At 65.2% G+C, this 56,279-nt stretch carries 53 protein-coding genes and 2 tRNA genes (1 of these 55 cut by a window edge); 18 read left to right on the top strand and 37 right to left on the bottom strand.

Going from position 1 to position 56,279, the window contains the following annotated elements; all coding sequences use genetic code 11:
* Positions 1 to 193: 193 nt before the first annotated feature.
* Entirely contained in the window at positions 194 to 943 is a 750-nt protein-coding gene (locus tag H3Z74_RS18565; RefSeq protein ID WP_187761046.1) for an SDR family NAD(P)-dependent oxidoreductase, read from the bottom strand.
* Between the two features lie 95 nt (positions 944 to 1,038).
* Between H3Z74_RS18565 and H3Z74_RS18560 the strand changes: the two genes are divergently transcribed.
* Together H3Z74_RS18560 and H3Z74_RS18555 are read left to right on the top strand one after the other, a co-directional pair.
* Entirely contained in the window at positions 1,039 to 1,650 is a 612-nt protein-coding gene (locus H3Z74_RS18560) for a TetR/AcrR family transcriptional regulator (protein ID WP_187761045.1), read from the top strand.
* On the top strand, positions 1,620 to 2,150 hold the full coding sequence (locus tag H3Z74_RS18555) for a GNAT family N-acetyltransferase (protein WP_187761044.1): 531 nt from the start codon (positions 1,620 to 1,622) through the stop codon (positions 2,148 to 2,150). The genes H3Z74_RS18560 and H3Z74_RS18555 overlap by 31 nt, the downstream gene beginning before the upstream one ends.
* Positions 2,151 to 2,173: 23 nt before the next feature.
* On the opposite strand, the gene H3Z74_RS18550 is transcribed toward H3Z74_RS18555, so the two are convergent.
* The 12 genes from H3Z74_RS18550 to hisG all read right to left on the bottom strand — a co-directional run bounded on the left by H3Z74_RS18550 (position 2,174) and on the right by hisG (position 13,453).
* Positions 2,174 to 2,249 (bottom strand) — tRNA-Phe (locus H3Z74_RS18550).
* A 32-nt stretch (positions 2,250 to 2,281) separates the two neighbouring features.
* Positions 2,282 to 2,476, bottom strand: coding sequence for a DNA gyrase inhibitor YacG (locus H3Z74_RS18545; RefSeq protein WP_187761043.1), 195 nt, complete (start codon positions 2,474 to 2,476; stop codon positions 2,282 to 2,284).
* A complete protein-coding gene (locus tag H3Z74_RS18540) occupies positions 2,473 to 3,429 on the bottom strand; it encodes a ribonuclease (RefSeq protein WP_187761042.1) in 957 nt (318 codons plus the stop codon). Before H3Z74_RS18540 ends, H3Z74_RS18545 begins: the two co-directional genes overlap by 4 nt.
* Positions 3,422 to 4,042: a Maf family protein gene (locus H3Z74_RS18535; RefSeq protein ID WP_187761041.1), complete on the bottom strand. Its 621-nt coding sequence runs from the start codon at positions 4,040 to 4,042 to the stop codon at positions 3,422 to 3,424. Before H3Z74_RS18535 ends, H3Z74_RS18540 begins: the two co-directional genes overlap by 8 nt.
* A 119-nt stretch (positions 4,043 to 4,161) precedes the next feature.
* Positions 4,162 to 4,380: a translation initiation factor IF-1 gene (gene infA, locus H3Z74_RS18530; protein WP_010162480.1), complete on the bottom strand. Its 219-nt coding sequence runs from the start codon at positions 4,378 to 4,380 to the stop codon at positions 4,162 to 4,164.
* A 393-nt stretch (positions 4,381 to 4,773) separates the two neighbouring features.
* Positions 4,774 to 5,673, bottom strand: coding sequence for an oxygenase MpaB family protein (locus H3Z74_RS18525; protein ID WP_229726668.1), 900 nt, complete (start codon positions 5,671 to 5,673; stop codon positions 4,774 to 4,776).
* A gap of 43 nt (positions 5,674 to 5,716) precedes the next feature.
* A complete protein-coding gene (locus H3Z74_RS18520) occupies positions 5,717 to 7,666 on the bottom strand; it encodes an alpha/beta hydrolase family protein (RefSeq protein WP_187761040.1) in 1,950 nt (649 codons plus the stop codon).
* 166 nt (positions 7,667 to 7,832) lie between these two features.
* The gene (locus H3Z74_RS18515; RefSeq protein WP_187761039.1) at positions 7,833 to 9,956 is read right to left on the bottom strand and encodes a sodium-translocating pyrophosphatase; all 2,124 of its coding nucleotides are present in this window, start codon (positions 9,954 to 9,956) and stop codon (positions 7,833 to 7,835) included.
* Positions 9,957 to 10,060: 104 nt separating this feature from the next.
* The gene (gene thiL / locus H3Z74_RS18510) at positions 10,061 to 10,963 is read right to left on the bottom strand and encodes a thiamine-phosphate kinase (RefSeq protein ID WP_187761038.1); all 903 of its coding nucleotides are present in this window, start codon (positions 10,961 to 10,963) and stop codon (positions 10,061 to 10,063) included.
* A complete protein-coding gene (gene nusB / locus H3Z74_RS18505; RefSeq protein WP_229726667.1) occupies positions 10,964 to 11,341 on the bottom strand; it encodes a transcription antitermination factor NusB in 378 nt (125 codons plus the stop codon). It abuts the gene before it with no gap.
* A 129-nt stretch (positions 11,342 to 11,470) separates the two neighbouring features.
* A complete protein-coding gene (gene hisD, locus H3Z74_RS18500) occupies positions 11,471 to 12,760 on the bottom strand; it encodes a histidinol dehydrogenase (protein ID WP_187761037.1) in 1,290 nt (429 codons plus the stop codon).
* Positions 12,761 to 12,790: 30 nt separating this feature from the next.
* Positions 12,791 to 13,453 carry an ATP phosphoribosyltransferase gene (gene hisG, locus H3Z74_RS18495; RefSeq protein WP_187764396.1) on the bottom strand — a complete coding sequence of 221 codons (663 nt, stop codon included), beginning with the start codon at positions 13,451 to 13,453 and terminating at the stop codon, positions 12,791 to 12,793.
* Positions 13,454 to 13,529: 76 nt separating this feature from the next.
* Between hisG and H3Z74_RS18490 the strand changes: the two genes are divergently transcribed.
* Positions 13,530 to 14,573 carry a DUF2332 domain-containing protein gene (locus H3Z74_RS18490; protein ID WP_187761036.1) on the top strand — a complete coding sequence of 348 codons (1,044 nt, stop codon included), beginning with the start codon at positions 13,530 to 13,532 and terminating at the stop codon, positions 14,571 to 14,573.
* A 21-nt stretch (positions 14,574 to 14,594) separates the two neighbouring features.
* On the opposite strand, the gene H3Z74_RS18485 is transcribed toward H3Z74_RS18490, so the two are convergent.
* Entirely contained in the window at positions 14,595 to 15,482 is an 888-nt protein-coding gene (locus H3Z74_RS18485; protein WP_187761035.1) for an alpha/beta fold hydrolase, read from the bottom strand.
* A 196-nt stretch (positions 15,483 to 15,678) separates the two neighbouring features.
* On the opposite strand from H3Z74_RS18485, the gene H3Z74_RS18480 reads away from it, so the two are divergent.
* A complete protein-coding gene (locus H3Z74_RS18480) occupies positions 15,679 to 16,950 on the top strand; it encodes an MFS transporter (RefSeq protein ID WP_229726666.1) in 1,272 nt (423 codons plus the stop codon).
* 253 nt (positions 16,951 to 17,203) lie between these two features.
* On the opposite strand, the gene H3Z74_RS18475 is transcribed toward H3Z74_RS18480, so the two are convergent.
* The 5 genes from H3Z74_RS18475 to H3Z74_RS18455 form a co-directional block, all read right to left on the bottom strand.
* The gene (locus tag H3Z74_RS18475; protein WP_187761034.1) at positions 17,204 to 18,379 is read right to left on the bottom strand and encodes an MFS transporter; all 1,176 of its coding nucleotides are present in this window, start codon (positions 18,377 to 18,379) and stop codon (positions 17,204 to 17,206) included.
* A gap of 50 nt (positions 18,380 to 18,429) precedes the next feature.
* Positions 18,430 to 18,975 (bottom strand): helix-turn-helix domain-containing protein, encoded by a 546-nt coding sequence (locus tag H3Z74_RS18470; protein WP_187761033.1) that lies wholly within the window; start codon positions 18,973 to 18,975, stop codon positions 18,430 to 18,432.
* A 56-nt stretch (positions 18,976 to 19,031) separates the two neighbouring features.
* Positions 19,032 to 19,691 carry a beta-phosphoglucomutase gene (pgmB, locus tag H3Z74_RS18465; protein ID WP_229726665.1) on the bottom strand — a complete coding sequence of 220 codons (660 nt, stop codon included), beginning with the start codon at positions 19,689 to 19,691 and terminating at the stop codon, positions 19,032 to 19,034.
* The gene (locus tag H3Z74_RS18460; RefSeq protein WP_187761032.1) at positions 19,688 to 21,985 is read right to left on the bottom strand and encodes a glycoside hydrolase family 65 protein; all 2,298 of its coding nucleotides are present in this window, start codon (positions 21,983 to 21,985) and stop codon (positions 19,688 to 19,690) included. The genes pgmB and H3Z74_RS18460 overlap by 4 nt, the downstream gene beginning before the upstream one ends.
* Positions 21,986 to 22,135: 150 nt before the next feature.
* A complete protein-coding gene (locus tag H3Z74_RS18455; RefSeq protein WP_187761031.1) occupies positions 22,136 to 22,480 on the bottom strand; it encodes a hypothetical protein in 345 nt (114 codons plus the stop codon).
* 14 nt (positions 22,481 to 22,494) lie between these two features.
* Between H3Z74_RS18455 and H3Z74_RS18450 the strand changes: the two genes are divergently transcribed.
* The gene (locus tag H3Z74_RS18450; RefSeq protein ID WP_187761030.1) at positions 22,495 to 23,148 is read left to right on the top strand and encodes an alpha/beta hydrolase fold domain-containing protein; all 654 of its coding nucleotides are present in this window, start codon (positions 22,495 to 22,497) and stop codon (positions 23,146 to 23,148) included.
* Positions 23,149 to 23,406: 258 nt separating this feature from the next.
* Here the strand turns inward: H3Z74_RS18450 and H3Z74_RS18445 are convergent, their stop codons facing one another.
* Positions 23,407 to 24,453, bottom strand: coding sequence for a LacI family DNA-binding transcriptional regulator (locus tag H3Z74_RS18445; protein ID WP_229726664.1), 1,047 nt, complete (start codon positions 24,451 to 24,453; stop codon positions 23,407 to 23,409).
* Positions 24,454 to 24,595: 142 nt separating this feature from the next.
* Here H3Z74_RS18445 and H3Z74_RS18440 point away from each other — a divergent pair, with 142 nt between their 5' ends.
* The gene (locus tag H3Z74_RS18440) at positions 24,596 to 27,025 is read left to right on the top strand and encodes a TonB-dependent receptor (RefSeq protein WP_187761029.1); all 2,430 of its coding nucleotides are present in this window, start codon (positions 24,596 to 24,598) and stop codon (positions 27,023 to 27,025) included.
* Positions 27,026 to 27,070: 45 nt separating this feature from the next.
* Here the strand turns inward: H3Z74_RS18440 and H3Z74_RS18435 are convergent, their stop codons facing one another.
* The 4 genes from H3Z74_RS18435 to H3Z74_RS18420 are packed head-to-tail and all read right to left on the bottom strand — an operon-like array spanning position 27,071 to position 29,400.
* A complete protein-coding gene (locus H3Z74_RS18435; RefSeq protein ID WP_187761028.1) occupies positions 27,071 to 27,973 on the bottom strand; it encodes a pirin family protein in 903 nt (300 codons plus the stop codon).
* On the bottom strand, positions 27,963 to 28,406 hold the full coding sequence (locus H3Z74_RS18430; protein WP_187761027.1) for an NUDIX hydrolase: 444 nt from the start codon (positions 28,404 to 28,406) through the stop codon (positions 27,963 to 27,965). The genes H3Z74_RS18435 and H3Z74_RS18430 overlap by 11 nt, the downstream gene beginning before the upstream one ends.
* Positions 28,403 to 29,113, bottom strand: coding sequence for a glutathione S-transferase (locus H3Z74_RS18425; RefSeq protein ID WP_187761026.1), 711 nt, complete (start codon positions 29,111 to 29,113; stop codon positions 28,403 to 28,405). The genes H3Z74_RS18430 and H3Z74_RS18425 overlap by 4 nt, the downstream gene beginning before the upstream one ends.
* Positions 29,114 to 29,115: 2 nt before the next feature.
* Complete coding sequence (locus H3Z74_RS18420; RefSeq protein ID WP_187761025.1) at positions 29,116 to 29,400, bottom strand: BolA family protein; 285 nt, start codon at positions 29,398 to 29,400, stop codon at positions 29,116 to 29,118.
* A 47-nt stretch (positions 29,401 to 29,447) separates the two neighbouring features.
* On the opposite strand from H3Z74_RS18420, the gene H3Z74_RS18415 reads away from it, so the two are divergent.
* Entirely contained in the window at positions 29,448 to 30,065 is a 618-nt protein-coding gene (locus H3Z74_RS18415) for a J domain-containing protein (protein ID WP_187761024.1), read from the top strand.
* Between the two features lie 149 nt (positions 30,066 to 30,214).
* On the opposite strand, the gene H3Z74_RS18410 is transcribed toward H3Z74_RS18415, so the two are convergent.
* From H3Z74_RS18410 to H3Z74_RS18380, 7 genes are all read right to left on the bottom strand, one after another.
* A complete protein-coding gene (locus H3Z74_RS18410; RefSeq protein ID WP_187761023.1) occupies positions 30,215 to 30,877 on the bottom strand; it encodes a dihydrofolate reductase family protein in 663 nt (220 codons plus the stop codon).
* Between the two features lie 107 nt (positions 30,878 to 30,984).
* On the bottom strand, positions 30,985 to 31,473 hold the full coding sequence (locus H3Z74_RS18405; protein ID WP_315443806.1) for a VOC family protein: 489 nt from the start codon (positions 31,471 to 31,473) through the stop codon (positions 30,985 to 30,987).
* 25 nt (positions 31,474 to 31,498) lie between these two features.
* Positions 31,499 to 32,284, bottom strand: a complete 786-nt coding sequence (locus H3Z74_RS18400; RefSeq protein ID WP_187761021.1) for a VOC family protein — start codon at positions 32,282 to 32,284, stop codon at positions 31,499 to 31,501.
* A 30-nt stretch (positions 32,285 to 32,314) separates the two neighbouring features.
* Complete coding sequence (locus tag H3Z74_RS24925; protein WP_187761020.1) at positions 32,315 to 33,034, bottom strand: DUF1428 domain-containing protein; 720 nt, start codon at positions 33,032 to 33,034, stop codon at positions 32,315 to 32,317.
* 35 nt (positions 33,035 to 33,069) lie between these two features.
* Positions 33,070 to 33,729, bottom strand: a complete 660-nt coding sequence (locus H3Z74_RS18390; protein ID WP_229726663.1) for a glutathione S-transferase family protein — start codon at positions 33,727 to 33,729, stop codon at positions 33,070 to 33,072.
* A gap of 25 nt (positions 33,730 to 33,754) precedes the next feature.
* The gene (locus H3Z74_RS18385) at positions 33,755 to 34,153 is read right to left on the bottom strand and encodes a DoxX family protein (RefSeq protein WP_187761018.1); all 399 of its coding nucleotides are present in this window, start codon (positions 34,151 to 34,153) and stop codon (positions 33,755 to 33,757) included.
* 166 nt (positions 34,154 to 34,319) lie between these two features.
* Positions 34,320 to 34,769 carry a VOC family protein gene (locus H3Z74_RS18380; protein ID WP_229726662.1) on the bottom strand — a complete coding sequence of 150 codons (450 nt, stop codon included), beginning with the start codon at positions 34,767 to 34,769 and terminating at the stop codon, positions 34,320 to 34,322.
* 80 nt (positions 34,770 to 34,849) lie between these two features.
* On the opposite strand from H3Z74_RS18380, the gene H3Z74_RS18375 reads away from it, so the two are divergent.
* The 8 genes from H3Z74_RS18375 (at position 34,850) to H3Z74_RS18340 (ending at position 43,502) form a co-directional block, all read left to right on the top strand.
* On the top strand, positions 34,850 to 35,554 hold the full coding sequence (locus H3Z74_RS18375; RefSeq protein WP_187761017.1) for a winged helix-turn-helix transcriptional regulator: 705 nt from the start codon (positions 34,850 to 34,852) through the stop codon (positions 35,552 to 35,554).
* Between the two features lie 5 nt (positions 35,555 to 35,559).
* On the top strand, positions 35,560 to 35,862 hold the full coding sequence (locus tag H3Z74_RS18370) for a DUF6958 family protein (protein WP_187761016.1): 303 nt from the start codon (positions 35,560 to 35,562) through the stop codon (positions 35,860 to 35,862).
* A gap of 345 nt (positions 35,863 to 36,207) precedes the next feature.
* Complete coding sequence (cobS, locus tag H3Z74_RS18365) at positions 36,208 to 37,212, top strand: cobaltochelatase subunit CobS (RefSeq protein ID WP_187761015.1); 1,005 nt, start codon at positions 36,208 to 36,210, stop codon at positions 37,210 to 37,212.
* Positions 37,213 to 37,246: 34 nt separating this feature from the next.
* Positions 37,247 to 38,062, top strand: coding sequence for a hypothetical protein (locus tag H3Z74_RS18360; protein ID WP_187761014.1), 816 nt, complete (start codon positions 37,247 to 37,249; stop codon positions 38,060 to 38,062).
* Entirely contained in the window at positions 38,059 to 39,888 is a 1,830-nt protein-coding gene (cobT, locus tag H3Z74_RS18355) for a cobaltochelatase subunit CobT (protein ID WP_187761013.1), read from the top strand. Before H3Z74_RS18360 ends, cobT begins: the two co-directional genes overlap by 4 nt.
* A gap of 41 nt (positions 39,889 to 39,929) precedes the next feature.
* Positions 39,930 to 40,187: a ribbon-helix-helix domain-containing protein gene (locus tag H3Z74_RS18350; RefSeq protein ID WP_187761012.1), complete on the top strand. Its 258-nt coding sequence runs from the start codon at positions 39,930 to 39,932 to the stop codon at positions 40,185 to 40,187.
* A 60-nt stretch (positions 40,188 to 40,247) separates the two neighbouring features.
* Positions 40,248 to 42,743 (top strand): TonB-dependent receptor, encoded by a 2,496-nt coding sequence (locus tag H3Z74_RS18345; RefSeq protein ID WP_187761011.1) that lies wholly within the window; start codon positions 40,248 to 40,250, stop codon positions 42,741 to 42,743.
* Between the two features lie 75 nt (positions 42,744 to 42,818).
* Positions 42,819 to 43,502 carry a Fe2+-dependent dioxygenase gene (locus H3Z74_RS18340; protein ID WP_187761010.1) on the top strand — a complete coding sequence of 228 codons (684 nt, stop codon included), beginning with the start codon at positions 42,819 to 42,821 and terminating at the stop codon, positions 43,500 to 43,502.
* Positions 43,503 to 43,830: 328 nt separating this feature from the next.
* On the opposite strand, the gene H3Z74_RS18335 is transcribed toward H3Z74_RS18340, so the two are convergent.
* The 5 genes from H3Z74_RS18335 to H3Z74_RS18315 form a co-directional block, all read right to left on the bottom strand.
* Positions 43,831 to 44,820 carry an FAD:protein FMN transferase gene (locus H3Z74_RS18335; protein WP_229726661.1) on the bottom strand — a complete coding sequence of 330 codons (990 nt, stop codon included), beginning with the start codon at positions 44,818 to 44,820 and terminating at the stop codon, positions 43,831 to 43,833.
* A gap of 2 nt (positions 44,821 to 44,822) precedes the next feature.
* Positions 44,823 to 45,638, bottom strand: coding sequence for a DUF4198 domain-containing protein (locus H3Z74_RS18330; RefSeq protein ID WP_187761009.1), 816 nt, complete (start codon positions 45,636 to 45,638; stop codon positions 44,823 to 44,825).
* A gap of 27 nt (positions 45,639 to 45,665) precedes the next feature.
* Positions 45,666 to 46,184 (bottom strand): DUF2271 domain-containing protein, encoded by a 519-nt coding sequence (locus H3Z74_RS18325; protein WP_187761008.1) that lies wholly within the window; start codon positions 46,182 to 46,184, stop codon positions 45,666 to 45,668.
* Positions 46,185 to 46,196: 12 nt separating this feature from the next.
* Complete coding sequence (locus H3Z74_RS18320; protein WP_187761007.1) at positions 46,197 to 46,832, bottom strand: PepSY-associated TM helix domain-containing protein; 636 nt, start codon at positions 46,830 to 46,832, stop codon at positions 46,197 to 46,199.
* Between the two features lie 221 nt (positions 46,833 to 47,053).
* Positions 47,054 to 51,688: an NAD-glutamate dehydrogenase gene (locus H3Z74_RS18315; protein WP_187761006.1), complete on the bottom strand. Its 4,635-nt coding sequence runs from the start codon at positions 51,686 to 51,688 to the stop codon at positions 47,054 to 47,056.
* 207 nt (positions 51,689 to 51,895) lie between these two features.
* Here H3Z74_RS18315 and H3Z74_RS18310 point away from each other — a divergent pair, with 207 nt between their 5' ends.
* Entirely contained in the window at positions 51,896 to 52,216 is a 321-nt protein-coding gene (locus tag H3Z74_RS18310) for a DMT family transporter (protein WP_187761005.1), read from the top strand.
* Between the two features lie 175 nt (positions 52,217 to 52,391).
* On the opposite strand, the gene H3Z74_RS18305 is transcribed toward H3Z74_RS18310, so the two are convergent.
* The gene (locus H3Z74_RS18305) at positions 52,392 to 53,702 is read right to left on the bottom strand and encodes a PAS domain-containing protein (protein WP_187761004.1); all 1,311 of its coding nucleotides are present in this window, start codon (positions 53,700 to 53,702) and stop codon (positions 52,392 to 52,394) included.
* A 218-nt stretch (positions 53,703 to 53,920) separates the two neighbouring features.
* Between H3Z74_RS18305 and H3Z74_RS18300 the strand changes: the two genes are divergently transcribed.
* Together H3Z74_RS18300 and H3Z74_RS18295 are read left to right on the top strand one after the other, a co-directional pair.
* Positions 53,921 to 53,996 (top strand) — tRNA-Thr (locus H3Z74_RS18300).
* Between the two features lie 418 nt (positions 53,997 to 54,414).
* On the top strand, positions 54,415 to 56,279 hold the 5' portion of the coding sequence (locus tag H3Z74_RS18295) for a bifunctional salicylyl-CoA 5-hydroxylase/oxidoreductase (RefSeq protein ID WP_187761003.1). Its footprint extends 448 nt past the window's final position; 1,865 of the gene's 2,313 nt are visible here — the first part of the coding sequence; it begins with the start codon at positions 54,415 to 54,417; its stop codon lies off the right edge, out of view.

The raw sequence follows: 56,279 nt of genomic DNA, 5'->3' as shown, positions 1-56,279 counted from the left end.
CCGACGATCGCCGAGCCGAGCGCGAAGCTGGTCATGAAGCCCGCCGCCTGTCGGAGCGTCAGCTCCATTTCGGCGGCGATATAGGGCGAGATGCCGACCAGGGTGAATTCGGTCGCGACCACCATCGCCGCGCCGGCAACCAGGACAGAAGATTCCAGGCGTGACGCCGGTGCTGCCCCGGTGCCGGCATCGGTCATATGCTGGCGCCGTTGTCGATCGTCCAGGCGGCGCCGGTCACCGACCGCGCGGCGTCCGAGGCGAGATAGGCGACGATATCGGCGACTTCGCCCGGGTCGGAAAAGCCGGTGGGATTGGCCATCAATTCGGTCTGATGCGCCGCGCCGGGCCCGTCCTTCGGGTTCATGTCGGTATTGGTCGAACCGGGGTGCACGACATTGACGGTGATGCGCCGCGGCCCCAGCTCGCGTGCCAGCGCAATGGTCAGGCCGCCGATCGCTGCCTTGCTTGCGGTATAGAGGCTGAGCCCGGGATGTGGCGCGCGCAGCGCCAGATTGCTGCCGATCGACACGATTCGCCCGCCATCGGGCATCACGGCCAGCGCCGCACGCGCCGCGACAAAGGCGGCGCGGACATTGACCGCCATGGTGTCGTCGAAATCGCTCGCGGTCAGATCGGCGATCGGCGCGGCGTGAAAGATGCCGGCATTATTGACCAGGATATCGATCCGGCCAAAGGCGTGCGCGACCTCCGCCACGGCCGCCTCGACGGCGACGGGATCGCGATTGTCGCTTTGAATCGCCAGCGCGCGGCCACCCGCTTCCTCGATCGCCTGCACGACCTGCTGTGCCGGCCCGGCGCCCCGCACATAGGTGATGGCGACGGCCGCACCGTCCCGCGCCAGCCGCTTGGCGATCGCAGCGCCGATCCCACGGCTGCCGCCAGTGACCAAAGCCACTTTTCCACCGAGATTTTCCATGCTCATTCCTTTTGTGTGTCGATCAACACAGAATTCCTGCAACGCCTTGCAACCACGCGTCAACCGATTATTGTAATGGATGACACAAAAAGAGTTGAGCAATGGAAAGACGTGGCCGCCCCCGGGCATTCGACCGTGACGCGGCGTTGCAGCGAGCGATGGAGCTGTTCTGGGAGAATGGCTTCGAAGAGACGTCGATGACCGACCTGACCGATGCCATGGGCATCGCCTCGCCCAGCCTCTACGCCGCATTCGGCAGCAAGGAGGCGCTGTTTCGCGAGGCGGTCGATCGTTACAAGGGCTGTGTCGGGACCGAAATCTGGGAAGCGCTGGACCGTGAGCCCGATATCGTCGACGCGATCGGTGCTTTCCTGATGAACACCGCGCGCTCGTACAGCGATGAAGCGACGCCCAGGGGCTGCATGATCGTGCTCGGCGCCCGCTCGGCCGGGCCATCGAGCCACCCGGTGTGCGACACGTTGAAGCGTCACCGCGCGATGAACCTGGACCAGCTGCGGCGGCGATTCGAGCGCGCCGTGGCGGACCGGCAATTGCCGACGCAGTTCGATTGTGCCGCTGCCGCCGCCTTTTACGCCTCGCTCCAGCACGGCATGTCGATCGTCGCTCGTGACGGTGCGGACGCCGCGACGCTCGAATCGATCGCCATTGCCGGCCGGCGGTCATGCGCCGCGTCGCGGGACGCGGGCGCATGATCCGGGACGGCAGGCTGGAAACGCCGCGCCTGATCATCCGGCCTTTCGTAGCAACCGACGCGGTGACTCTGGTGGCATTGTTCGCCGACCCGCTGGTGGCGCGATTCGTCGATGACGGCACTGCGCTGTCGGCCGAGGATGCGGCCTTGTGGGTGGTCAGGTCGGCCGAGAACCTCGCCCGCCACGGCTATGGCACCGGGGCGGTGGTGCGAAAGGAGGACGGGCTGATGATCGGCTGGGCCGGGGTCGCGCGACCGGCGGACGGATCGCAGGAGATCATCTACGGTCTGGCCCGCGCGTTCTGGCGGCGAGGCTATGGCGGCGAAATTCTGTCGGCGCTGGTTGAATTCGCGGTCGGACGCGGCATCGATCCGGTCCGCGCGACGGTCGATCCGCGCAACCTGATCTCGGTCCGGCTGCTGACCGGACGCGGATTCACGCTGGCAGCGCGCGGCCATGACGGCGACCCGGACTCCGACCTGTACCAGTTCGGATCCTGACTTGTGACGGCACCAGGGAAAAATGGTGCCCGAGGGCGGGTTCGAACCACCGACACCACGATTTTCAATCGTGTGCTCTACCAACTGAGCTACTCGGGCGCTGCCGGATATATCCGACAGGAGGCGGCCTCTTAGTCATCGTTATCGGCGGTGTCCAGTCCGGTCTGGGCGTCATTTTCCGCTTCCGGATCGGCCGGGCCGGCGGGAATGCGATAGCCCTCGCCGAGCCATTGCAGCAGGTCGCGGTCGCGGCACCCCTGGCCGCAGAACGGCTTGTGTGTGTCGCTCGGGGGCTTGCCGCAGATCGGGCAGGCGATTTTCTTCATATCTCTCTCGTCTCGAATATCGGCTCGACGCCGGTACGGCGGGCCAGCGCATCGCGCCAGTCGCGCCGCGTCGCCAGCAGGTCGCTGACGCGTCGGGGTACGATATGGTGTCGCGGGGCCGGCGGGGGAATACGCTCGATCATCCGCAGCAGCGCGCGCGTCTCGGCGCCGGCGGGATCGGCGCGCAACCGCTCGGGCAGCGATGCGCGGGTGCGCGGGCGGACGATCTGCAGAAAACCGAAGCCATTCATCGCGGTGCGCTCGAACGGCAGCGGCAAAGCCGCGTCGATCGCGGCGGCGACGGCCTGGCGCGCGGCCTTGCCGGCGAGCGTCGGAAAGTCGATGCCGATCGATCCGCCGATATCATGGCGCAGGATCGCGGCCGCGACGGCATGCGCTGCGGCAATGGCAAGCGGCTCAAGCGGTCCGCCGCCATCGACATCGAACAGGGTCATCGCCGGGGTCGGCGTCATGCGCAGCGCGCCGCCGGCAAAATCAATCTCCCCGTTGGTCGCTTCTTCCAGTATTTCGGACCAGCCCGCCGCCTCGAGATGATCGGCTTCATGTGCGCGGCATTGCCGGACCGGGTGGCCAGTGGCGGTGATCCGCGCGAGCAGGTCCGCGCCGGTGACAGGGGGCGAATCGCTTGGGGCACAGCGGGCAAGCTTGGCGCGGCCGGGTTCGGGAATGGCCTCGCGGATGATTTCGACGCTCAGCCTGGCGCCCTGGGTGATGCCGGCGGGAAGCGGGGAGAGCAGGGCCTCCGCACCATCATCGAATATGACCCGGCCTTCGCGGCCCTTGATTGTGATGTCGACCAGGCGCGCAACCGCGACGGTGCCGACCAGCGGGCCGATGCTGTCGGGTTCGATCCGCGCCATGATGATCGTGTCGCCTTCGACCAGCACGGCGCGCTGTTCGCCGATGCCGGCTTCATAGAGCCATTCAGGCAAGGGGCCGCCCTTGTGGAATCCCCTGCTGAAGCAGGGGCAGGCCAGCGCTGGTCAGCAGCGCACGCGTCTCGAACAAGGGCAATCCGACCACGCCCGAATGGCTGCCGGAGAGGAAGCGCACCCAGGTTTCCGCGCGACCCTGAATGGCATAGCCGCCGGCCTTGCCCATGCCTTCGCCGCTGGCGACATAGGCGTCGATATCCTCGCGGCTGAGCGGCTTGAACGCGACGATCGTGTCGGACAGGCGGGTGCGCACCTTTCCCGCCGCGTCGATCACGCATACCGCCGACAGGCAATGGTGACGGCGACCGGAGAGCAGGCCGAGCATGCGCCGCAGATCGGCTTCGTCCTCGGGCTTGCCGAGAATGCGCTGGCCGACCGCGATGGTCGTGTCGCCGGCCAGGATCACCTCGCCCGGCGCACGATCGACCGCATGCGCCTTGGCGGCTGCGATGCGCTCGACATAGACACGTGGTTCCTCGCCCTTGGCCGGGTCCTCGTCGATATCGGGCGCGGCGATGCGATCCGGGACGATACCGATCCGGGCAAGCAGCTCCAGCCGGCGCGGACTGGTCGACGCGAGGACGAGCTTGGGAGTGGAGGGCGACGTCATGGCGAACAACAATCCGTTCGTGCTGAGCTTGTCGAAGCCCCGTTCTTTCTTCTTCCGGATGTCGGAAAGAAGAGCGGCCCTTCGACAAGCTCAGGGCGAACGGGAAAGCAAAGCCGCCCTTACTTGAACCGGTATGTGATACGGCCCTTGGTCAGGTCATAGGGCGTGAGTTCGACGAGCACTTCGTCGCCGACCAGCACGCGGATGCGGTTCTTGCGCATCTTGCCGGCGGTGTGACCAAGAATTTCATGGTCATTCTCAAGCTTCACGCGGAACATGGCGTTGGGCAAAAGCTCCACCACCTGGCCGCGCATTTCGAGCAGTTCTTCCTTGGCCAAACAAACCTCTGGTGATTTTGGGGAATTCTTGAACGCGGGCCTTTAGCCGAAGACGCGCGAGAAGGGAAGCGGGGGACTTCATGGCGAAGATCCATGCGTGTCGCCGTGCCGGGCCGTATCGATTCAACCACGACAGCGATCATGCCAGCGTCGTGCCGGACGGGACCTTCAACCGGGGCCCAGCCGGCTCTTTCTCATGATGAATATAAAGAATGATCGGCACCGCTGTTCCGGTGAACGGCGACCCCTGTTCCACCCCTGTTATGCCGCGACCCACCCCTGTTATTCAGAACAGGGGTGGATGGGCATAAGCTATTGAAAATAATATGTTATTCCGACCGAAAAATCCAACTTAACAGCGGTGGCTTTTTTATTTGCCGAAAACAGGGGTGGTTACCCCCGCGATGCCGCTCGTGCGCGCAGCAGCGAGTCCTTGCGGGCGGTGCGTTCGCTGAGCGCCCAGCGCAGCGCCATGCCGATGCTCGCGGCGCCGGCGCGGACCAGATGGCGCTGCCCGCGCGACCGGGTCAGGCCGTGCATCGCCGCGGCCCAGGGCGGCAGCAGGTCGATCCCCGCCGCCATGGTCAATGACTGCATCGGCTTGACCGCCAGCGTGTCGGCGGGCGGGTTGAACAGGGCATGGGCGATGGCGCGGGTGCGCTCGTCGCTGCGCAGCTGCGGGCGCATCGCCTCGAGATAGGCGTCGACTGCGGCGCGGCTCCGCGGGATATTCGTTGCGCCGAGCCGCTCCGCGACCACCGCGACTTCGGCGAAATAGCGATCCTGTCGTGCCACCGGCATCGCCGGGTCGCGATAGCGCCGATAGGCGGCAAGGAAGCTTGCCGATTCGGCGACATGGACCCAGGTGAGCAGTACCGGGTCGGTCGCGGAATAAGGCGTGCCGTCGGGCAGGGTACCGCTGACCCGGTCATGGATACGGCGCACCCGGTCGATCATCGCCTCGGCCTGTTCGGTCGAGGCATAGGTGGTGCCTCCGACGAAGCGCGCGGTGCGGCGCAACCGCCCGCGCATGTCGCGGCGGAAATCGCTATGGTCCCATACCCCGGCCAGTGCGGCGGGGTGGAGCATCTGCAGCAGCAGCGCGGCGACGCCGCCGACCATCATCGTCGCGAAATCGCCATGCACGTCCCAGGCAACCGACCCGGGACCGAACAGGCCATTATCGCCGGTCGACAGGTCGAACGGGATATCATTGGGCGACGGACCGACCAGGCTGTCGATCTGCCGTTCGACCAGGGCGCGGACCGGGTTCATGCCGGTGATGTGGGGCATCCGGGCGGTAACCTCAATCCTCCCGGTGCCGGGAGGATTGAGGTCATGCCGGATTATATTGTTTCAGGAACGCCTCGAGTTCGGTCAGGAACTGGGCACGGTCGGCCTGGCGCGAGAAATGATGGTCGCCGAGCGGCTGTTCGACATAGCGATAGGGTTTGCCCGCTGCCTTCAGCTTCTCGACCATCTCGCGCGATTGCTTGACCGGCACGACCCGGTCGACCTTGCCATGCATGATCAGCATCGGCACGCTGAACTCGGCGGCGTGATTGATCGGCGATACGTTTTTCAGGTCCGGCGCCTGCTGGCGCATCCAGTCGCCGCGCGCGCCGCTGTTGAGGAAGCGGCTGTCATAGCGCAGCATCGCGGAAAGGTCGGAGACCCCGGCATAGGACACCGCGCAACGATACAGGCCGGTATCACGCTGCGCCGCGCGGAACGCGGCATAACCGCCATAGGACCCGCCGACGATGCAGATGCGCTTGGCGTCGGCCAGGCCGCTGCCCGTCGCCCATTTGACCGCGTCGACCAAATCGTCCTGCATCGCCAGGCCCCATTGGCCCTGGCCTTTTTCCGCAAAGGTGGTGCCATAGCCCGATGAGCCACGATAATTGGGCTGCAGCACGGCATAGCCGCGGCTGGCGAGGAATTGCGCCCACCAGTCCCAGCTTTCGTCGTCGCGCGCGAACGGGCCGCCATGCGGCATCAGAATGAACGGCAGGTCCTTTGCGGCCTTGCCCTTCGGTACGGTGAGTATCGCGGAGATTTCCAGCCCGTCGCGCGCCTTGTACTTGATCGTGCTGACCGGCGACTGGGCGTCGGTGCCCAGCGCTTCATTGACCTTGGCCAGGATGCGCAGCCTGCCATCGTCCGGCCGATAGACATAATAGGCGCCGGGGCGGTCGGCGCCGGCGACCTTGACGATCAGCACGCTGAAATCACTGCTCCACGAGGTGATCTGCGCGTGCCGCGCCCCGACGGCCTTGTCGATATCGGCCTGAATCTTCGCCAGGGCCGGGTCGAACCAGTGCGTGCGGGCGCGCGTGTCGGTATATTGCACGCCGATGATCCGGGTGCCGGTGGCATCGGGAATGATCCCGCCGATGTCATAGCCCGGCTTGCCGAACATCTTCTCGCCGGTCTTCAGCGTGGCGAGGTCGAAGGCGTAGAGCGCGTTGAAGCCGTCGTCGTCGTCGAACGCCAGCGCCTTGCCCGACTCGGGCAGGAACATTGCGGGAAGGCTGCCGAGCGAAGCGCCGCGGCCGCGCGCCTTGCTGACGGTGCGGAACGATTTGGTCGGGTTGTCGCGGTAGAGCAGGCGATAGGAACGGTTGTCGTCGTTATAGGCAACGCCCATCCGCACCATGCCGGCGCCATCGGTGAACCAACTCGATACTTTGTCGGTCGAGGGGACGACGCGGACACTCTTGCCCGTGCTGACATCGAAATCGCGCACTTCGGGCCAGAAACCCGGATCGTTGCTATAGACCGAGGTCTGCATGGCGAGCAGGATGTGCGGCGATCCATCGCGCGCCATCCACAGCACATTGCCGGCATTCTGCGCCGCAGTCCTCGCGCCAAGTATGGAGATCTTCTTGCCGTCCGCGCTGACCGCGGCAGTGCGGGTGAGATACCAGTCGTCACCCTCGACCTTCTCCGTCGCCCCGATATTGGCGATCAGCCAGTCATTATTGACCCATTCCCAGTCGTTGAGATCATTGTCGCCCATCCCGAGCATGACCATTTTCTTCACGTCACCAAGCGGCACGATGGCGAGGCGCAATTGTCCGGCGATTGCGATGCGCGCGGCGATTCTGGTGCCGTCCGGTGACAATTCCGGTGCGGTCAGGAACGGCAGGCTGGCGAAATGGTCGATCGGGATCGGTGCGGCGGGCGCTACCGCTGGAGAGATGGTTGGCGGGGCCGGCGACTGCGCCGCGGTCGGGCCGACGGCGATGGCGACGGCAAATACCCCGATCAACTTCCGAATCATATTCCCCAGCCCCGATCTCATGTCCCGATGGCGTAGTTTGATATCGCGCTGCGCAGCCGCTTGAAAGCATTGCCGAAAGAGAACGCATCCATAGCGGGCAAAAATGGAAACGGCCCGCGCGGACAGTTCCACGCGGGCCGCTCCTGCGACCGGAAGGTCGGGCCTGTCAGGCCGCGTGCGCGAGCGCCGCGAGCAGCAACAGGGCAACGATGTTGGTGATCTTGATCATCGGATTGACCGCCGGACCTGCCGTATCCTTGTACGGATCGCCGACAGTATCGCCGGTCACCGCGGCCTTGTGGGCCTCGCTGCCCTTGCCGCCGTGATTGCCGTCCTCGATATACTTCTTCGCATTATCCCATGCGCCGCCGCCCGAGGTCATCGAGATGGCGACGAACAGTCCCGACACGATCACGCCGAGCAACAGCGCCCCGAGTGCCGCGAAGCCGCTCGCCTGATCCGATACCGCGGTGATGATGAAGTACACTGCGATCGGCGCGAGCACCGGCAGCAGCGACGGGATGATCATCTCCTTGATCGCCGCCTTGGTGACGAGATCGACGGTGCGGGCATAGTCGGGACGGCTGGTCCCTTCCATGATGCCGGGATTGTCGCGGAACTGGGCACGGACATCCTCGACCACCGATCCCGCCGCCCGGCCGACCGCGGTCATGCCGAATGCGCCGAAGCTGAACGGCAACAGCGCGCCGAGCAGCAGGCCGACAATGACGTACGGGTTGGAGAGCGAGAAATCGACGTTGAGATCGGGGAAATAGATCCCGAGATCGGTCGTGTAGGCACCGAACAGCACCAGTGCGGCGAGTGCCGCCGAGCCGATCGCATAGCCCTTGGTCACCGCCTTGGTGGTGTTGCCGACCGCATCGAGCGCGTCGGTGCGGTGACGGACATCGTCGGGCAGGCCGGCCATTTCGGCGATGCCGCCGGCGTTATCCGTGACTGGACCATAGGCATCGAGCGCCACGACCATGCCGGCCAGCGCCAGCATTGCGGTCGCGCCGAACGCGATGCCGATCACGCCCGCCAGCTGATAGCTGGCGATAACCGCGATCGAGATGACGATCGTCGGCAGCGCCGGGCTTTCGAGGCTGACCGCGAGGCCCTGGATGACGTTGGTGCCGTGGCCGGTTTCCGATGCCTTGGCGATCGACTTGACCGGGCGGTAATTGGTGCCGGTATAATATTCGGTGATCCACACCAGCGCGCCGGTCAGCGCGAGGCCGATCATCATGCACCAGAACAGGTCCATGCCGGTGAAGCCCGAATTGGCCACGCCGGGTTCGAGGAAAGCCGCGCCGCCGATCACGGTGTGCATGTCGCCAAGCGTGTACTGGGTGGCGAAATAGATCGCCGGGATCGACAGGATGACCGTGGTCCAGAAGCCCTTGTAGAGCGCGCCCATGATCGAATTGTTGCTGCCGAGACGCACCATATAGGTGCCGATGATCGAGGTGATGATGCACACGCCGCCGACGATCAGCGGCAGGCCCATCAGCGCGAGCAGCTCGCCGGCCGAGGCCTGGACGAGCAGGGCGATCGACACCATCGTCACGCCGAGCGTCACGACATAGGTTTCGAACAGATCGGCCGCCATGCCCGCGCAGTCGCCGACATTGTCGCCGACATTGTCGGCGATGGTGGCGGGGTTGCGGGGATCGTCCTCGGGAATGCCCGCCTCGACCTTGCCGACCAGATCGGCACCGACGTCAGCCGCCTTGGTGAAGATGCCGCCGCCGAGACGCGCGAAGATCGAGATCAGCGAGGCGCCGAAGGCGAGTGCGACGAGCGAGTCGATCACGATGCGCGAGGTCGGCGCATGTCCGCCGGGACCGGTCAGGTACCAGAAGAAGCCGGCGATCGCGAGCAGGCCAAGGCCGGCCACGAGCATGCCGGTGACCGCGCCCGAGCGGAACGCCATGGTCAGGCCGCCCTGCAGCGAGGTGCGCGCGGCCTCCGCGGTGCGGACGTTCGCCTTGACCGACACGTTCATGCCGATGAAGCCGGTCACGCCCGACAGGATCGCACCGATCGCGAAACCGATCGCGGATACGTAGCCGAGGAAGAAAGTGACCAGCGCCGCGACGACGATGCCGACAATGGCGATGGTGCGGTATTGACGGCCGAGATAGGCCTTGGCGCCTTCCGCGATCGCGGCGGCGATATCCTGCATCTTTTCATTGCCTGGGCTCGCGGCGAGCACCTGGCGGCTGGTGATGATGCCGTACACTACGGCAATCAGGCCGCAGATTATGGCGGCATAGACAATCGTCATGCTGATCCTTCCCCTTTATGTCGCTTGGGACGGATGGTCAGGCTGACCGCGTCCCCTACGGTTTGGGGAAAGGTATAAGGCGGGTAACGCGGAGCGCAACCCGGTCAGATATCGTGCTGAAATCCGAGATGACTGGGAAGCGGCAGCACATCGCCGCCGTCATGCAGGATCAGACCGGCGCCAGGGTCGAACCGGCCGATCGGCGTTGCCGTTGCCGGTGGGGTATGGCCAGGGGGTGCTGCGAACAGCAATTCATAATCGTCGCCCGCGGTCGCGGCGGCAAGGCGGGTGTCGCGGGTGCGGCCGGCAAAGTCGAGATAGGCTTGGGAGAGTGGCATCGCGGCAAGATCGATCGTCACCGCCAGCCCCGATGTCTCGGCCATGCGCCGCGCGTCGATCAGCAGGCCATCCGACACGTCCATCATCGCATGAACATGGGGGGCAAGCGCGCGGCCCTCGGCGAGACGGGGCTGGGGACGGCGATAGGCGTCAAGCAGTTCGTCGGGTCCCGGCTTGCCCCGCGCAATGGCAAGGCCGGCGCCGGCATTGCCGACCGTGCCGGTGACGTAGAGCAGATCGCCCGGGTTCGCGCCCGAGCGCAGCGGCGTTGCGGCGGCAGCACTCCCGATCGCGGTGAGTGTCAGGATGCGGGGGGCGCCGTGCGGCAGCGACACCGTGTCGCCGCCGAGCAGCGGCGTGTCGAAGCTGCGCAGCACATGAGCGAAGCCGGCAAGGAATGCCGTATCCCAAGCGCCACCGCTCAACGGATAATTGAGCAACACCCCGACCGGCGTCGCGCCCTTCGCGGCAAGGTCCGACAGATTGGTCACGACGAGCTTCCACGCCACGTCCCCGGGAAGGTCGCCGGGCAAGAAGTGGATCGTCTCGACGATCGTGTCGGTGGTCAGGACATATTGGCCGAGACTCGCGCTGTCGTCGGACAGGCCGTTCGCCCCAGGATGGAGCGGCAGGGTGCGCAGCGCAGCGAGGAACTCGGCCTCGGTCACTTAAGTCCGGACATCTTTCGCGATCGCGTCGAGCAGGCCGTTGACGAACCCGGCTTCGCGCTTGTCGAAAAAGGCGTGCGCAACATCGACATATTCGGTGATCACCGTGCCGACCGGCACATCGGGCCGCGCGAGCAGTTCATAGGTGCCGGCACGCAGAATCGCGCGCATCGCCTTGTCGAGCCGGGTCAGGCTCCAGCCCTTGGCGAGCTTCGCCGCGACGATCGTGTCGATCTCGGCCAGCCGTGCATGCGTGCCCTTGACGACATCGTCGAAGAAATCGACCTCCGCCTCGGCATATTCCGCATCCTCGATCGTCGCGCCGAGCCGGTGATTGTGAAACTCATGGAGCAGCGACGGGATCGCGGTGCCCTCCATTTCATGCTGATACAGTGCTTGCGCGGCGGCAAGCCGCGCGGCGGCGCGGGCTTTGGAGCGGGGGCGGTACGTTGGGACATTTGCCCGCTCTTAACGCGGCTGGATGAAAAACCCCACCCCGTTTCCGGCTTATTTGGTCAAGCGCAGCGCCACCGACCTGGCATGTGCTGGCAGACCCTCGGCTTCGGCCAGCGCCACCGCGGCCGGACCGATCGCCGCGAGCGCTGCTTCGTCACACTGCAGGAAGCTGGTGCGCTTCATGAAGTCGAGCACCGACAGGCCGGAGGCGAAGCGCGCGCGCCGGCCGGTGGGGAGGACGTGATTGGGGCCGGCGACATAATCGCCGATCGCTTCGGGCGTGTGACGGCCAAGAAACACCGACCCGGCATGGCGGACGCGGTCGAACAGCGCTTGCGGGTCATCGCAGGCCAGCTCGAGATGCTCGGGAGCGAGGCGGTCGACCAGCGGCATCGCCTCCATCAGGTCGGCCGTGACGATGATCGCGCCGTTCGCATCCCAGCTGTCACGCGCGACGCGGGCGGTGGAGAGCTGGCCGATCTGCAGGTCGACCGCATCGGCGACGCGCTCGGCAAAACTGGCATTGTCGGTGAACAGGATCGACTGGCTGGTCGGATCATGCTCGGACTGGCTGAGCAGGTCGGCCGCGATCCACTCGGGATCGTTCCTGCCATCGGCGACGACCACGATCTCGGACGGACCCGCAACCATGTCGATGCCGACCACGCCGTAAAGCTGGCGCTTGGCCTCGGCGACCCAGGCATTGCCCGGGCCGGTGATGACATCCACCGCGGCAATGCGCCCGGTGCCATAGGCGAGTGCGGCGATCGCCTGCGCGCCGCCGACGCGCCAGATTTCGTCCACCCCGGCGATATGCGCCGCGGCGAGCACGAGCGGGTTGATCTCGCCCTTGGGCGTGGGCGTGACCATGACGAGCCGTTCGACCCCGGCGACCTTGGCGGGAATGGCGTTCATCAGTACCGATGACGGATAGGCCGCACGACCGCCTGGGATGTAGATGCCGGCATGCTGGATCGCGTTCCAGCGTGCACCCAGACGGACGCCGGCGCTGTCGATCGTGTCGCTGTCCGCCGGCTTCTGCTTCTCGTGATAGGCCGCAATGCGCGTGGCGGCGAGTTCGAGTGCATCGCGCAGAGCCGGGTCGAGACCTTCATAGGCCGCGATCCAATCGGTCTTTTCGATCCGCCAGCCGGTTTCGTTCAGGTCGTGATGATCGAACTTCTTCGTGAACGCGGCAATCGCCGAGTCGCCTTCGTCCCGCACGCTGGCAATGATGGTGCGTACGTCGCGCGCGACATCGGCATCGGATTCGCGCCGCGCATTGACCAGGGCAGCGAAGTCGCGGTCAAAGCCGGGGTCGGAGGTGGAGAGCTTCAGCAAGAGGTGAATGCTCCGCAGAGGGGCGGGGCGCTACGCCGCACGAGTCTGGTCTACCGCGCGCCGGAATGCCTCGACCAGCGGCACGACTTCGGTGCGTGTCTTGAACGCGGCGCGGTTGACGATCAGGCGCGAGGTCACTTCGGCGATCACCTCGACCTCGACCAGCCCATTCTCCTTCAGCGTGCGGCCCGACGACACCAGATCGACGATGCGCGGCGCCAGGCCGAGCAGCGGCGCCAGCTCCATCGCGCCGTTCAGCTTGACGCATTCCGCCTGGACGCCGCGCGCCTCGAAATGGGCGCGGGTGATGTGCGGATATTTGGTTGCGATACGCACATGGCTCCAGCCGCGCGGATCGTCGGTCGCGGCGAGCGCGGCGGGCTCGGCGACCGACAGGCGGCAATGGCCGATGCCGAGATCGACCGGGGCGTAGAGCTCGGAATAATCGAACTCCGCCAGCACGTCCGATCCCACGATGCCGAGCTGCGCCGCACCGTGCGCGACGAAGGTCGCGACGTCGAATGCACGGACACGGATCAGGTCGATGCCGGGATTGCTCGTGGCGAAGCGCAGCGCGCGGCTGTCCTCGTCGGAAAACGCCGCTTCGGGCTCGATTCCGGCGCGCTGCAGCAGCGGCACGGCCTCGGCCAGGATGCGTCCCTTGGGGACGGCGATTATCAAGGGAGGGGTGATTGGTGCGGCCATGATCGAGCGGGCTTTACTTGGGGCCGTTCGCGGGCGCAACAACGCCGCCAAAATGGAGGCTGATATGGCGGATGAGCAGAATAATCGCGGTGCATTCCTGATCCAGGAGCATTTCTGCACCGTGATGGGCGCGCCGATCACCGCGCGGATTTGCGCCGCGCTTGCGGTGAGCCTCGACCGGGACACGAAAACCGGCGCGCGGGTGCTCGACTGGCCGGGCGAGCCGACCACCGACGCCTTGCCGCTGCGGCTGGTCGGCGGGCTGCATGCGCTCGACCTTGCCGGCGTCGCGCCGGCGCTTTCGCGCGTGTTCGCAGGTGAGATCGTCGATCCCGACATCGTGCAGCGCATCCTGCGCGAGAGCTTCGCCGCGCATGACGCGGCGCTTTATCCGTGGCTCGATGGCCCGCCCCAGACCAACGAAGCGGGCCGATCGGCCGCCTTGATGACCGGCCTGATCGAAGTCGCGCGGCGTCATGGACCAAAGCTGGAACTGCTCGAGATCGGGTCGAGCGCGGGGCTCAATCTGCTGATCGACCGCTTCCGCTTCGACCTTGGCGGCACGATGGTCGGGCCGGCGGATTCGTCGGTGACGATCCGGCCTGAGTGGCGCGGCGCGCCACCGCCGCAGGTGCCGGTCGAGATCGTCTCGGTGCGCGGCGCTGAGATCCAGCCGGTCGACGTGACCGATGCAAAAGCAGCGGACCGGCTGCGCGCCTATATCTGGGCCGACAATCCCGAACGTACCAAACGCCTGGCGCATGCGATCGCGATGATCGAAGCGCGGCCGGTCGATATGGTGCAGGGCGACGCCGCCGACTGGGTCGGGGCACGGCTTGCAGAACCACAGGCGGCGGGCGTGACGCGTGTGCTGATGCATTCGGTGGTGTGGCAATATCTCGGCGCCGAGCGCCAGTCGCGGATCGAGGCGGCGATGAAAGCGGCGGGGGCGGCGGCAACGGTGGAACGGCCGTTGGCGTGGGTGCGGATGGAGCCGAACCGCAACACCGCGCAGCAGCAAGTGTGGGTGCAGAGTTGGCCAGGGTTCGAGTACGCCGTGCAACTGGCGAACGTGCAGGCGCACGGCGCGTGGGTGGAACCGCTATAGTTCCTCCCGCACCGGGGAGGATTAGCCTAGCCACTCCTGGATCGCGCTCGTTACTGCCTCGGGCGCTTCCCATGGTACGAAATGCCCCGCATCGACCTTGACCAGCGTCATGTCGGGCACCAGCGTATCGAGCCCTTCGAGCTGGCTCGGCAGGAGCGCTGCATCCTTCAGGCCCCAGATCACCAGTGCCGGCTGCTTCAGTGGCGGGAAGGGCGCGTTGAGAAAGGCCGGGCGCTCCGGCGTTTCGTCCATCTCGGGCACGATGATGGCGCTCGCGCGGTACCAGTTGAGCATCGCGGTCATCGCGCCGGGCTGGCCCCATTGGTCGAGATAGATCGGCTTTTCATCGGCGACATTGGCGAAGTCGGTGTGGCGCAGGAAGCTGCTGTCGAAAAAGGCGCTGAGACCGATGCTCTGGATATGCTTCTCGAATTCGGGATTGCGGAAGGCGCGGATATATTGGCTCGCTTCGCGCTGACGGAGGTCATCGAACATCGTCTTCTGGAAGACATAGGGGTGTGGCGCATTGACGATGATCAGCCGTTCGACGCGGTCGGGCCGGGTCAGCGCCGCCATCCAGGCGATCGCGCCGCCCCAGTCGTGCCCGACCAGGGTGAAGGTCGCGATGCCGAAATGATCGGCCAGCGCGGCCAGGTCGGCGACCATCTTGTCCGGGGTGTAATCGCTGACCTCGGCCGGCTTGGACGAACGGGCAAAGCCGCGCTGGTCGGGCGCGAGCACGAAATGGGTCCTGGCCAGTTCGGGAATCTGGTGGCGCCAGGTGCGGTGCGATTCGGGAAAGCCGTGGAGCAGGATGATCGCCGGATTGGCCGGGTCGCCCGCCACCGCGACGTCGAGCGTGACGCCGGTCGGCAGCGCGATGGACTGGAGGTCGAATGCTGCGGTCATCTTCTCTTCCTCTTGCGCCTGCACGGTACGCGCCGTGCCCGATCTGCGGGGTCAGCATAAGCGAGAGGTTGGCCGGGGCAATCCCACGCTGCTCGCAAATGGCGACCGACCTTCTATGAAATGCATTTCTTGCAGGCTCGGCATTTCACGTTAAAGTCGGATTTCAAGGTCCGCAGGACGGATCGGAAGGCGGGGAATGGCGATGGGCACACAGACGCGCGCGGTCATCGCGCTGATCCTGACATATGCGGTCCTCGGCCTGCTGATGAACAGCGTCGGCGTGGTCATCCTGCAATCGATCCGGCATTATGGCGTGACCAAGACGCATGCCTCGTCGCTCGAGGCGTGCAAGGATTTGTCGGTCGTCATCGCCTCGTTCCTGCTTGCCACGCGCTTGCCGAAATTCGGGTTTCGCCGCGCGCTGATCGCGTCGATGACCCTCGTTGGCATGGGCGCGCTGCTCATGTCGATCGCCAACGCCTTCTGGATGACTCAGCTTTTCTTCGTCCTGACCGGCATCTGCTTCGGCACCGGCAAGGTTGCGACCTATGCCTCGATCGGCCTGCTCCGCCCTGACCGCGCCGGGCATGCCAGCCTGACCGGACTGGTCGAGGGCGTGTTCATGGTCGGCGTGCTGATCGGCGTATGGATGTTCTCCTGGTTCATCGGCGCCGATGCGACCGGCACCGACTGGCTGCACGTCTATTGGCTGATCGCCGGTCTGTGCGCGGTGGCGGCCGGATTGTGGGCAATCACCCCGCTCGACGAAAGCGCCAACGAGATTGGGGCAGAGCCGGAAAGCGCGGCGGCGAAAAGCGCGGGCTGGCGGCAGATGCTGCGGCTGCTCGCACTGCCGACCGCAATCGCCTTTCTCGTCTCGATCTTCCTCTATGTGCTGATCGAGCAGAGCATCGGCACCTGGCTGCCGACCTTCAATAACGAGATCCTCCATCTGCCGCCCGAGATGAGCGTGCAGGCATCGAGCATTTTCGTCGCGGCGCTCGCGATCGGCCGGCTCGGCGCGAGCGCGCTGCTGCGGCGGATCCACTGGTTGAAGCTGATGCTGGCCTGCATCGTCTGCGTCGCCGCCCTGGTGCTGCTGACTCTGCCGACCACTCAGGGACTGACGCTGCGCCCCGGTGTCGGCTGGCTCAATGCGCCGGTCGCGGCCTATGTCTTCCCGCTGATCGGGGTGTTCATGGCGCCGATCTACCCAACCCTGTGCTCGGTCATGCTCACCTCGCTGCCGCAGGAAAGGCATGCGGCGATGGTCGGGCTGATGGTGATCTTCTCGGCGCTGGGCGGCACGATCGGGTCGTTCCTGACCGGCATGATCTTCCAGCACCTGTCCGGGCAGAACGCCTTCTACATGACATTGGTCCCGCTGACGCTGATCGCGATCGCGCTGATCCGCTTCGACCGGATGATCGGGCGCGGATCTGCGCACGCGGTGCCGGCAGAGGCATAACGCTTCGAGCGCACCGGGCATATCGGCAGCCTGTGCTATGCCATGTTCGACACTGAGAAAGAGCGTGCCGATATCAATCCGGCAAGCGATGACATGCCCGATCCCGTGCAATGGTTGAATCGCCGTCGAGAACGGCCGGCCGGAGATATGTTACACCAGGGATGTAACATATCTCTTCCGCTATTGTATCAGAGGATTGAGATAAATCATTATATATCAGGCGTTTATATAATATATACCGGCGCTGGGATCTTCAAGTCCGGCGTGTGCTGCCGACCCCTTCGGCCGCCGCGACGGCCGCGAGCATCAGCAGCGTGAGCAGCGCGACAGCAATGCCCAGCCCGGCCCAGCCCCATAGACCCACGACCAGGCCACCGAGTGGCGGCCCGATCAGCGCACCCCCAGCACCGAATTGCGTCAACAGGCCATTCGCCGTGGCGATGCGCGGGTCGTGCGGGCTTTGCGCGCCAGCCAGGATCGGCAGCCGTGCGAACATCAGCGGCGAGACGAGGCCGCTCAGCAGGATCGCGACCACGATGATCGTCGCCGTTGCGGTCAATCCGGTCCCCTGGCTACCAAGGGCGATAGGAACCAGCAGGGCGGCGGCGACAAGGGAAGGGACGGCCACCATGAGAAGGCGGCGCGACGACAGCTTGCCTTCGCGCATCGCCAGGATCGCCAGCCCCGAAGCCGGCAAGGCGGACAACGAGGCGACCGCCGCGATCATCCCGGCTACACTCAGTGTCGCGGATCGCTGCTCGATCAGGAAGGTGGGCAGCAACATGGTGAGCGCGCAGAGGAACAAGGTATAGACGCCGAACGCCAGGGTCGAGATCCAGGCCGCGGGCGCGGGCAACGCGATCCTCTGGCTGTCGCCGCCGCGGATCGGCAGGCGCAGCACCGGCACGATCGCCGCCGCAAGCAATACCGCCCAGAGCAGCATGATGCCGCGCAAGCCGAGGGGCGTCACCGCTACGCTGGTGATCGCGCTGCCGATCGCGATCCCGACCGGAACGAAGCTGCTCCACAGCGCCAGCGCGCGTGGCCGGCTGCGATCATCGGCGATGCCGGCGATCGCGGTCGGCGCGGCGATGACGGCGAGGAGATAGCCGATCCCTTCGACGGCGCGCACCGCGAAGAGGGCTCCGGCACTGGTGACCAGCGCTTCCAGCAGGCTGGTGAGTGCAAGTATCGCCATACCGGCGAGCAGCGAGCGTCGGCAGCCGATCCTGCCCAGCCCCAGCCCCGCGACGAAACCGAACAGGCCACCGCCAACCTCCAGCAGGGAGATCAGCAAGCCCGTTGCCGGCAGCGACAGGTTGAATTGTTCACGCAGCAGCGGCGCGATGACCGAGAATTTGGCGAGCTGTGCGGCGGCAAGCACGCCGATCAGCCAGAGCGTGATGATGGTAGGCCAGCGTCCGAGCATAGGCAGCGGCTAACCGCTGCGCGGCGATTAGGACACGAATAAAATATGCATCAGCCGATTGTCGTGGTGAGCCGGCCGGTCCGGCCGTCCGCGAGCGGGATCGTTTCCCATTCCATCAGGCTCGGCAGCACCTCCACGATGGCGCTGTGATTGGCGCCGGTGAGGAAGCGCAGCTGCTGGCAAGGCCGATCGAACCAGCCGCGGTCATAAAGGCTTTCCTCGGCCATCACGATCTCGGGGCTGGCGAAACGCCAGAGCGACTGCCCAATGAGCTCGTCCGCGCTTGCCGCCCAGCTTGCCGCACGTGCCGGTGATGCGGCGAGCAGCCGGTGAGTCGCGTCGCACACCAGATGCACCGGCAGCGTCGAACTGGCGACGAGCCGTTTCAGCGCCGCATCGGCATCATTGTTCGCCTGTGCCGCGATCCATTCGATGATGCGATCGCGGTGACAGGCTTCAGGTTCATGCGCACCGCTTTCCCAGCGCGAGATACTGCCCTGTGAAACGCCAAGCAGTTCGGCGGCATGGCCTTGTTTGATGCCGTTGAGACGGCGGAAGCGGCGCAGGGCTCTTCCGACAGGCAGATCGCACGTCATGCATCGTTGTATAGCGAGACGCGGCGATCCGGTCACCCGCAGGTGTCTCGAAAACTTTAAGCCGACCGATACTCGCCGAGGCGGAACGCGCCGATTGCGGCAATCACCCGGTCGGCATTGGCCAGCACCGCCGGTGACCCGATCCCGAGCGACGCCATGCCCGCGGCGCGGATCGCGGTGATTCCGGCCTCGGCATCCTCGACGCCCAGGCACAGCGCTGGCGCCACATCGACGGCGCGCGCGGCGGCGAGGAAGATGTCGGGTGCCGGCTTGCCTGCGGCGACCGCTGCCGGGTCGGCGACCGCATCGAACAGGGTGGCGATGCCGAGCCGTTCGAGCAGCAGCGGCGCGTTACGGCTGGCCGAGGCGAGGGCGATCTTCAGTCCGGCGCCGCGGGCTTCCTCCAGCACGGCGCGTGCGCCGGGGAACAGATCGGCGGGCGTGAAGCCGGCGATCTCCTCAAGATACCAGCCATTCTTGACCGCGGCGAGCCGGGCACGCTCATTTGCGTTGAATCCGGGCCGGTCACCGATGATGCGGTCGAGCGAACCCATCCGGTCGATGCCCTTCAACTGCTCGTTGGCGGCATGGTCGAACGGCACGCCGATGCTGTCCGCGAGCCGTTTCCAGGCGCGGAAATGCGCCTCGGCGGTGTCGGTCAGCACCCCGTCGAGATCGAAGATGATCGCGGCGAGCAGGCGCGGGAAGGCGTTCACGCGCCCAACCGTCGCGTCTCGCCGGGGGCGAGCGTAATATTCTGGTCGCGGTGCGCGAAGCTCACGGCCGGGCCGTCGAGGTTGCGATAAGTTGCGCCGCCGGCATCCACATCGATCCTGAGCCGCGACCCGCGCCACAGCATGGCAAAGCCATATCCGCGCCACGCCGCCGGCAGTGTCGGCGCGAAGCTTGGCGCGCCTTCGCGCAGGCGGAATCCGCCAAAGCCCCAGGCAAAGGCGAGCCAGCTGCCCGCCATCGCCGCCATGTGCACGCCGTGATCGGTATTGTGGTGCAGATCGTCGACATCGACGAACGCAGTGCTGCGGAAATGCCGCCACGCTTCGTCGCTGCGCCCGACATCGCTCGCCAATATGCTGAAGCTGCATGCCGACAATGTCGAATCATGCGCGGTGACCGAATCATAATGGTCATAGGCGCGGCGCTTGCGTTCCCTATCGATGCCGTCGCCGCCCAGCACCAGGCCAAGCACCAGATCGGCCTGTTTGGCGACCTGATGCCGGTACAATGTCATCGGGTGATAATGCAGCAGCAGCGGGAATTTGTCGGCCGGGGTGCCGGCCAGGTCCCAGCGCGGCTTGTCGAGGAAGCTGTCGTCCTGCGCATCGATGCGCAGCTTCTCGTCATAGGGCAGGCGCATCGCATCGGCGGCGGCGGTCCAGGCGGTGGCCTCGGCCGGGGTATAGCCGATCCGCGCGGCGGTGTTTGCCCAGGCATCGGGCGCGGCGGCGGCGACCCGGTCGACCACCTCGGCCGCGAGGCGCAGATGCGCCTGTGCCATGCGGTTGGTGTACCAGTTATTGTCGATCAGCGCGGTATATTCGTCCGGACCGGTGACGCCGCGGATGCAGAACTGGCCGGTCCGCGCCTCATGCGCGCCAAGCGCGATCCACAGCCGCGCGGTCTGCACCAGCATCTCCGCGCCCATTTCGACCAGGAAGCCGGTGTCGCCGGTCGCCTTGTCGTAAAAGCCGATCGCATAGGCGATCGCGGCATTGATATGATATTCGGCCGAGCCGCTGGGATAATGCGCCGAACATTCGCGTCCGGCGATGGTGCGCCACGCGTAGAGAGCGCCCTGGTCATGGTTGAGCGCTCGGGCATTGGCGATCGCCGCGTCGAGCGTCGCATAGCGGTAAGCCAGCATCGCCCGCGCGATCTCCGGCGCGGAAACGGCGAGCACCGGCAGCATGAACACTTCGGTGTCCCAGAAATAATGACCTTCATAGCCCTGGCCGGTCAGCCCCTTGGCAGCGGCGCTGCCCTGGCCGTCGCGCCCGGCCGACTGGAACAGGTGAAACAGGTTGAGCCGCAACGTGGCCGCGGTTTCACATCCTTGGGCCGCCTCGTCGCCCTCGATCTCGACCACGGCGTTCCGCCAGAAGGCGTCGAGCGCCGCACGCTGGCGATCGACCAGTGCGTCGAAACCGGTATCGGCCAGATCGGCAGCGGTCGCCGCTGCGATATCGCTCAGGTGGTTCGGATCGGTCGCATCGGCCACGACCGCGTAGCCGGTGAAGATCTCGATCGAGATGCTGCCGTCCGCCACGACCTGCGCCTGTGTCTCACCGCGTATCGCCTGGGTCGCGGCGACGGCGATGCCGCTGCCGCGCAGCTTTTCGACGACCATTTCCGGTCGCAACTCGCCAAAGGGGGCGAAGCCGTGCGCGTGGAGGTTGACGCCGAGCCGAGGATCGTCGGCCTGTCCTGCTGCGGTCGGGGCGGGGAGCAGGCGCGGGGTGAGCGCGATGGCGGCGGCAAAGCCGATCGGCGACACGGCGATGCGCCGCGCATAGCCGGTGGTGCCGTCGAGCGGCACGAGCCGCTCCGCGCGCACGGCGATGCGGCGCCCATCGGCCAGTCGCCAGCGCGTCTCGCGGGTCAGTACGCCCGATCGCAGGTCGAGCGTGCGCCGGGTGCGCTCCGCCGATGCCGTGGTGAAATCGATCGCACTGCCGCCGATCGCCACGTCCAGCCCGATCGCTTCGGCGACCGGCACGCGGGTGTCGGTGGTTTCGGCAAAGCCGCGGAACCGCTCATGATAGACGATCGGGCTGACTTCATAGGCGGCGGTCAGAAAGGTCGATCCGTCGCCGCCGCCAAGCTCGTCGATGCTTGCGCGGACGCCGATCGCTCCATTGGCCAGCGCGAAGATCGTCTCGGCCCAGCGTTCCTGGGTCGGTGCCGGCCCATCGATCGACAGCGTCCAGCCGCCATCGCCGATCGCGATGCGCGACTTGCTCGCCGGCTCGGTCCGCTCCACCTTCGCGTTCATTGTCACCCTCTGCCTCGTCCCGCGCTCAATCGACTGCTTTGCAACGATGCTGCGCGATGATATCGATTTCAGTAATGGCGTCCGGATCGAGATGCCGCAAGGAGAAATGTCATGAACAGGTTGTTCCCGGCGCTGATCGCCGTGCTTGTTTCATTCGCTGCGACACTCGCTCATGGGCAAAATGCGCCACCGGCGAAACAGGCGGGCGATGTCGCCGTGCCGGCCTTTACCGCACCCTATTCGGCCTTTGCCTCGGACGAGGCGCGGCGGCTGTTCGTGCGCGATGTGTTGCAGCCCGGCCCGCCGATCGGCGCCGATATCGCCGCTGCACGCGCCCATTACGACCGGATCAATTCGGACCGCGTGGTGCGGCTGCGCGCACTTTACCCGGTCGATATCAGGGAAGTCACGATCGGCGGCGTCGGTGCCCAGATCGTCACGCCGCGCGGCGGCCCGAGCAAGGCGAATGCGCAGCGCGTGCTGATCAACCTTCATGGCGGCGCCTTTTTGTGGGGGCGGGGTCGGGTGCGCTGGTCGAGGCGATCCCGGTCGCCTCCGTGTCGGGCATCACCGTCATCACGCTCGATTACCGCATGGCGCCGGAAGCGCGCTTCCCCGCCGCGAGCGAGGATGTGGCGGCCGCCTATCGCGCGCTGCTCAAGACGCACAAGCCGGGCCAGATCGGCATTTACGGTTGCTCGGCCGGCGGCATGCTGACTGCCGAATCGATTGCCTGGATCGCGCGCCAGGGGCTGCCGCGCCCGGCCGCGATCGGCATGTTCTGCGCCGGTGCGGCGGAGATGCTGGGTGATTCGGCGGTGACGGGGCCGGCGCTGACCGGCCAGCCGGTGACCGGGCCGCTAAAAATGGCGGCATTGCCCTATTTCTTCGGCGCAAAGGCCGATGATCCGCTGGTCGTGCCGATCCGCGATGCAAAGGTGCTGGCGGCGTTTCCGCCGTCGCTGCTGATCTCCGGCACGCGCGATTTCGCATTGAGCGCGGTGCTGAAAACGCATCAGGAACTGGTGCGGCTCGGCGTCGAGGCGGAACTGCATGTCTGGGACGGGATGTGGCACGCTTTCTTCTCCGATCCCGAGCCGGCGGAATCGAAGGAATCCTATGCGGTGATGGCGCGCTTCTTCGACCGGCACCTAGCGCATTGAATGCTGCGGGCTGCAGCTTCCGGCGTGAATCAACCCTATCGGCTGATGTGCACCGTGCTCGCGGGATGACATTTGATTTAACGCCCCGTCATACTCGCGAAAGCGAGTATCCCGCTTCTTCTTCCAAGTGCGGGGCAAGGCAGCGGGATCCCCGCTTTCGCGGGGATGACGAAGGGAGCTCACCCAAAGTCATCTGACGTGCGCTCCGCGCGAACAATCCTCTTCGGGCTCAACCCGAACGGACGGGGGCAACTGCGCTCAGGTGTCGCGCACGATCAATCGGGTCGGCAGCATCACCGATTTGGGCCGCGTGCCGTCGATCAGCTGCATCAATTTCTCGACCAGGATCGCGCCGGCAATGCCGGTCTCCTGCTCGATCGTGGTGATGCCGGGGGTGAAGTGCGCGGCGGGCGGGATGTTGTTGTAGCCGACCAGCGCATAATCCTGCGGCGTCTGGTGCCCGGCCGCGCGGAAGGCGCCGATCACCGCCATGGCGGCGGTGTCGGAAAAGGCGAACACCGCATCGGGCCGCGCATGATCGCGGATATAGTCGGCGGCGCGCTGAAAGGTCAGCGCATAGGCCATGGAATCGATCGCCAGGTGATCGATCACGATATCCTGGCCGCTGTCGCGCGCCGCCTGTTGCAGCCCCTTGAAGCGCAGGTCGATCTCGGCATGATCGATATTGCCGACGAACAGCCAGCGTTTCGCGCCGCGCGCCAGGAAACGCTCGCCGGCGAGGCGCCCGCCGGCGAGATTGTCGCTGCCGACTGCGCAATAAGGGCCGCCCGGATCGACCGCGCCCCATACCACCAGCGGCAGGCCGGCCTTCGCCAGGCTGGTCAGCAGGACATGGCGCGTGCCCTGCCCGAGGATGATGAAGCCGTCGGTCGCGCGTGCGCGGTACAGATCCTGGAACCCGCGCGCGTCGCTCAGGCCCGGGGGCGACAGCAACAGGTCCTGGTCGCGGATCGACAAGGCTTCCGACACGCCGGCAAGCAGTTCGAAGATGAACGGATCGCCGATCGCGCCGGCGCGGTGCGATCCGAAATCGAGCACCACCGTGACGGTGTTGGCACGCGACTGGCGCAGTTTCTGGGCATTGCGGTTGACCGCATAGCCATTGGCCCGCGCCACCTCGAGCACGCGGTCGCGCGTCTCCGCCGTGACCAGGGGGCTGCCGTTGAGCACGCGTGAGACGGTCGGTTTCGATACCTTGGCGAGTCGCGCAATGTCGCTCATGGTCAGCGTACTGCCGGCCGGATCGGCCGCACGTGCGCGTTTCTGTTTCACCCCGTCGGCCATCGCCCCACCCTAGGGTCAGCATGCAGTAGCGGCAAGACAACACGACATATGGTGGATGCAATAGTTCTTGAAATGCATTTCATGATTGGATACCAATATGGCTCGAAGGCGCCGCGAGATGCGCCTGACCGGGAGGATGGACATGGCATTTCAGATCAATCGCACGCTGCTGCTCGGCGCGGCTCCGCTGGCTCTGGCGATCGCTTGCGCCGCGCCGGCCCATGCGCAGGATGCGGCACAAGCGGCCGCGTCGGCAGCCGACCAGGCCGCTGCACCGGCTGACGAGCAGATCGACACCAGCACCGACGACATCATCGTGGTCGGTACCGCCGGCGGCGGCACCCGTCGCCAGGATGCGGCCTTTGCCGTCACCTCGATCAATGCCGAGGATATTTCGCGGCTTGCGCCATCAAGCACCGCCGACCTGCTGCACTCGGTCCCCGGCGTCAGCGCGGAAAGCTCCGGCGGCCAGAACGGCGCCAACATCTTCGTGCGCGGCTTTCCCTCGGGCGGCGATGCGGAATTCGTGACGCTGCAGTCTTCCGGCGTCCCGATTTTCCCGCCGCCCACCTTGTCCTTCCTCGAAAATACCCAGCTGTTCCGCATCGACGACACGATCGCCCGGGTCGAGGCGGTGCGTGGCGGCACCGGCGCACTGTTCTCGTCGGGCCAGCCGGGCCTGACGGTCAACTTCGTGCAGCGCGAAGGCAGTCAGACGGCCAAGGGGTCGGTCCGGATCAGCGCGACCGATTTCGGCGAAGTGCGCGGCGATGCCTGGGTCTCCGGTCCGCTCGGCGCGAACACCACCGCGATGATCGGCGGTTATTATGCGCAGTCGAACGGTATCCGCGACCCGCAGTTCCGCGCCGAAAAGGGCGGTCAGATCACCGCCAATATCCGGCATGATTTCGGCCAGGGCTCGGTGCTCGTCTATGGCCGCTACCTCAACGATCATGGCCAGTGGCTGTTGCCGGTGCCGGTCGCCCAGAATGGCAACTCGCTCAGCGACTTTCCCGGTTTCGACGCGCAGACCGGCGTGCTGGCCGGGCGCGAGACGCGCTTCTCGACCATCAATACCGGGCGCGTGGTCGACCTGGCCGATGGCCGCGGCGCGAAAATCTTCAATGGCGGGGTGAATTTCGACTATGAAATCGCCGATGGACTGAAGATCCGCGAACGCGCCAGCTATATGAAGGGCAGCGCCGATACGGTTGGCCTGGTGCCCGATGGCGCGCCAATGACGGCGGCGGACTATGCCGTTGCGAAATATGGTGCGGGCAGCACAATCGGGTCGCTGACCTATGTCGATGGCGGCGGCGCGGTGCCTGGATCGACTCAGGTGATTCAGGCCGGCATCTGGGAAGTCCGCAAGCAGATCGAATCTTTCGTCAACGACCTGTCGCTCGAATTCAAGAGCGGCGACAACACACTGACCGTTGGTGGCTATTTCGCGGCCTATTCGTCGGATGATCGCTGGAACCTCGGCAATGGCCAGTTGCTGACCGCCGAGGAACATGGCCGTCGCCTCAACCTGACGCTTGGCGATGGTCGCCAGGCGACCCGTGCGGGCTTCGTCCAGGGGGCGACCTTCAACGTCAACGCGCAATATGACGGGCGGGATTATGCCGCCTATGCGGTCGACGAATATCAGATCACGCCGGAACTGCGCATCGATGGCGGCATTCGCTGGCAGCGTCACACGGTGACTGGGCGGCTGGAGAACAACAGTTTCGGCGTCGATACCGATGGCAATCCGAACACGCTGTACAATAACGGTACGGCGGTGCTGAACGGCACTTTTTCGGGGCTGCCCAAGGGCGATTACAGCGGCTCGAAGCTGTCATGGACGGCAGGCATCAACTATGATTTTTCCAGTCAGGTCGGCGCGTTCGCGCGCTACAGCCGCGGCAACAGCTTCCCGTTCTTCGATGCTCTGCGCGACGGTGTGACGATCGCGCCGAAGGTCGACAGCTATGAGCTGGGCCTGAAGGTATCGACTCCCTTGGTCAGCGCCTATGCGACCCTGTTCCATAATGATTTTACCGGCCTGGGCGTCAGCCGCATCATCAACAACCTTCCGGTGATCTCGATCGGCGGCGCGCGGACCACCGGTATCGAGTTCGAAGGATCGATCCGGCCGGTCCAGGGTTTCAGCATCGATCTCGGCGCGACCTATCTCGATTCGAAATATCGCAACTTCTTCACCAATATCGATGTCAGCGGCCTGCAGGTGCAGCGCCAGCCCAAATGGCAATGGCGCGTGACGCCGACCTATGAGCATGATTTCGGCGGCGCCAAGGCGGCGGTCTTCACCACGCTCAGCTATATCGGCGACCGTTTCTCCGATCCCGAGAACAAGCAGGTGCTGCCGAAATATTACAAGCTCGACGCCGGCGTGTCGCTGACGGTGTCGGAGAAGATCAAGCTGCAGGTCACCGGCGACAATCTGACCAACCGGATCGGCCTGACCGAAGGCAATCCCCGGATCATCGGCGCGCAAGGGTCCGGCACGATCCTCGCCCGCCCGATCCTGGGCCGGTCGTTCCGTTTCTCGGTCGGATACAGCTTCTGATCCCCGGGGCGCGGGGTGCCTTGCCCGGGCACCCCGCGAATCCGTTCAGGGATAGCTGACGGTCAGGGGCACGTCGGGGATGGGAATCCATTCCTTGTCGTCGCCCGGCACCTTGGGGAAATTCCCCGCGGTCCAGTCGCGCCTCGCCTGGTCGATGCGCGCGCGGTCGGATGACACGAAATTCCACCAGACATGGCGCGGGGTTGCGAACGCTTCGCCGCCGCACAGCATTACCCGGCCGCCGCTTGCCGAGCGCAGGGTCGCGGCGATACCGGGCCTGAGCACGTATAGCGTCATTGGTTCGAGCGTCATGCCGTCGAGGCTTGCCTCGCCCAGCGCGACATAGAGCGCGCGTTCATCGGCCCCGGGGTCGATCGGCACGCTGCCGCCGGGATCGAGCACGATGTCGGCATAGATGGTTTCGGCATAGGTGGTGGTCGGTGCCGCTGCGCCCCACAGGCTGCCCATGATGATTCGCGCGCGGGCGCCCGACGTCTCGACCACCGGCAGTGCGGCCTTGCCGACATGCTCGAACGCCGGGTCCATCTCCTCGTCCTTTTCGGGCAGCGCGATCCAGGTCTGGATGCCGGACAGCTCCGGCCCGATCGCGCGCTCGGCGCTGGGCGAGCGTTCGGAATGGACGATGCCGTGGCCCGCGGTCATCAGATTGACCGCGCCCGGTTCGATCGTCGCCACGCTGCCGACCGAATCGCGATGGTCGATCGCGCCGCCGAACAGATAGGTCACGGTGGCGAGATTGATATGCGGGTGCGGCCGCACATCGATGCCCTGGCCGATGTCGAGATGCGCCGGGCCCATCTGGTCGAAGAACAGGAATGGCCCGACCATGGTGCGCGGCCGGGAGGGCAGGGTACGATGAACCTTGAACCCACCCAGGTCATGCGTGACCGGGGTGATCGTCTGCAGGATCAGATCGTCATTGGTCATCGCTATGCTCCAGGATCGCGCTCAGGTCCTCGGGAAAGATCGTCTCCGGCCAGCCGGTCAGTTCGTCGCGAGCGAACCAGCGATGTGCTTGCATCACGCGGCGTTCAAGCTCGGTATGGCCAGCGGTGTCGATCGTGCAGGCGCCGGCGGATACGCGGAAATAGCGCTCCTCGGCGATGACGGGAACATTCTCCAGCGTGGTGAATGTGACGGTGCGGCGATGCACTTCCGGCCCGCAGTCGAGGTCGAGCCCGGTCTCCTCGCGCAGCTCGCGCCGTGCCGCTGCGGCGAAGCTCTCGCCCGGATCGATCGCGCCGCCCGGCGTCGCCCAGAAGGGCGGGCGGTCGCCGGCATCGAAGCGGAACAGCAGCACGCGGTCCTGATCGTCGGTCAGCAGGATGCGTGCGGCCGGGCGCCTGGCGAGCGTGGTCATTCGCCGTCCAGTTCGGGATAGTGGCGGAAAATGCCTTCCCTGTTGAAGGCCAGGCGCCGGTCGCTCTTCAGATAGGCCTGAATGCCGGGGAGTTGCGCGACCTGGTCATGGAGGCGGATCAGGCCGGGATAATCGCCTTCGATCGCGGCCATTCGCCGGGGGAACATGTAGCGCAGCCCTTCCACGATCTGGAACAGCGAGGTGTCGGCATAGGTCCAGCGACCGTCGATCAGCCAGTCGCCCGGGTTGGCGGCCAGCGCATCCTCGAAATAGCCGAGGAATTTGGGCATTCGGCCGTCGCGAAATTGCTTTGCAGCGCGCCCCGCTTCGGGCTTCTGGTCGTGATAATAGGCCCGCATATCGACCGGGTGATGCACATTATGCACCTCCGCGACCAGGTCCGTGACGGTCAGTTGCAGCTGATGGATCCAGTAGCGATCGGCAGCCGCCTTGGGCACCAGGCCGTGACGGTCGCCGAGATAGAGCAGGATATCGGCAACCTGTGCGATGACCAGCCCGTCGGTTTCGAGATAGGGCGGCGCGAACGGCGCGCGGCCCAGGCGCGCTGCCATGTCGGCCAGCAAGCGCTCCTCACCATCCTTGCCGCGCGCACAATCCTCATACTCGATTCCGGCTGCCTCGAGCGCGAGGCGCACGAACTCGCCGCGCCCCTGGATCGCTGGCCAGTACCAGAGTTTGTACGCCATCGTCATTCTCCCGGCGCGCGTGCCTTGATCGCCAGCGCGTGGATGCTGGTCTGCAGCAGGTCGGACAGCGCGGTGTTGATCAGCCGCTGACGCTGAACGCGCGACAGGCCGACAAAGGCCAGGCTTTCGACGATCACGGTGAAATGTGATTCGCCGCTGCCGTCGTCGCCCATATGGCCGGCATGGTGGGCGCTGTCGTTGATCACATCGAGATGCGACGGGGCGAGGTCCGCGGTCAGGCGGGCGGCGATGGCGGCGGCAACGGGGCCGGTGGCAGGGCTGGTCATCGTCACTATATAAGCCGCTTTTGGGTTTCGGGGAGCCGCGTGTCGCTGTGAGTGAGAAGAAGGCGGACGAGAGCGAAAAGAGGGACCGGCCGGGCGCGCGCTTTCATGGCCGGGTCGAGGGGACGGGCCGGGAATGCGCCGAGCCGGGCTGTCACGAGCCGGGTGAATTCCGCGCGCCGGCGCTCGACGGACCGAATGGCAGTGATGGGCCGCGCCTGTATCGCTGGTTCTGTCTCGACCATGTCCGGGCGTTCAATGCTCGCTACAATTTCTTCAATGGCATGAGCGCCGACGAAATCCATGATGCGCAACGCCCGTTCGCCGGATGGGAGCGCGAGACGCGTGCCTTTGCGCATTCCGGTGCCGACCGCCCGCCGACCTGGGCCGATTTCCGCGATCCGCTCGACGCGATCGGTGCGCGGTTCAAGCGCGCGACCGAAGCGCCGCGCGCCGATGGGCGGATCCTGTCGGAGAGCGACCGGCGCGCGCTGAAGGTGCTTGGCCTGGGGACCGATGTCGATCGCCGCGGCCTCAGGACCCGCTATGCCGAACTGGTGCGGAAATATCATCCCGACCGCAACGGCGGCGATCGCAGCTACGAAAAGGCGCTGCAGGACGTGATCGCGGCCTATACCCAGCTGAAGAGCGCAGCAGCTTTCGCCTGACTGGCGCGGCTTCGGTCAGAATCGATACCCTCCGTTCGCCCTGAGCCTGTCGAAGGGCCGTTCTTCTTTCTCCGATGTGGAGATAAAAACGCTGTTTCCACAGGCCTGGCGCGAACGGATCGGAATATTTCCTCGCGTCTCGCTGGCTCTTAATCCTCGCGCTTCATCCGTTCCTGGCGCGCGCGTTCGAGTTCATTCGGCTCGGGCATCTGGAAGGATCCGATCGGCACCGGGCCGGCGGGTTCATAGGTCGCGATGATCACGCCGGTGGTCGAGACCTGGTGATCCACCAGTTTCAGCGCGCCCGACGCAACGCCACTGGCGAACAGGCGCTTGCCGCCGCCCAGCACGACCGGGAAGGTCATCACGAACAGTCGGTCGATCAGCGCCGCCTCGAGCAGTGCCGGATAGAGCATGGTACTGCCCTGGATCAGCAGGTCGGGCCCATCGCTCGCCTTGAGCGCGGCGATGCCGGTCGCTGCGTCGCCGTTGATCGCATGCGAATTGTTCCAGGTCAGTGGTTCGGTCGAGGAAGTGACGACATATTTGGCGATCTTGTCGAATTTCTCGCCGATCGGGTCGTCGGTCATGAACGGCCAGTGCGCGGCGAAAATCTCATAGGTCTTGCGGCCAAGCAGCAGATCGTAATCACCGCCGATTACGCCGCCCATATGTTCACCCATCACCTCGTCCCAATAGCTGAACGACCAGCCGCCCAGGGTGAAGCCGCCGGTTGGGTCCTCGCTCGGGCCGCCAGGGGCCTGCATGACGCCGTCGAGCGACTGGAAGACGCCGGCTATGATCTTTCGCATGAGAATGCCTTTCGGACGCAGGGGTTGAGAGGGCGTGTCTGCCTGGCCTCCCCCGCGCAGCGGGGGAGGGAATGGGCGCAATTGTAATGGTGTTGACGAACAGGGTCCTAGGCGACCACTTCTCCGGCGAAGGCGCGTTCGATCGCGGCGATGTCGATCTTGCGCATCTTCATCATCGCATCCATCGCACGCTTGGCCGCGACCCTGTCCGGGCTGGTCGTTGCATCCAGCAATGCGCGCGGGGTGATTTGCCAGGACAGACCGAACTTGTCCTTGCACCAGCCGCACATGCTCTCCTGACCGCCGCCATCGACGATCGCGTTCCAATAGCGGTCGGTCTCCTCCTGGCTGTCGGTAAGGATCAGGAAGGATACGGCTTCGTCGAACTTGAACATGTCGCCGCCGTTCAGGCCGAGGAACTTCATGCCGAGTACCGTGAACTCGACCGTCAGTGCGGCGCCTTCCTTGCTGGAGGGATTATCGCCCGGCGCGAGGTTGATCGCGTCGACGCTCGAATCGGGGAAAGTCGCGGCGTAGAATTCGGCCGCTTCCTGGGCATTGTGGTTGAACCACAGACACGGTGAGATCTTGTTCATCATCGCTCTCCTTGCGGGTCTCGCTTTATTGTCCCGGTCCAACGACGCCGAACATCACGCCGTGCGGGTCGCTCGCCACGATGATGCGGTCGCCGCCAGGGACTTCCATCGGATCGAGATGGACGATGCCGCCATTGTCCTTCACCTTCTGCGCCGCGACTTCGATATCGGGGGCGCGGAAATAGAATTGCCAGGCCGGCGGTGGGCTGTCGGGCTGCCGGTTCATGGTCGCGCCGATGACCTCGTCGCCGACCGCGACGAAGACATAATCGCCCATGCCGGGCATCTCCATCTTGTCGGGATAGGTCCAGCCGAACACCGTCGCATAAAAGGCGTTCGCCGCTTCCTGATCGGTCGTGGCGAGCTCGTTCCAGTTGCACTTGCCCATGCCCATCCGGTCATAGGCGGTGCTGTCTTCCGGGCTTGTGCCGCGCATGATGTAGAAGGGGATGCCCTGCGGATCGGCGACCATTGCGATGCGGCCGATATCGGGAATGTCCCAGGCAGGCATCAGCACGCTGCCGCCGGCCGCCTTGATCTTCTCGACCGTGGCATCGACGTCATTGACGCCGATATAGAAGAGCCAGGTCGGCCTGGCTCCGCCGGCGATCATTTCGGGCGTCAGGTGCAGCACGCCGCCGACCTGACCGCCGCCCGATTCCGGGCTGGCGTTGATCATGCGATAATCCTGGCCGCCCGGTGGCGGGTCGCCCACCGTCCAGCCGATCACCTTGTCGTAGAATGTCTTTGACGCATCGGGATCGGCGGTCATCAGCTCGTACCAGATCGGCGTACCTTCAGGATTGGTCATCGTCTCTCTCCTGTCGAAATCGTTGCTGGATCAGCGGTCGAGGATAGGGGCGAAGCCACCATAGACCATGCGCTTACCGTCGAACGGCATCTCGGAGCTGGCGTCCGGCTTCATGCGCGGGTCTTCCATGACCTTGGCCATGCCGGTGTCGCGTGCATCCTTTGAAGGCCATTCGACCCAGGAGAAGATGACATGTTCGTCACCGGTCGCCTGTACCGCGCGCTTGTAATCGGTGACCGTGCCGTCGGGCACGTCATCGCCCCACGCCTCGACCACACGTGTCGCGCCATGATCGCGGAACACGGTCGATGCCTGGCTCGCCAGATTGCGATAGGCGTCCTTGGCGCCGGCCGCGACCGGTACGAGATAGCCATCGACATAGCCGGTCGATCCGCCCGGGCCGTCGTCGAGCAGCGGTTCGAAGCCGCCATAGATCATGCGTTTGCCATCGAACGGCATCTCGCCCATCTCGGCCATGCGCGGATCCTCCATCATCCGCTTCATACCGTCCTGATAGACCTCCTTCGACGGCCATTCGAGCCAACTGAACAGGACGGTTTCGTCGTCCTTCGCCTGTACCGCGCGCTTGAAATCGGTGACGATGCCGTCGGGAACCTCATCGCCCCAATTCTCGATCATACGGGTCATGCCGAATTCCCGAAAGAACGGCACCGACCCGCTCGCATGGTCGATATAGGCCTGCTTGTTCGCCGCGGGCACCGCGAGCACGAAACCTTGAATATAGCTCATCATCTCTCTCCTTGTTTTATGTATATTCGAGCGGCTCAGGCCGCTTCGCGATCGTCAAAATCGGCCAGTTGCTCGGCCAGTGCCTGCTGAAACGCTGGCCGTGCCTCGCACCGCGCGAGATAGGCGGCGAGATTGGCATGTTCGGCTACCAGCTCGGTGTGGCGCAGGTTGCGCAGCACCGTCGCCATGATCAAGTCGCCCGCAGTGAAGCGGCCCTGGAGATAGTCCTGCTCGCCAAGCCAGTCCGACAGGCGGGCCAGGCGCTCGCGTACCTTCTGTTCCGCCTCGGGGCGGCGCAGCGCCGCCCATTGCTGGCCGGCATTGAAGATATCGATATTGACCAGGTCGAAGATCATCGGCTCGATGCTGTTGAGCGCCGCGATCACCCAGCAGGTGGCGCGGGCCCGCTCCGCCGCGTCGGCGGGGAGCAGCGCGTCGCTGCGTTCGCCGATATGCAGCACGATCGCGCCGCTTTCGAACAGACCGAGATCGCCTTCGACGAACACCGGCACCTGGCCGAAGGGCTGTTCGTGGAAATAGTCCGCCGGGCGCTGGGTGGTCGCGTCGAGCAGACGCACCCGATAGGGCAGGCCGGCCTCGGCCAGCGCCCAGCGCACCCGTATGTCGCGCACCAGACCGCGAGCAAAATCCGGTACCCAGCGAAACGCAGTGATTTCGATCGAAGGGGAAGTCATCATCCTGCTCCTGTGCTTTTTGTTTTTATTGCGCGATCGGCAGCAACGCCCGGACGCGCGGGTCGCGCAGCCATAGCCCGGCCCAGGCGACCAGCCCGATATAGACGCCGAACAGCGTGTTGCTGAACAACGGCATATCGGCGCGAAGGTTCACCGCGACCGCCCCGCCAAGGAATGCCGTAATCAGCAGCGCGCCGAGAAAGGCGGTGCGCGGCCAGGCGTAAAGCACGACGCCGACCAGCAGGATCGCGCCGATCGTGCGGTACAGGCCGGGATCGGGCGCCAGGCCCAGGGGCGGGCTATAGTTGATCATCTGCTGCGGCATGGCGAGCTTGAATATGGCGTCCGCGCCGAGCGCGAGGATCGCAAGCCCGCTCAGTATGCGGCCGGTCCAGACAGTCTTGGTGTTTGTTGGGGAGGACATCGGGGTTCCTTTGAGAGGGTGTTCTCTTCGCGGCTCAGGCGAACAGGGGCGCGCCGGTCATCGCGCCGTGCACGAGGATGGCGATCACGGTGACGGCGAAGCCGCCGGCACCGGAGATGAAGGGAACGAATTTACGCATGACATTGTCCTTTGCAGGCCGCCGCCGTCAGGCGGCGGGGGCTTCGGCGAAAGCTTCGGGGCCGGCGGCGGCTGCGGCGGGGTCCATCCACATCACTTCCCAGATATGGCCGTCGGGATCGGCAAAGCTGCGGCTGAACATGAAGCCGTAATCCTGAGACGGAGTCGCATCGGCAGAACCGCCCGCCGCGCCTGCCTTGTCGACCACTGCATTGACCGCATCCTTGCTGTCCTGCGCGATGCAGATCAGCATTCCGACCGCGCTCTTCGCATCGGCGATGGTGCGGCCGGGGATGAACGAGGCGAACTTCTCATGGCTGAGCAGCATTGCGTGGATCTGGTCTGAAAGGACGATGCACGACGCGGTCTCGTCGCTGAACATCGGGTTCTTCGTGGCGCCGATCGATTCATAGAATGCGGTCGCCTTGGCTACGTCGCTGACGGGCAGGTTCACGAAGATCATGTTGGTCAGGCTCATGGAAATTCTCCTGTTTGGAAACGCTGGGTTGGCGAATCACTGTTTGACCCTGATGCCCCTTTCGGTTATTAAAAGCAACTATGAAGTTAGAAAAAGTAACCGATTCGGCAAAAGCGGCGGAAAAGCGTTGGTATGACGACGCTTGCGGCACGGCTTTGGCGATGGAGCTGGTCGGCGAGCGCTGGTCCCTGCTGATCGTGCGAGAGCTTATGTTCGGTCCGCGACGCTTTGGTGAATTGCGCGCCGGCCTGCCCGGGATCAGCGCCAATGTGCTCACCCAGCGGCTTGAGGGCATGGAGCTGGCGGGCATTGTCGAGCGCCAGAAACTGCCGCCGCCGGCCTCGGTGCAGGTCTATGGCCTGACCGTCTGGGGCTATCAGAGCGAGGTCGCGATCCAGGAACTGGGGCGCTGGGCGGTCCGCTCGCCCGCGCATGACCCGACCCTGCCGCTCAGCGCGGCCTCGATCATGATGTCATTCCGCACCATGTACGCGCGCGACCGCGCCGCGGGTCTCGACGCGACGATCGGCTTCCGCTTCGGCGCGGAAACGTTCTTGGCGGAGCTGAGCCCGGACGGCATCCCGATCCGGCGCGCCGATCCGTCGGAGGCGGACCTGATCCTGTCGACCACGCCGATGATGCTGGCGGCGACCGTGTATGGCGGACTGCCGGTCGCCGATGCCGAGGCGGCGGGCGCGATGACGGTGCAGGGCGACCGGGCGCTGCTCGAACGCTTCCTGACGTTGTTCCCGCTGCCGCCGAAAAATTCCCTACCAACGGAGTGAAGCCGATGGCTGCGACCAAGCCGAATCGTATCGCGATTGAAAACGTCATTCAGCCGGGCAAGACCTACACGGTCGATGCCGGGAAATTTGCCGCGATGCGCGATGCGGTGCTCGCCAGCCTGCCGGATAGCCCGCCGGGGATGACCGTTCCCGAACTAAAGGCGGCGGTGCTGCCGCGCCTGCCCGACTCGCTGTTTCCGGGCGGCGACAAGGCCGGCTGGTGGCTCAAGGCGGTCCAGCTCGACCAGGAGGCGAAGCGCGTAATCGCGCGCGCCGAAGGCTCGCCGGTGCGACTCTATCGTCTTTAAGGTAGAGAAGTTGTTCGGGAACAGTTGAGTCGAATGCTTTCCTTGGCTGAGGGTCCAAACCCGTTCATCGCAATGGTCGAGATCGCCCGGAGCAAGCTGCTGGCAAGAAACGCAGCGCAGACGCGTAGCTTGAGCTACGCGCAAGCAAGCGACGTAGCGAGCGCTTGCTCCGCGCGACCGCTTCGCGGCAGACGGATTTAGGCGCGCAGCGGCGTCGCGCGTCGGTCACGATGGATAGCCATCGCTCCCTCCTTGCTCCTACCTGTACGCCTAAATCCGCTCCGTCTCGACCGTTGCGATGAACGGGTTTGGACCCTAAGGCGTTAGGCCAGACGTGAGGCAATAATGACCGACATCCCCAATACCCAGCCCGACAGCCGCGAAACGACGATCATGGAAGCGCCCGACAAGATGCTCGGCGTCCGTGAGGCGTTCGGCATCGATTCGGACATGCAGGTTCCCGCGTTCAGCGAAGCGGACGAGCGCGTGCCAGATCTCGATCCGGCCTATGTGTTCGACGCGGATACCACGCTCGCGATCTGCGCCGGCTTCGCGCACAATCGCCGCGTGATGGTGCAGGGCTATCACGGCACCGGCAAATCGACTCATATCGAACAGGTCGCGGCGCGCCTGAAATGGCCGTGTATCCGCATCAACCTCGACGCGCATATCAGCCGCATCGACCTGGTCGGCCGCGACGCGATCGTGCTCAAGGACGGCAAGCAGGTCACCGAGTTCCGCGAAGGTCTGCTGCCTTGGGCGCTGCAGACCCCGACCGCCCTGGTGTTCGACGAATATGATGCCGGCCGCCCCGACGTGATGTTCGTGATCCAGCGCGTGCTGGAGACCGAGGGCAAGCTGACCTTGCTCGACCAGAACCGCGTGATCCGGCCCAACCCCTGGTTCCGCCTGTTCGCCACCGCCAACACGGTTGGTCTCGGCGATACCAGCGGCCTGTATCACGGCACGCAGCAGATCAACCAGGGTCAGATGGACCGCTGGAATATCGTCGTCACGCTCAACTATCTGCCCGCCGCGGTGGAGGCACAGATCGTGCTCGCCAAGTCGGGAGAGTATGACAAGCCGGAGGGCAAGAAGGCGGTCGAGGACATGGTCCGCGTCGCCGACCTGACCCGGCGCGGCTTCATCAATGGCGACATCTCGACCGTGATGAGCCCGCGCACCGTGATTACCTGGGCGCAGAATGCGCTGATCTTCGGCGATATCGGCTTCGCCTTCCGCCTGTCGTTCCTCAACAAGTGCGACGAGTCGGAGCGCGCGCTGGTCGCGGAATATTATCAGCGCGTGTTCGGCAAGGATTTGCCCGAGAGCGTCGTCGGCAAGAGCTGACAGCCGGGTCTCTCCGGCGGTGGAGTAACGATCGATGACTGACCATGGGCGCCATTGGCGGTCGATCGTAACGCTTGCTGCCGTGCCGCTGCTGCTCGCCGCGGCGCCCGCCGATTACAAGATCGGCGCGCCCCCGCTGCGCCTGCTGCCGTCGCTGACCCCGGCAGGCGAGCAGAAAGTGCTGCCCGGCACGATCGTCGCGACCAGCGTGCTTGGCCGACCCGACTCGGCAATCATCGTCACGCCCGTCGCACTCGACCAGTCGGGCGAGAAACGCGCCTTCGAGCGCGGCGCGGTGATCGCCGCGGCGAGCGTGCCGGGCCTGCCCGGCGATCCGCAGCGGGTGTTCTGCGAGGAAGGCAAGGAAGGTTCGCTCGGCAAGCAGATGACCGGGCAAATGCTGTTCGGGATGGTCGGGGTGCTGCGGTCGACCAAGCTCGACACGCGCTATTGCCTGATCGATGCCGACGGCGATTCCTTCTTCGACCATGCCTTTCTCGTCGGCGCCAAGGGCAAGAACAAATTGCCCTATGCTATTCCAAAGGCGGAATACGGCCTGATCGAAGGGCTGCCGATCGGTGGCGAGAGCGTGGTTCGGTTGCGTTATGCCGGCAGTGGCGGCGAAAAGGGGAGCGTCTTCTTCGACCTTGAGGCATCGGGTTTCGGCCGGATGCGCGCGCTACCCGGCGCGCGGCACACGCTGTCGACCGTGAAGCTGCCCGCGCACGACATCATCGCCGGCGCAGTGATCACCCTGCTTGCCTATGACGCGAAATCGGGCGAGGCGACGGTGATCATGAACCGCGATTTCGCACCCGGGCACATCGTCCTGCCAGAGCTGAGCCAATGACCACTGAAACGCCCCTCGACCAGTTCAAGGCCGTGCTCGGCGGCACGTCGCGCGCGCTTGCCGACGAGCCGGAGATTGAACTCGCCTTTACCGCCGACGCGCCGACTCAGTCGGGCAAGCATATCAAGGTGCCGATGCCGGCGCGTACCCTGCCCGCCGATCAGGTTGCCGAGGCGCGCGGTTTCGCCGATGGTTTCGCGCTGCGGCTCAAGCATCATGACGCCGCGCTGCATGCGAAGACCGCGCCGGGCGATGCGGTTGCGCGGGCCGTGTTCGATGCGGTGGAGGGTGCGCGCGTCGAGGCGCTGGGATCGCGCGGCTATGCCGGGATCGCCGCCAATCTGGCGACCGCGCTCGACATGAAACTGCGCGCCGACCCGATCACCCGCGCGCGCAACCGCGAGGAAGTGCCGCTGTCGACCGCGCTCGGCTTGATGGTGCGCGAACGGCTGACCGGCCAGCAGGCACCCGCCGCCACCGCGATGGGCATGGCGCTGATCCGCGACTGGATCGAGGACAAGGCGGGCCATGATCTCGACGCGCTGGCGCTGGCGATCGACGATCAGCGCGCCTTTGCCACGCTCGCGACGCGGCTGCTTGAGGACCTCGAACTGATCGAGGGCGACATGATCCCGGACGATAGCGAGGAAGGCGGCAGCGACGACGAGGGCACCGAGGATCAACAGTCCGACGAAGGCGAAGAGGGGGAGAGCGAGGGCGAGGAAGGCCAGGGCGAGATCGAGGCGCGCGGTCAGGACCGCGACGCAGAATCGCAGGATGGCGAATCGAGCGAGCAGGGCGACGACCAGTATGACGATATGGACGGCGAACCCGGCGACGAGGGTGAGGAGGGCATGCTCCCGGTCCGCCCCAACCGGCCATTGCAGGATTTCGGCGCGCAGTTCGATTACAAGGCCTGGACCACTGCCTATGACGAGGTGATCGCCGCGACCGAGCTGTGCGACGCCGACGAACTGGCGCGGCTGCGCTCCTATCTCGATCAGCAGCTGGTCCATCTGCAGGGCGTGGTGACCAAGCTCGCCAACCGGCTGCAGCGCCGCCTGATGGCGCAGCAGAACCGCAGCTGGGATTTCGACCAGGAGGAGGGCATTCTTGATGCCGCGCGGCTGGCGCGGATCGTGGTCAACCCGATGCTGTCGCTGAGCTACAAGGTCGAGCGCGAGACCGATTTCCGCGATACTGTCGTCACCCTGCTGATCGACAATTCGGGTTCGATGCGCGGCCGGCCGATCTCGATCGCCGCGATCAGCGCCGACATTCTCGCGCGCACGCTGGAACGCTGCGGGGTCAAGACCGAGATTCTCGGCTTCACCACCCGCGCCTGGAAGGGCGGGCAGGCGCGCGAGACCTGGCTTGCCGCCGGGCGCCCGCCACAGCCGGGCCGGCTCAACGACGTCCGCCACATCGTCTACAAGAAAGCCGACGAGCCATGGCGGCGCGCGAAAACGTCGCTCGGACTGATGATGCGCGAAGGGTTGCTCAAGGAGAATATCGACGGCGAGGCCTTGCTCTGGGCGCATGGCCGGCTGATCGGCCGGCCTGAGGAACGCAAGATTCTGATGGTCATCTCGGATGGTGCGCCGGTCGACGATTCCACCCTCAGCGTCAATTCGGGCAGCTATCTCGAGCGCCATCTGCGTCAGGTGATCAACTGGATCGAGACCAAGTCGCCGGTCGAGCTCGTCGCGATCGGCATCGGCCATGACGTGACGCGCTATTACCAGCGCGCGGTGACGATCATGGATGCCGACCAGCTTGGCGGCACAATCATCGAACAGCTTGCTGCGCTGTTCGATTCGGAGTGAGGGAGCCCTTTAACATCCTCCCCGAAACGGGGAGAAGCTGAATGATCGCCGCCCCGCCAACCGGCTTCCACGGCCCGATCAAACGCTCGGTTACGATCGCCGGGCACCAGACCTCGATCAGCCTCGAACCGGTCTTCTGGGCCGCGCTTGAATCGGCCGCGGCCGGGCACGCTCTTCCGCTCAATGCGCTGATCGCCCAGATCGACGCGATCCGCATTCGCGCTGATGCCCCGCCCAATCTGGCAAGCGCGCTGCGCAGCTGGCTTTTCTCCAACATGGATGAGAATTACTCTCAATAGCGTTGACAATGAGAGTGACTCGCAATAGCCGCCCCCTCACCATCTAAGGGGATTACCGTCATGCGCCGTTCAGGCACCGTTTCACGCAGCGCAGCTGTGCCCGCTTTCCTTGCCTTGTCGTGCGTCGGCGCGTTCATGACAGCGCCCGCGATGGCCAAGGATGGGTCCGGCGACAGCAGCGAAGTGACGGCGACGGCGGACACCGATGCAGCGCAGCGCGGCGATGATGTCATCGTCACCGCGGAAAAGGACAAGCAGCTGGAAAGCCCCAAGGCGACTCGCGCGCTGATCGATACGCCGCAGACCATTACGGTCATTGGTGACCAGACGATCCGCAAGCAGAATCTGCTGACCTTGCGCGACGCGCTCCAGACCATTCCCGGCATTACCTTCGGCGCCGGTGAAGGCGGCGGCGGCTATGGCGATTCGATCAATCTGCGCGGCTATTCGGCCAACAACGACGTCACCATCGACGGTGTGCGCGACAGCGCCCAGTATAGCCGCTCCGAGACGTTCAATCTGCAGCAGATCGAGGTCTATAACGGCGCGAACAGCGTGTTCAGCGGCAGCGGATCGGTCGGCGGGACGATCAACCTCGTCACCAAGACACCGCAAGCCAATAATCTGACCATCATCCAGGCCGGTGTCGGAACGGATAATTATTACCGCGCCACGGTGGACAGCAATGTCCGCGTCAACGACCTGATCGCCGTGCGTCTGAACGGCGTGTACCACCGCAATGACGTGCCCGGTCGCGATGTCGAAAAGTACAAGCGCTGGGGTATTGCGCCGTCCGTGACGATCGGGGTCGATTCGCCGACCAGCCTGACCTTCCAGTATTTGCATCAGGACGATGTGAATGTGCCGGTCTATGGCGTGCCCTATTTCCGCAATGCGGTGAATGCCGGGCCGCTGCCCGGGGTCGATGACTCGGACTATTTCGGCATCGCCAATCTCGATCGGCAGAAGATACTGGTCGACCAGGCGACGGTCCGCTTCAAGCATGATTTCAGCGACAAGGTCTCGATCCGCAACCTGACCCGCTGGCAGCGCGTCGGCCAGGATTCGAGCACCAGCGCCCCGCAGGGCGTCTGGTGCCTGGCCAATGGTTTTCAGCCGCTGCCTGCCACCAATGTCGCGACCACCCCGCTCGCCTGTCCGGCAGCGACGCAAACGACTCCGGCGCAGAACACACCGAACACCTATTATCCGAGCGGCCCGCGCGGCAATATCCGCAACCAGATCAATCAGCTTCTCTATAACCAGACCGATCTGCGCGCGGTGTTCAATACCGGCGGCCTCGAACATACCGCGGTGATCGGCGTATCCTTCACGCAGGAGGATTACAGCCTTGTCAGCGGTAACGTACTGCGCACCGCGAACGGCTCGACCGTGGCTCAGCCCCCGATCAGTCTGACCAACCCCAACACCAATTATACTGGTGCGGTGAACTTCATCCAGGCGGGCTATGCGCAGGGTGATAGCAGCAACGTTGCCGTTTATGGCTTCGATACGATCAAGATCGTGCCGCAACTCGAACTCAACCTGGGCGCTCGGTACGAAAAGGCCAAGGGCCGGTTCCGCGCGGATACCTATTCGGTGGTCGTTGGTCCGACGCTTGGCGCCTATACGCGCGGCCTGAATCAGCAGAGCGATGAGACGCTCTTCTCCTATCGTGCCGGGCTGAACTTCAAGCCGATCGAAACGGTCAGCCTCTACGCCTCGTACGGCAATTCCAAGACGCCGACCTCGGCCACCGTTCGGCTCGGCTGCGGCACGCTGATCTCGGCACCGGCAGGCTTGCTCGACCCTTGCGACGTGGCACCGGAAAAGGCGGTCAATTATGAGGTCGGCGTCAAGGCCGACCTGTTCAATCGCAAACTGCAGCTGACCGCAGCGGTGTTCCGCAACGAACGGACCAACTATCGCGTCGCCACCAACGATCCGATCGTCACCACGCTTGCCGTGACCGATGGACGCTCACGCGTCGATGGTATCGCGCTGGGCGCCAGCGGCAACATCACGCCGGCCTGGTCGATCTTCGCCAACTATACCTATTTGAAAAGCAAGGTGCTCCAGAGCGTATCGAATTATTGCCTCGCCAATCCGGGGACGCGAGCCATAACGCCACCGCCGACTCCGCCCGCGGCTCTGGTGACCAACCCCTGCGGCAACTCGGCAGCGATTCTCGATCCCCAGGCCGGACAGCAACTGACCAATACCCCGAAGCATTCAGGCAGCCTGTTTACCACCTATACGCTGCCGTTCGGGCTGCAGATCGGCTATGGCCTGACCTATCAGGGCAGCTTCGCACTCAACAATTCGGCACTCGCGACTCCGCTTGCGCCGACGACCGTGCTGACGCCGGTGTTCCGGTCGGCAGATTATCTGACGCACCGCGCTTTCCTGTCCTATCCGGTTACCCCGGGTCTGACCGCGCAGCTCAATGTGCAGAACATCACCAATGAGCGCTACTTCACCGGCATCCGCAACAATGGCTGGGCAACGCCCGGCGAGGACCGGTCGGCGGTGTTCAGCCTGTACTACAGCTTCTGAGGGGCACGCAGGGAAAGAGGTGGATGTTCCGGTCGGATCGCGTCAGGAAGGCGGGATGACCGGAGCAGACACGTCATGCTGATCGCCATACCTGATGTGCTCGACGCGGACGATGTTGCGCGCATCCGGGCGATCATCGACCGCGCCGACTGGGTTGACGGCAATGTCACCTCGGGCGCGCAAAGCGCGCTCGCCAAGCGCAACCAGCAATTGCCCGAGGCGAGCGCGGCGGCGCGCGAAGCAGGTGCGATCGTGCTTGAGGCACTGGGCGCGGCGCCGCTGTTCGTGGCCGCTGCTCTGCCGCTCAAGGTCTTTCCGCCCTTGTTCAATCGCTATGCCGGCGGGCAGGCGTTCGGCACGCATATCGACAATGCGATCCGTATCCAGCGCGGCAGCGATTTCCGCATCCGCAGCGACTTGTCGGCGACACTCTTCCTCGAGCCGCCGGAGGCCTATGACGGCGGCGAACTGGTGATCGAGGATCAATTCGGCGTGCAATCGGTCAAGCTGCCCGCCGGTCATATGCTGCTCTATCCCGCGTCGAGCCTGCACAAGGTTGAGCCGGTCACGCGCGGCACGCGCACCGCGTCCTTCTTCTGGGTTCAGTCGATGGTGCGCGACGACGGTGCGCGTCGCATCCTGTTCGACCTTGACCAGGGCGTGCAGTCGGTCGCTGCCGTTCAGGGGCAGGGCGATGCGGCGGTGATCCGGCTGACCGGCGTGTATCACAACCTCCTGCGCCGCTGGGCCGAGGCCTGAAGCGTGATCGTCCTCCCCTGGTTCCCAGGAGAGGAATTAGGCAGGCCGATTCAACTCCCGTAACCGTAATGACAATGTGGAGCCGGCCAGGATGCCACCGAGCATCCGGCCGCGCTCTTTCTCATGACGATAAAAACCATACGGACAGTCCATGCTGTTCCGGCAAAAGCGCATGCTGTTATCTGCTGTTTTCATGCTGTTATTGAATAACAGCATTTGGGCTAGCTATCTTATTGAAAAATGGCCGGAAATTTCTTCCGAAAATCCAACTTAACAGCATCGGAAAAATTTGGCGCAAATAACAGCATGAAACAGCACCGCGGGGGCGTCAGTCGAGCATCGCCTGTAACGTGCTCGACAGCAGTTCGCGATGCTCGGCACCGTCGCGCAGCACGATCCGCGCCGCCAGCCCTTCGCGCTCGGCCAGTGCCATGCCTTTGTCGGGGCCGAGCACCATCAGCGCCGTGGCCCAGGCATCGGCCATCATGCACTCGGCATGGATCACGCTTGCCGACGCCACGTCATTGACCAGCGGTGCGCGCGTACGCGGGTCGATGGTATGGGCATAGCGCGTGCCGTCGGCATCGAAGAAGCGGCGGTAATCGCCCGAGGTCGCGACCGAGACGCCGTGCAGCGCAAGCCGGATCGGGGTCAGGCGCGCGCCCGGCGGCGGTTCGAGATCGACCCACCAGGGCTGGGCGTCGGGCTTCATCCCCTCGCCACGCAACTCGCCGCCGATCTCGACCAGGAAATCGCGCACGCCGAGCGCAAGCAGCGCACGCGCCAGCGCATCGACCGCAAAGCCCTTCGCGATGCCCGACAGGTCGATCCGCACATCGGCGGTGCGGCGGACCCGGTTACCCTGGCGCTCGATCGCGGCCCGGCCCGAGGCCATCGCCGCAACTTCCTCGTCGCTCGGCCTTTCGGTGCGGGGACCGGCGGGGCCGAATCCCCATAGATCGACCAGAGTTCCGGCGGCAGGGTCGAACGCACCGCCGCTCGCGTCCGCCACCGCAAGTCCGGCATCGATCACATAAGCGAGATCGGCGCGCAGGCTGCACCATTCACCCAAAGGTGCGGCATTCACCCGCGACAGGAGCGAACCTGGCTCCCAATGACTCATCTCGTCAATGACGTCGTCCAGCGCGCGCTCGATTGCACCGTTCAACTCGGTCGCGGGGCGTGGCGAAACGATCCGCGCGCTCCAGGTCGTGCCCATCGTCGCACCACCCAGCCCAATCACGCCCGCACCCGGGTCGCGCCGCCGGAAAGCGTCGACCGACACTGCCGGCGGGATGGCGATGCGAGGCTGGTACATGTTCAGGGCTGAAGCACCTCGAGCACGGCGGTGTAGCTCATGCGCTTGTCCGCATTGGGGATGGCGGCGCTCGGCGTGGTGGTGGTGGCGTTGATCCAGTACATGCCCGCCGCCGGCCAGCTGATCGCGACCTGTCCCGCCGCATCGGTGATGAAGGTCTTCTCATCCACCGACTTGCGATAGCGGCTGCCGCCGGGGATCACGGTGATCGTCAGCTTGGCGGCGGGCTTGCCGTCGGCGGTGAAGCGGAACGTCGCCGGCTCACCCGCGACAAGGTCGTTCGGGTGGGTGACGGGTACCAGCTCCAGGCCCACCCCGGTCGGCTTCAGCACCGTCTGGGTCGGAGCGCCGGCGGTGACGAACACCTCGTTGCGGTTGATGGATTCAGTCAGCTTCACGTCGGTCGCGCCGGCCGGGATCGCGGTGGCGAGCTGGTCCGGCTTGGTGCCGCGTGGCAGGCGCTGTTCCTTGCCGTCGAGCTTGAAGCTGCCCATCACGCCGCCATTCTGCACGACCAGCTTGTAGGTGCCCTTCTGCACCATGTGCAGGTCGAAGGTCGCTCGATACTGGCCGATATTGACATGCTCGACCTTGCCTGGCGTGCCGTCGGGCTGGATCACCGCCGGCTCGGCGCGGAGTGGCTGATGATCGGGGAAGAACAGGTCGTTCGACGCGGCGGCGTCGAAGGTGATCCAGTCGTCGTCGCCCGACACGATCGTGGTCGAGGGCAGCACCCATAGGCGGTGCGCCTGCAATGGGGCGGCGATCGCGACGGTACCGAGGGCGGCGGCGAGAAGTCTGGCGCGGAGGGTTGTCATGGTGGCGATCCTCTCAGGGTTGCCGGGTCAGGGCTTGAAGGTTGCGGAAACGGCGCCGAGCTCGGTCTTGCCGGCGGCCTGGATGGTCTGGCCCGGCCTGAGCGGCCAGGAGAAGGGCAGGCGGACCACCTCGCGGCCACCGACTTCGCGCGCGGCCTCGACCACCAGCGTGTACTGGCCGGGCTTGAGGCCACCGAGCCTGGCCGCGTTGATGCTGATCTTCTGCACGCCCGGCGCGCGCGTCGCGCCCGAGCTGCCGTCGGAGACATAATTGCCGGTGCGGCCCGAGGCGCGCCACCAGCCGCGCACCTCGTTGAGCCATTTACGACCTTCATTCTTGGCCTTGGCGACATCGTACCAGATCGACAGCGTCCGCGCCGGCGCGCCGGTCGCCTCCAGATACACCGCGACATAGGGCTTGTGATATTCCGCGACCGACAGGCGCGGCACGGTGATCGAGAGATCGACTGACTGCGCCGCGGCAGGGCCGGCTGCGATCAGCCCGGCGGCAGTGCCGGTCAGGATGAGATGGTGGCGAAGCTGCATGGATCGGACCCCTTAATGGATGAAGATGACGGCGATGATTGCCGGAATGGCGAAACCCAGAGCGACCAATGGCCAGGTGACCGGGCGCTTGGCGGCGTGAAGCCAGAGCAGCACCAGCCCGGTCAGTGCGAAGATCAGGCAGGCAAGAGCGAAGATATCGATGAACCAGCTCCACGCCGTGCCCGCGTTGCGGCCCTTGTGGAGATCGTTGAGATAGCTGATCCAGCCGCGATCGGTGAATTCGGACGTCACCGCGCCGGTCGCCCGCTGGATCGTTACCCAGCCGTCGCCACCCGGGCGCGGCAGTGGCAGATAGACCTCCTCGGCCGACCATTCCGCCTCGCCGGACGCGCCGACCGAGAAGGTCTTCTCGACCCAGCGTGCGACAGGCGCGGGCAGGGGCTTTTTGGCGTCGGGTGCATCATTGGGCGCGATCTGCGTCAGCAATGGCGCGGGCAACTGGGCCGCGCGTTCCGCGACGACCGGCTTGGCCTCGATATCGGCGGCATGGTTGAGCGTGAAGCCGGTGACCGCGAACAGCAACAGCCCGATCAGGCTGACCGCCGAACTGATCCAGTGCCAGGTGTGAAGCTGTTTAAGCCAGAAGGTCTTGCGCCGTGGCTTTTGCCGCGCGGCCGGGCTGTTCATAGGTGAAGGCGCATCCCGACTCATATTGAGAATGACTCGCGATAACGCGAACGATTCTCAATTGCAAAGGGTATAACGTGGCCCCTCCCAAGTACGGGGAGAGTGGCCGCGCACTTCTTCAGCGCGTGGTGGAGGGGGTGGCCGGCAACGTAACATTGCTTGGCGCACTCCCTCCACCAGCTTTGCTGGTCCCCTGGCCGTGCCGGGGAGGAGCTAAGCCGTCACCGCCCCAACAACACCCGGGCCTGGCCTGCAATCTGCGCGAGCATTGCCGCATTCGGCGCGGGCGCGTTGCGAGCGCGGTCGACCACTGCCTTGAATTGCGCCACGCGCTGGGCATTCGCCGTCAGCCAGCTCTCGACCAGTGCCTGCGGATCACGCTCGCTGCGGCCGAGAAAGTCGAGCCGCAACTGCTGGAAGTCGCGGGCCAGGCCGGCGATCAGCAGCCGCTCCCATGGGTCGCTCGGGCTGATTCGTGCGGCATTGGTCTGCGCCCAGTCAAGGCCGAGCGCCTGGCCGAGCCGGGTAAAGGCATGAGTCAGCACCGTCTCGTCGAGCTTCAGCCGGTTACCGAGATCGGCGAGACCAACCGCGCCGTCGAGTTCGAACAGCCGCACGACCTTCTGCACCAGCTTCTTTGGCGCGCCGGCCTCTTCGAGCCGGCCGGCGATTCGCGCGCTCTGCGCATTGGCTTCGTCGCGGAGCAGCGACTTGTGCTGCTTGTCGAGCTCGCCAATGCCCTTGGCGATGCGCGCGAGCACTTCGCCGGGGCCGGTGCCGGGATGGGTGATGCGCAGCAGATCGGCGATCTGCGCGCGCGTCGCCACCGCCACCTCGTCGAACAGCGCGATGCGCGCGACTTCCGGCATCGCCGCAGTCTCGATCTCCTTCCACAATGCGGGCAGGTCGAACAGCCGTTCGGCGACGACGAACATCGCCGCGATGTCGCTCATCGCGGCACCTTCCTCCTCGGCGAGCTCGAACGGATAGAGCACGCCCATGCGGTTGATGATGCGATTGGCGAGCTTGGTCGCGACGATCTCGCCGCGCAGGCGGTGGCTGTCGATTGCGGCGGCGAACTTCTTGCGCATCGCCGGCGGGAAGGCGGCATGGAGATCGGGTGCCAGCTCCGGGTCGGTGCCGAGATCGCCATGCTCGATCGAATCCTGCAGCGCGAGCTTCGCGGTCGCGAGCAGCACTGCGAGTTCGGGCCGGGTCAGGCCGCGATGCTCCTGTACACGGCGCAGCAGATCGTCGTTCGACGCCAGTCCCTCGACCGCACGGTCGAGCCGCCCGCCATCCTCGAAGATCTCGATCACGCGGACATAGCTGGGCAGCGCCTGCGATCCGTCATGCTCCATCACCGAAAGGGCGAGCGTCTGCAGCCGGTTGTCCTCGAGCACCAGATGCGCGACATCGTCGGTCATGCTGGCGAGCAGCACATTGCGCTTGTCGTAAGCGAGACGGCCCTCGATCATCTCGCGGTTGAGCGCGATCTTGATGTTGACCTCGTTATCCGAGCAATCGACCCCGGCCGAATTGTCGATGAAGTCGGTGTTGATCCGTCCACCACGCGCGGCAAAGGCGATGCGACCGGCCTGGGTGACGCCGAGATTGGCGCCCTCGCCGATCGCGGTCGCGCGCAGCTCCTCGGTATTGACGCGCAGCCGGTCATTGGCGGGATCGCCGACCTGGATGTTGTTCTCGGCCGCCGCCTTCACATAGGTGCCGATGCCGCCGAACCAGATCAGGTCGACCTGGCTCTTCAATATCTCGGAGATCAGGGCGGTGGGTTCGATCTCTGCCATGTCGAGGCCAAGTGCGGCGCGAATCTGCTTCGACAGCTTGATCGTCTTGTCGGTGCGCGGGAACACGCCGCCACCCTTGGAGATCAGCTTGGCGTCATAATCCGCCCAGCTCGACCGCGGCAGCGCGAACATCCGGTTGCGCTCCTCCCAGCTTGCCGCCGGATCGGGATCGGGGTCGAGGAAGATGTGGCGATGGTCGAACGCGGCGAGGATCTTGAGCGTCTTCGACAGAAGCATGCCGTTGCCGAACACGTCGCCCGACATGTCGCCGCACCCGACCACGCTGATCGACTGGGTCTGCACATCGACGCCGCGCTCGGCGAAGTGACGTTGCACCGAGAGCCAGGCGCCCTTGGCGGTGATGCCCATCGCCTTGTGGTCGTATCCGACCGAGCCGCCGCTCGCGAACGCATCGCCGAGCCAGAAATTATGCTCGAGCGCGATCGCGTTGGCGACATCGCTGAAGGTCGCGGTGCCCTTGTCGGCGGCGACCACGAAATAGGGATCCTCGCCGTCATGGATCACGACCGAGCGGGGATGGACGACCTTGTTCTCGACGATGTTGTCGGTGATCGACAGCAGCGAGCGGATGAACACGCGGTAGCTCTCGGTGCCTTCGGCGAGCCAGGCGTCGCGACTCGACGATGCCGGGAGCTGCTTGGGATAGAAGCCGCCCTTGGCGCCGGTCGGCACGATCACCGCGTTCTTGACGCGCTGCGCCTTCATCAGCCCGAGGATCTCGGTGCGGAAGTCGTCGCGTCGGTCGGACCAGCGCAGGCCGCCGCGCGCGACCGGGCCGGCGCGCAAATGGATGCCTTCGACCCGCGGGGAATAGACCCAGATCTCGCGCCACGGCACCGGCGCGGGCAGGCCGGGAACGAGATGGCTGTCGAGCTTGAACGCCAGCGCGACTTGTCCTGCCGGCGCAAAGGCGTTGGTGCGCAGCGTCGCGGCGATCACGCTGTACAGCGCGCGCAGGATGCGGTCATCGTCGATTGCCGACACGGCATCGAGCCCGCGTTCGATCGCGCCATCGGCGGCCTCGACCGCGGCGGCGGCCTTGGCGGCGCGCGCCGGGTCGTGCGCGGCGTTGAACCGGTCGATCAGCGAGGCGGCGACCTTCGGTGCACGGCGCAGCGCGTCGACGACGGTGACCAGGCCATAGGTCATCCCCGCCTGGCGCAGATAGCGGAACCAGGCGCGGAACAGCACGACCGCGCCCGGCGCCATGCCGGCATCGACGATCAGCCGGTTGAACGCGTCATTCTCCGCCTTGTTTTCGAGCACCGCGGCGATGGCATTTTCGAGGATCGCGGGATCGCCGCCCAACGCGTCGCGTCCGGCCCCGAGTCCGATCTCGATCAGGAACTCATGGACAAAGGCCTGGGCATCGTCGGCGAGCGCGGTCGGTACTTCCTCGATCACGCGGAAGCCGAAATTCTCCAGCACCGGCACTGCGTCCGACAAAGCGAGCGCCCCGCCGAGGCGGTAGATCTTGAGTCGTGCCAGCCCGGCGCCGTCGCGGTAGAGCCGGACCGAGCGGTCGTCGGGCGTCTCCAGCCGCGACAGCCGCACGATATCGCGCGCCGCCTCTTCGGGCGGGTTGGCGGTGCGATAGCCTTGCGGGAAGCAATTGGCGTAGCGCAGCGCCATGCGCGCGGCGCGAGCCGGCTCGACGCTATCGGAAAGCGCCGCCTCGATCGCCGGCACCCAGCCGCGCACCATGCGGCCGAGCCGCGCGTCGAGCGGGGCCGCGTCAGGCATATGGCCGTCGCCGCGCAGGTCGAGGGTGAAGCGCATCATCGCGACCACGCCGTCCTCGAGCGCGATCGACCAGTTGAGCAGGCTGGCATTGGCCGCCTCGGCGAGCATCTCGCCGATCGCGACGCGCCGCGCGGTGGTCAAATCGTCGCGTGGCAGCCACACGAACGCGAACAGATGGCGGCCGAGCGTCGAGCGCACCAGCACCAGCTTGGGCCGGGGCCGGTCGGCCAGCGACATGGCGGTCAGCGCCAGTTCCTCGAGCTGTTCGGTGTCGAACGCGGTGACCAGGTCGTGCGGCAGGGCGGCCAGCGCATGGGTGAGCGCCTTGCCGGTATGGCCCTTGGGATCGAAGCCGAACTTCGCCTCCAGCGCGGTGAGCCGTGCGCGCAGTACCGGCACCTCCTGCGGCGGCGCGCCGAGCGCGGCGCTGGTCCACAGCCCGGCATGGATCGACAGGCCGGTGACCTTCTTGCCCGCCATGATCGGAACCAGCACCAGATCGAGCGGCACCTGGCGATGCACGCCTGAGATCAGGTTGGACTTGAGCAACAGAGGCGCTTCGCCGCCCTTTTCGAACCATTTGATTGCCAGCAGGCGTGAGGCGTCGGCGAGCACCGGCACGTCATGCCCATGGCGGCTGATGCCGAGCTGCGCAGCGCATGTGCCGTCGACATGCCATTTCTCATGGCCGAGCAGCGTCATGTTTCCGTCGAGGAACCATTGCAGCAGCGCTGCGCCTTCATTCTGGCCGAGTCGGGCAATGTCGTCGCCGAGAGCGCCCTGCAGTGCCGGCCAGTCGGCCACTGCCGAGCGCACATCGCGCAGATTCCGTTCGAGCGCGGTGAGCAGGTCGCGGCGCTCGCGCGCGTCGGCGCGCTCCATCTCGATATAGATCATCGATTCGGGGGCGCCCCCGGAACTGGCATCGTCGCTCACCTTGCCCAGCACGCCGCCGGCCCCGCGCGTCACCCGGACGACCGGGTGGATGATTCGGTCGATGACGATGTTGTGCGCGCCGATCGTCGCGGCGATCGAATCGACCAGGAAGGGCATGTCGTCATTGACGATGGCGAGTCGCATGCGGCGCCGCGGGTCGGTGCCGGCCATCGCCTCGAGCGAGAGGACGGGGATACCGGGCGCGCGGGTCTCTGCGGTCGCCGCCATGAACATGGCGGCCTCTCCCCGTTCGGCTTTGCCGAACCCCTGCAATTCGCCCGGAAGCGCGCCTTTGGTCAGCCGGACGGCAAGCGCATCCGACAGCGATTTGAGCATAGTCTTAGCCATGCGGCGACCTATGCGCCGGTCGCGTTTCGACCTCAACCCTTGTGGCAGTGCACAATGTCCAACTTCGCCAAAGCCGCTCTCCCGCGCGCCAGGGCGGCCGCCTTGATCGAGCGGCGTCGGCATCCTAGATCGCTCCTGTGAGGCCACGCCCTCCCCCAGCATGGGCCAATGTCCGGGACGACCCGGCTTTTCCGAAGGGAGAGCCGCATGGCTTGGATTTTGTTGGGCATCGCCGGTCTGCTTGAGGTCGTCTGGGCGTTCTTCATGAAGCAATCGCACGGCTTCACCCGGATCGGACCATCGGCCATCACGCTGGTCGCGATGATCGCCAGCTTCTCGCTGCTCTCGATCTCGATGAAGACGCTGCCGCTCGGTACGGCCTATATGATTTGGACCGGTATCGGCGCAGTGGGCGCCTTTGTCCTGGGCGTCGCCTTGCTGGACGAACAGCTCAGCGTCATGCGGATCGTCGCCGCGCTGCTGATCGTCAGCGGGCTGATTCTGATGAAACTGTCCACGGCGTCCTAGAGCGGTTTGGAGCTGAATTGATCCACGCCCTTTCCGTTCGCCTTGCGCCTGTCGAAGGGTTGTTCTTCTTCGGCTGCCTTTGCCGCAAGAAAGAACGGGACTTCGACAGTTTAGCCCGAACGGGGGAGGGTGATTCGGCGCAAGCCAAGTTTGCTCTTGAGCGTAAGGGGTGGGCTTAGTCGGCGGCGGCGCGCATCGCGCGGTGGGTCAGAACGCTATCGTCGTCGATCGCGGCGACGATGTCGAGCGTGTCACCGGCACCGGCACGGGCCAGCAGCACGACATAATCGCCCCGTGCAACGTGCGTGTCGATCGATACGCTCGCCAGGGTCGGCCGGCTGCGCAATGCGTCGCTCGGGTCGGTCGGCGCCTTGGATGCGGGCTGGCGCAGCGCGCGTTCGGCCTTGACCACGCCCTTGATGCCACCCTCGAACCCGTCCAGAAACGCGCCCAGCCCGCCGGTCGCGACACCTTCGCGGCGCGCATGCGACAGGACGGTGGCGAATTCGGTCAGGCGCGTCTTGTCGTAATCGGGGCCGAACACGAGCTTGACGATCGGCGTCATCGGCGCGCGCAACTGCACGGCGATCCCTGCCTTGTCGAGCAACGCCTGGTACCCGGCCGGATCGGCATCGGCACAGGCGGCGAAGTCATGCGCCCGGCCCAGCGCGCGATACAGCGTCGCGCGGCTGCGCGTGTCGTGCGCACGGACCGCGGCGGCGGTCTGCTGTGCCAGCATCAGCTGATCGGACAGGCTGGCGCCGAGCACCGGCGTGCCGTCATCGGCGCCGGCGTCGGACGCGGTATCGGACTCGACCGATTCGGCATCGGCAGCGGAATCGGCATCGTCGAACCCGGCGCTGGGGCCATCGGCCCAGACCGGCGCATTGGCGGGCGTGCGCGGTGCGGCGCGGACCGATTCGGCGACCTCGGCATCAAGCTTGGCCTGGGTCTCGGCATCGACCAACTCTTTCCAGTTGATCACGCCATAGATGAAATCGATCGTGTCCTCGTCGGACGAGAAGGGCATCAATATGCCGCGATACATGGTGTTATGGCCGCGCGTGGCGACGAATTCGGCCTCGAAGCCGATCGGCGCGCGATTGGCGATGATCTGCAGATAATGGTCGGTCAGGCGCGACAGCAGCGAGCGGCTCGGCACCTGGGAGATCTGGGTGACCGACGAATCGAGCCCGCATTCCTCGCGCAGCGCGCTGCCGAGAAAGGCGATGATCGGATCCTCGATCCCGCGCGAGAAGTCGAGCAGCACGCTGTGCGGCCCGAAATCAGCGATGCTGGCGGGGTCGAGATCCTCGATCGAGGGATAGGCGCGGCCGCGTAGCAGCGATACCCAGTGATTATAGGCGCGGACATGCATCCGGCGCTCGTCGCTGCCGATGTCGAGCGCGGGTTCGGCGCCACCAGCATAGGCGGCCTCGTCATCCGTGCCGGTCCGATCCTCGTCGAAGCCGCGAACATTATCCATTACGCAAAGGCCCTCACCGGACAAACAACCGTCCATTACCCGGCCGTTGTGCACTGGATGTGGTAAACGTTGCGTAAAGGCATTGCGCGCGCCGGGGCTTTGGTTGGACGGTTGCGGCGGGCGGTCGAGATGGGCGGTGCGCGCGGCGCTTGTCAGGCCCCGGAGGACCTGCTAACCGCCGCGACCTTGCCGGGGCTCGTTGCGGGCCCGGCCGGTATGCCGCTTTAGCTCAGTTGGTAGAGCATCGCATTCGTAATGCGGGGGTCACAGGTTCGAGTCCTGTAAGCGGCACCAGTACATAGCGCCTCTTAAAAACCGCAGAAATCTGCGGTAAACTGCCCCTCGGCGATCCCATAAAATCTCATTATGCTCCGCCGTGACTCACTCAAAAAGGGGCCACGAAACGTGGGGCTACAAGCAGTTCAGGCGGCATGGCCTCATGCTTACGGTTACACAGATTCGGGCACTTAAACCCGCCCTGCGGCCCCTCAAGGCTTTTGATTCCGACGGGCTCTTTCTGCTGGTCCAGCCGTCCGGCAGCTTTCGGATGCGGTGGTCGAAAAGCCGATCAAGGTTCCGCAAGCCTTTAACAGGTCCTGACCCCCTATTCGGAAAGAGGCGCCGTCCCCGAACGGGGGCGGAAAGGCGATGCGTCTTGCCAAGTCGAGCAAAATCGTTTTAAGCATAAATCATTATAAGCCAAGGAGAGACGATGCGTATTGCCTGCCTTGGAGGTGGCCCGGCCGGGTTGTATTTCGCGATTTCGATGAAATTGGCGGATCCGGCGCATGAGGTCGACCTGTTCGAACGCAACCGCGCCGGCGACACCTTTGGCTGGGGCGTGGTGTTTTCTGACCAGACGCTTGCCAATCTGCGCTGCAACGACCCGGTAAGCGCGGCCGTCATCGAAGGCGAGTTCGCCCATTGGGATGACATCGATGTGCGTATCCGCGGCGAATCGATCCGGTCGTCAGGGCATGGCTTTATCGGCATCGGGCGCAAGCGGATGCTGGCGATCCTTCAGGAACGCGCGCGCGACCTGGGCGTGCGGCTGCATTTCGAACATGAGTTCACCGCCGACCTGGCTGATTATGCCGATTATGACCTCGTCATCGCGGCGGACGGCGTGAACAGCAAATGCCGCGACGCCTATGCGGCGCATTTCGGCGTCGACATTCAGCAGCGTGCGAACAAGTTCGTCTGGCTCGGCACGAACAAGATATTCGACGCGTTCACGTTCGCGTTCGAACAGACGCCTCATGGCTGGGTCTGGGCGCATGCCTATCGCTTCGATGACGGACTATCGACCTTCATCGTCGAATGTTCGGAGACGACATGGCGCGGGCTGGGGCTCGACGTCATGGATCAGGATGCGACGTGCCGTTTCGCTGAAACGCTGTTCGCCAGGCATCTCGACGGCCATAAGCTCATGGGCAATATGGCGCATCTGCGCGGATCGGCGGCGTGGCTCAGTTTCCGGCGTGTGCTGTGCGATCGCTGGTCGTACGACAAGCTGATCCTCCTCGGCGATGCCGCACATACCGCGCATTTCTCGATCGGATCGGGCACCAAGCTCGCGCTCGAGGACGCGATCAAACTGGCCGAGGTGCTGAACCGGCCGGGGCTCGCCCAGGCGGATGCGCTTGCGGAATATCAGGCCGAACGCAGCATCGAGGTGCTCAAGCTCCAGAACTCGGCGCGCAATTCAACCGAATGGTTCGAAACGCTCGATCGCTATCTCGATTTCGCGCCGATCCAGTTCGCTTATTCATTGCTGACGCGGAGTCAGCGGATCAGCCATGAAAATCTGCGCGAGCGCGACCGCGCCTGGCTCGAGTCGGTCGAGCGCTGGTTCCTGGGTGACGCGACGGGTGCGCCGGTCGATCCGGCCTCATCCGCCACGCCGCCGATGTTCGCGCCGTTCCAATTGCGCGAGATGGTGCTGGCAAACCGCATCGTCGTCTCGCCAATGGCGACCTATTCGGCGGTGAACGGCGTGCCGCAGGATTTCCACCTGGTGCATTATGGCACGCGTGCGCAGGGCGGTGCCGGGCTGGTGTTCACCGAGATGACGTGCGTAACGCCCGACGGCCGGATCACGCCCGGTTGTCCCGGACTCTATAGCGACGCGCAGCAGGTGGCCTGGGGGCGGATCACCGATTTCGTCCATGCCAACAGCGCGGCCAAAATCTGCCTCCAGCTCGGCCATGCGGGGAGCAAGGGATCGACGCGGATCGGCTGGGAAGGCATGGACGCACCGCTCGAATCGGACAATTGGCCATTGCTCGCCGCGTCAGACCTCGCCTGGTCGCCGGCCAATCAGGCACCCCAGCCGATGACGCGCGCCGATATGGATGCGGTGCGCGAGGCCTTTGTCGATGCGACGCGGCGCGGAATCGCGGCAGGCTTCGACATGGTCGAGCTGCATGCGGCCCATGGCTATCTGCTTTCATCCTTCATCACGCCGCTGCAGAACCGGCGCACCGATGATTATGGCGGGAGCCTGGAGAACCGGCTGCGGTTTCCGCTCGAAGTCTTCGCGGCGATGCGCGCGGCATGGCCCGCCGGACGACCGAT

It is taken from the genome of Sphingomonas alpina, assembly GCF_014490665.1.
In the GTDB taxonomy this organism is placed as follows: domain Bacteria; phylum Pseudomonadota; class Alphaproteobacteria; order Sphingomonadales; family Sphingomonadaceae; genus Sphingomonas; species Sphingomonas alpina.
This window is presented reverse-complemented; position numbering and strand designations above follow the sequence as displayed.

Excerpts from the sequence above, each read along its gene's own strand:
- H3Z74_RS18370 (WP_187761016.1), top strand. The coding sequence starts at position 35,560 with ATGGCTGCGACCAAGCCGAATCGTATCGCGATTGAAAACGTCATTCAG.
- H3Z74_RS18345 (WP_187761011.1), top strand. The coding sequence starts at position 40,248 with ATGCGCCGTTCAGGCACCGTTTCACGCAGCGCAGCTGTGCCCGCTTTC.
- H3Z74_RS18430 (WP_187761027.1), bottom strand. The coding sequence starts at position 28,406 with ATGACCACGCTCGCCAGGCGCCCGGCCGCACGCATCCTGCTGACCGAC.
- H3Z74_RS18425 (WP_187761026.1), bottom strand. The coding sequence starts at position 29,113 with ATGGCGTACAAACTCTGGTACTGGCCAGCGATCCAGGGGCGCGGCGAG.
- H3Z74_RS18315 (WP_187761006.1), bottom strand. The coding sequence starts at position 51,688 with ATGGCTAAGACTATGCTCAAATCGCTGTCGGATGCGCTTGCCGTCCGG.
- H3Z74_RS18390 (WP_229726663.1), bottom strand. The coding sequence starts at position 33,729 with ATGACTTCCCCTTCGATCGAAATCACTGCGTTTCGCTGGGTACCGGAT.
- H3Z74_RS18445 (WP_229726664.1), bottom strand. The coding sequence starts at position 24,453 with ATGGCCGACGGGGTGAAACAGAAACGCGCACGTGCGGCCGATCCGGCC.
- nusB (WP_229726667.1), bottom strand. The coding sequence starts at position 11,341 with ATGGAGGGCACCGCGATCCCGTCGCTGCTCCATGAGTTTCACAATCAC.
- H3Z74_RS18470 (WP_187761033.1), bottom strand. The coding sequence starts at position 18,975 with ATGACGTGCGATCTGCCTGTCGGAAGAGCCCTGCGCCGCTTCCGCCGT.
- H3Z74_RS18310 (WP_187761005.1), top strand. The coding sequence starts at position 51,896 with ATGGCTTGGATTTTGTTGGGCATCGCCGGTCTGCTTGAGGTCGTCTGG.
- H3Z74_RS18385 (WP_187761018.1), bottom strand. The coding sequence starts at position 34,153 with ATGTCCTCCCCAACAAACACCAAGACTGTCTGGACCGGCCGCATACTG.
- H3Z74_RS18380 (WP_229726662.1), bottom strand. The coding sequence starts at position 34,769 with ATGAGCCTGACCAACATGATCTTCGTGAACCTGCCCGTCAGCGACGTA.
- H3Z74_RS18535 (WP_187761041.1), bottom strand. The coding sequence starts at position 4,042 with ATGACGTCGCCCTCCACTCCCAAGCTCGTCCTCGCGTCGACCAGTCCG.
- H3Z74_RS18490 (WP_187761036.1), top strand. The coding sequence starts at position 13,530 with ATGGCGGATGAGCAGAATAATCGCGGTGCATTCCTGATCCAGGAGCAT.
- H3Z74_RS18420 (WP_187761025.1), bottom strand. The coding sequence starts at position 29,400 with ATGACCAGCCCTGCCACCGGCCCCGTTGCCGCCGCCATCGCCGCCCGC.
- H3Z74_RS18455 (WP_187761031.1), bottom strand. The coding sequence starts at position 22,480 with ATGAAGGTTGATCAGCACGCGCTGCGCATTCGCCTTGCTCGGGCCGCC.
- H3Z74_RS24925 (WP_187761020.1), bottom strand. The coding sequence starts at position 33,034 with ATGAGCTATATTCAAGGTTTCGTGCTCGCGGTGCCCGCGGCGAACAAG.
- H3Z74_RS18335 (WP_229726661.1), bottom strand. The coding sequence starts at position 44,820 with ATGTACCAGCCTCGCATCGCCATCCCGCCGGCAGTGTCGGTCGACGCT.
- H3Z74_RS18475 (WP_187761034.1), bottom strand. The coding sequence starts at position 18,379 with ATGCTCGGACGCTGGCCTACCATCATCACGCTCTGGCTGATCGGCGTG.
- H3Z74_RS18405 (WP_315443806.1), bottom strand. The coding sequence starts at position 31,473 with ATGAACAAGATCTCACCGTGTCTGTGGTTCAACCACAATGCCCAGGAA.
- H3Z74_RS18560 (WP_187761045.1), top strand. The coding sequence starts at position 1,039 with ATGGAAAGACGTGGCCGCCCCCGGGCATTCGACCGTGACGCGGCGTTG.
- H3Z74_RS18400 (WP_187761021.1), bottom strand. The coding sequence starts at position 32,284 with ATGACCAATCCTGAAGGTACGCCGATCTGGTACGAGCTGATGACCGCC.
- cobS (WP_187761015.1), top strand. The coding sequence starts at position 36,208 with ATGACCGACATCCCCAATACCCAGCCCGACAGCCGCGAAACGACGATC.
- H3Z74_RS18340 (WP_187761010.1), top strand. The coding sequence starts at position 42,819 with ATGCTGATCGCCATACCTGATGTGCTCGACGCGGACGATGTTGCGCGC.
- H3Z74_RS18360 (WP_187761014.1), top strand. The coding sequence starts at position 37,247 with ATGACTGACCATGGGCGCCATTGGCGGTCGATCGTAACGCTTGCTGCC.
- H3Z74_RS18410 (WP_187761023.1), bottom strand. The coding sequence starts at position 30,877 with ATGCGAAAGATCATAGCCGGCGTCTTCCAGTCGCTCGACGGCGTCATG.
- H3Z74_RS18485 (WP_187761035.1), bottom strand. The coding sequence starts at position 15,482 with ATGACCGCAGCATTCGACCTCCAGTCCATCGCGCTGCCGACCGGCGTC.
- H3Z74_RS18375 (WP_187761017.1), top strand. The coding sequence starts at position 34,850 with ATGAAGTTAGAAAAAGTAACCGATTCGGCAAAAGCGGCGGAAAAGCGT.
- H3Z74_RS18545 (WP_187761043.1), bottom strand. The coding sequence starts at position 2,476 with ATGAAGAAAATCGCCTGCCCGATCTGCGGCAAGCCCCCGAGCGACACA.
- H3Z74_RS18565 (WP_187761046.1), bottom strand. The coding sequence starts at position 943 with ATGAGCATGGAAAATCTCGGTGGAAAAGTGGCTTTGGTCACTGGCGGC.
- cobT (WP_187761013.1), top strand. The coding sequence starts at position 38,059 with ATGACCACTGAAACGCCCCTCGACCAGTTCAAGGCCGTGCTCGGCGGC.
- H3Z74_RS18460 (WP_187761032.1), bottom strand. The coding sequence starts at position 21,985 with ATGAACGCGAAGGTGGAGCGGACCGAGCCGGCGAGCAAGTCGCGCATC.
- H3Z74_RS18440 (WP_187761029.1), top strand. The coding sequence starts at position 24,596 with ATGGCATTTCAGATCAATCGCACGCTGCTGCTCGGCGCGGCTCCGCTG.
- H3Z74_RS18350 (WP_187761012.1), top strand. The coding sequence starts at position 39,930 with ATGATCGCCGCCCCGCCAACCGGCTTCCACGGCCCGATCAAACGCTCG.
- H3Z74_RS18325 (WP_187761008.1), bottom strand. The coding sequence starts at position 46,184 with ATGCAGCTTCGCCACCATCTCATCCTGACCGGCACTGCCGCCGGGCTG.
- H3Z74_RS18480 (WP_229726666.1), top strand. The coding sequence starts at position 15,679 with ATGGCGATGGGCACACAGACGCGCGCGGTCATCGCGCTGATCCTGACA.
- H3Z74_RS18555 (WP_187761044.1), top strand. The coding sequence starts at position 1,620 with ATGCGCCGCGTCGCGGGACGCGGGCGCATGATCCGGGACGGCAGGCTG.
- H3Z74_RS18520 (WP_187761040.1), bottom strand. The coding sequence starts at position 7,666 with ATGATTCGGAAGTTGATCGGGGTATTTGCCGTCGCCATCGCCGTCGGC.
- H3Z74_RS18435 (WP_187761028.1), bottom strand. The coding sequence starts at position 27,973 with ATGACCAATGACGATCTGATCCTGCAGACGATCACCCCGGTCACGCAT.
- H3Z74_RS18525 (WP_229726668.1), bottom strand. The coding sequence starts at position 5,673 with ATGCCCCACATCACCGGCATGAACCCGGTCCGCGCCCTGGTCGAACGG.
- H3Z74_RS18330 (WP_187761009.1), bottom strand. The coding sequence starts at position 45,638 with ATGACAACCCTCCGCGCCAGACTTCTCGCCGCCGCCCTCGGTACCGTC.
- H3Z74_RS18320 (WP_187761007.1), bottom strand. The coding sequence starts at position 46,832 with ATGAACAGCCCGGCCGCGCGGCAAAAGCCACGGCGCAAGACCTTCTGG.
- H3Z74_RS18305 (WP_187761004.1), bottom strand. The coding sequence starts at position 53,702 with ATGGATAATGTTCGCGGCTTCGACGAGGATCGGACCGGCACGGATGAC.
- H3Z74_RS18515 (WP_187761039.1), bottom strand. The coding sequence starts at position 9,956 with ATGACGATTGTCTATGCCGCCATAATCTGCGGCCTGATTGCCGTAGTG.